Below are 57671 nucleotides of genomic sequence, written 5' to 3' on the forward strand. Positions count from 1 at the left end.
GTGCGCGCTGTCGTGCGCTTTGCCTATGCCGACGGCGACGCTGTCGCCCACACACTGAAGGCCGCCATCGTGCGCAACGCCTCGCAGCGCCGCAAGCGCGCAGCAGGATCCAGTGCCGCCTTCGTGCCCACGCCTACACTCAAAGTACGATTCGATGACCCGGAGCTGCTCTAAATGAAACTCGTCTTCGCCGGCACTCCGTTGCCTGCGGTACCGTCCCTTGAGGCGCTGATCAACTCAGAACACGAGGTGGCGGCCGTCATCACGCGCCACGACGCTGAACTCGGCCGGAAACGCGTCCTCACACCGTCTCCGGTCGCCGTCGTCGCGGCAGCGAACGGCATCCCGCTGATCAAGGCGAACCGCCTTGACGATGCAGCGACAGAGGCTGTGCGCGCACTGCAGCCCGACCTCGGCGTCATCGTCGCGTACGGCGGATTGGTGCGTGAGCCGTTGCTCTCTGTGCCTCGCCTCGGCTGGATCAACCTGCACTTCTCGCTGCTGCCGCGCTGGCGGGGTGCTGCACCTGTGCAGCATGCAGTCATCGCCGGTGAGCAGGAGACCGGTGCTGCCGTGTTCCAGCTGGTTCCTGCGCTCGATGCTGGTCCGATCTTCGGCATGATCCACGAACGGATCGGTGCAGACCAGACAGCAGGCGAACTTCTCGAATCCCTCGGCGTGAGTGGCGCCGAACTCCTGGTACGCGTCGTCGACCAGCTGGCCACCGGTACCGCCAGGTCGATCGAACAGGTCGGCGAGGTTACCCTCGCTCCGAAGCTCGGACTTGCCGACGCTCGCATCGACTGGACACGGTCGGCTGAGGCCGTCTACCAGCGGGTCCGTGGCGTCACGCCGGAACCCGGTGCGTTCACCATGCTGGGCGACACCCGCCTCAAGCTCATCGAAATGGCCCGTACGACGGGCGACGATTCACTGCAGCCCGGCGTCATCCGCCTCATCGACGGTGAAGTGCAGATCGGCACAGGAACAACGCCGCTCGAACTGGTGACCGTTCAGCCGGCAGGCAAGAAACCAATGCGTGCCACCGATTGGTGGCGCGGACTCGCAACAGAAGAAGTGGTGGCATCATGACAGGCGACGACAGAACACAGGGTCGAGCGCCGAGCAGGCAGGACGCCGCTGCGAGAACGGACTCCCGTCAGAGCCGCCAGTCGGCCGACTTCGTGCAGCCAGCCAGACGCGTGGCATACGAGGTCATCGCGGCAGTCCGTGAATCGGATGCTTACGCAAACCTGCTGCTGCCCACGAAGATCAAGCGCGCTGCGCTGAACACTGCCGACGCCGGGCTGGCAACCGAACTGACCTACGGCACACTGCGCATGCAGGGCTACTACGACCGTGTCATCTCGCTGGCCGCAGGCCGGCCGGTCGACGCGATTGACCCCGCCATCCTCGACGTGCTGCGTCTCGGTACCCACCAGCTGCTCTCGACGCGCGTCGCCACGCACGCAGCGGTGAACGAATCGGTGTCGCTGGCGAAGCAGGTTGGTTCGCGCTCAGCGACCGGATTCACCAACGGTGTACTCCGCACGATTTCGCGCAGCAGTGCCGACGAGTGGCGAGAGCGCGTACTCGATGCGACGACGAGCGCCGACGACAAGCTCGCCGCGGTGTACTCACACCCGGTCTGGGTGGTGCGTGCACTGCGCCAGTCGCTGCTTGCCGAAAACAGGGCAGATGAACTTGAAGCCCTTCTTGACGCCGACAACCAGGCAGCGCGGGTGAACATGGTTGCCCTGCCAGGCCTGACCGACCCCGAACTGTCGGAGAGCCTCGGCGAGGCCGACGCGTTCTCGCCGACCGGGTTCGTGCTGGCTGGGGGAGACCCGTTCACCCTCATGAAGGAGTATGACGGGCGCATCCGCGTGCAGGACGAGGGCTCGCAGATCGCAGCGCTCGCACTCACCAGGGCACGCCCCGTGCGTGCTGAAGAGCGTTGGCTCGACCTGTGTGCCGGCCCAGGTGGCAAAGCCGCCCTGCTTGCTGCAGAGGCGCTTGCCGGTGGCGCATACCTGGTGGCCAACGAGATCGTACCGACGCGCGCCGAGCTTGTGCGTAATGCGCTTGCGCCGGTTCCGCTCGACGTCCCTGTGTGGGAAAGCGATGGCACTCAAATCGCCGAGCGGCACGCAGACACCTTCGACCGGATTCTGCTTGACGCCCCATGCACCGGTCTTGGTGCGCTCCGCCGTCGGCCGGAGGCCCGCTGGCGCAAGCAGCCGCAGGATGTCACTGAGCTCTCGAATCTGCAGTCGAATCTGCTCGATGCTGCGCTCAAGGCACTCGCGCCGGGTGGCATCCTCGCGTACGTCACATGCTCGCCACACATCGCAGAGACCCGCGGCATTGTCGCGACGGCCCTGAAGGCGTGGGGCGACAAGGTCACACAGCTCGACACCGCAGCCGTTGTGCAGTCACTCGCGGTCAACGAGCTCGATCTGGCTGGTGACCCGACGAGTGTTCAGCTCTGGCCGCACCGTCACGGCACGGATGCCATGTTCATCACGCTGATCGAGCGCACCGTCTAGCAAGTAGGGTGAAAGTCATGCCGAACCGAATCAACCCGAGCATCCTGGCCGCCGATTTCGCCAACTTCGAGACAGAGCTGAACCGCATCAGCACGGCCGATCTTGTGCATGTCGACATCATGGACAACCACTTCGTGCCCAACCTGACGTTCGGCCTGCCGATGGTGCAGCGCCTACAGGAAGTGTCGCCGATTCCACTCGACGTGCACCTGATGATCGACGACCCAGACCGCTGGGCACCTGGCTACGCCGAGGCCGGCGCATTCTCGGTGACCTTCCACGCCGAGGCGGCAGCGGATGCCGTCGCCCTGGCCCGCACGCTCCGCGGAATCGGGGCACGGGCGGGGATCGCGCTGAAGCCGGGGACCGCCATCGAGCCGTACCTTGAGCTACTTCCCGAGTTCGACCAGGTGCTGATCATGACCGTTGAACCCGGTTTCGGCGGCCAGAGCTTCATGGAATCCACGATGCCGAAGCTGCGCACGCTGTCTGGCGCCGTCGAAGCACGCGGTCTCGACGTCTGGATGCAGGTCGACGGCGGCGTGACTGTCGACACCATCGGCATTGCCGCTGAGGCAGGCGCCAACACGTTCGTTGCGGGCTCTGCGGTATTCAGGGGAGATCCGGCCGAACAGATCGCCCTGCTGCGCGCCACAGCGGACGCGCACACCCACGCGCACTAGTAACCTGTAAGTGTGAAGAATTTCGACGAGCTTTTTGCCGAACTCCAGGAGAAGGCAAAAACCAGGCCAGAGGGTTCAGGGACTGTCCGCGAGCTCGATGCGGGCATTCACGCCATCGGGAAGAAGATTGTGGAGGAAGCTGCCGAAGTATGGATGGCAGCTGAGTTCCAGAGCAACGACGAAGCAGCAGAAGAGATCTCCCAGCTGATCTATCACCTGCAGGTCATGATGCTGGCCAAGGGACTGAGCCCGGCTGACATCTACCGACATCTGTAAACGGTCATCCATCCCGTTCAGAACTGTCGCTCATGATCTCAGAAAGTAGTCCAATGCTCAGAATTGCCGTTCCCAACAAGGGTTCGTTGTCCGAAACCGCCGCGCAGATGCTCTACGAGGCCGGCTACACCGGTCGTCGAGACCCCCGTGACCTGGTTGTCTCCGACCCGCGCAATAACGTCGAATTCTTCTACCTGCGGCCCCGTGACATCGCAACATATGTCGGTTCAGGCGCGCTCGACGTCGGAATCACCGGCCGCGACCTGCTGCTCGACTCGCACTCAACGGCATCCGAAATCGCCAGCCTCGACTTCGGTTCATCAACTTTCCGCTTCGCCGGTCCCGCCGGTCGATTCACCGAACTCTCAGACATGCAGGGCCTCCGAGTGGCAACAAGCTACCCGGGCCTTGTCGGCACCTTTCTGGCCAAGCACGACGTGAGCGTCGAACTCGTCACGCTCGACGGCGCTGTCGAGTCAGCGGTCCAGCTCGGGGTAGCGGATGCCGTCGCAGACGTCGTGTCAACCGGCTCGACCCTCAAGAAGGCCGGCCTTGAGATCTTCGGCCCCGTCATCCTCGAGTCGACGGCTGTGCTGATTAGCTCAACGAACGAGAACCCGGGCATTGCTACGCTGTTGCGCCGCCTGCAGGGTGTGCTTGTCGCCCGTCAGTACGTGCTGATGGACTACGACATCCCCAAGAGCAAGCTTGACGCCGCCTGCGAGCTGGCGCCTGGCATCGAATCTCCGACTGTCTCGTCGCTGCACGATCCTGAGTGGGTCGCTGTGCGCGTGATGATCCCGCGCATCGACATGAACATCGTGATGGACTCGCTCTACGAGCTCGGCGCCAGGGCGATCCTGGTCAGCAGCATCCACAACGCACGCCTGTAGGGCGATGGTGTCTCGAATGCAGAATCGTCGAATGGAGATGTCATCATGACGCTGGCAGTCCGAGTCATTCCCTGCCTCGACGTGGCCGCCGGCCGCGTCGTCAAGGGCGTTAATTTCCTGAACCTGCGCGATGCCGGAGATCCGGTTGAGCTGGCGAAGCTGTACTACGAGCAGGGCGCAGACGAACTGACGTTCCTCGATGTCACTGCAACTGTCGACAACAGGTCGACGACGTATGACGTGGTGCGCGCGACGGCTGAACAGGTCTTCATCCCACTCACTGTCGGTGGCGGCATCCGGAGCGTCGAAGACGTCTCACGGCTGCAGGCCAGTGGCGCAGACAAGGTCGGCGTGAACAGCGCCGCCATCGCGCGCCCCGAACTGATCGCAGAGATCGCCGACCGTTTCGGCGCGCAGGTGCTTGTGCTCTCGCTCGACGTCAAGCGCTCTGACCGGACCGAATCTGGTTTCGTGGTGACCACCCACGGTGGCCTTACAGAGACCGACCTTGATGCCCTGGCCTGGGCAGCACAGGCCATCGAGCTGGGTGCTGGCGAACTGCTCGTCAACTCGATCGATGCCGACGGCACCAAGCAGGGCTTCGACACCGAACTCATCGCGCTGATGCGGTCGATCAGCAGTGTGCCCGTGATCGCCTCTGGCGGAGCAGGCAAGGCAAGCGACTTCCCGCCTGCGATTGAAGCTGGTGCGGATGCCGTGCTCGCCGCATCGGTCTTCCACAACAGGGAGCTGACGATCGGCGACGTCAAAAACGAACTGGTCGAGGCCGGAATGGTCGTGCGCTGATGGATGCCACAGAAGCCCTCTCACGGGCAGCCTTCAATTCAGACGGCTTGCTGCCCGCGATCATCCAACAGTGGGACACCCGTGAGGTGCTCATGCTCGGCTGGATGGACGCCGAAGCGCTGCGCCGCACCCTCACAGAGGGCCGCGTCACGTTCTGGTCGCGCAGCCGCCAGGAGTACTGGCGCAAGGGCGACACGTCAGGCCATGCACAGTATGTGAAGTCAGCAGCCCTCGATTGCGACGATGACACCCTGCTTGTCGAGGTTGAACAGATCGGTGCCGCCTGCCACACAGGCACCCGCACCTGCTTCGACGGCCGGGCAATCGACGTGGTCGTTGGCACAGTAGCCAGCACAGAACCCGAGGAGTCGAACGAGTGAGCACGGGCTACGGCGTCACCGCCGGTTCAACCACCCCTGAGCAGTTCGCTGCCCTGGGGGATGGCCACCGTGTCATCCCCGTCATCAGGGAGCTCTTCGCCGACGGTGAGACGCCGGTCGGCATCTACCGCAAGCTGGCGAACGGCACGCCGGGAAGCTTCCTGCTCGAATCCGCCGAACAAGGCGGCATCTGGTCACGCTTCTCATTCGTGGGAGTCTCGTCATTCGGCGTGCTCACGCAGACCGAAGACGACGTGCGCTGGCTCGACTACGGCCTCTCGGCCGAACGCGCACTCGGTGACACCATCGAACGTGGCCCGCTCGTGGCATTGGCTCACCTCTACGAGCGGTGGCAGACACCTCGGCTTCCTGAGCACCCGCCGCTCACCGGTGGCCTTGTCGGCTTCATCGGCTGGGAGGCGATCAGGCAGATCGAACGTCTGCCGCATCAGCCACCTGCCGACTACACGGTGCCGGGCCAGGCCTTCAGCTTCGTCGCCGATCTCGTCGTCATCGACCACAAGTACGGCACAGTACAGCTGATTGCCAACGTCTTGAATGACGGTGTCGATTCGGCCGAGAAGCAGTGGGCGGATGCTCAGGTGCGCCTTGATTCCCTGCAGTCGCGACTCGCAACTCCCGCAGAGGCCTGGCTGGCCGAGGTCGACCTGTCGACGCCGGCAAACCCGACCCACCGCACAGACAAGGCTGACTTCCTCGCGTCAGTCGATGTCGCCAAACAGCGCATCGTCGATGGCGACATCTTTCAGGTCGTCATCTCGCAGCGCTTCGACCAGGAGTGCACCGCACACCCGATCGATGTCTATCGGGTGCTCCGCAGCCTGAACCCGAGCCCGTACATGTACCTTCTCAGTCTCGAGTCGCCGTCCAACGAACCGTACTGGATCGTCGGATCGTCGCCCGAAGCGCTCGTGAAGGTGCAGAACGATCGCGTGTTCACCCATCCGATCGCCGGTTCGAAGCCGCGCGGCGCGACACCCGAAGCCGACGCAGACTACGAAGCTGAGCTTCTCGGCGACGCCAAGGAGCGCGCGGAGCACCTGATGCTCGTCGACCTGTCGCGCAACGACCTTGCGAAGGTCTGCGCTGCCGGTTCGGTGGAGGTCACCGAGTTCATGCGCATCGAGCGTTTCAGCCACATTATGCACATTGTGTCGTCTGTCGAGGGAAACCTGCTGCCGGACAAGACAGCTATCGACGTCTTTACGGCCGCTTTCCCCGCCGGCACGCTCTCTGGTGCGCCGAAGCCGCGTGCGCTTGAGATCATCGATGAACTTGAACCAGCCCAGCGCGGTGTCTACGGCGGCGTCGTTGGATACTTCGGCTTCGCAGGGGACGCCGATCTTGCAATCGCCATCCGCACAGCAACCATTGCGAATGGCATCGCTCGCGTCCAGGCTGGGGGAGGCCTCGTCGCCGATTCCGATCCACTCTCGGAATACCAAGAGTCACTGAATAAGGCTGCGGCACCACTTCGTGCTGTTGCAGTCGCCAATGCAATGCGAAGGGTCAACTAGTGCAGAGCGCACGACGGATCAAACTCAGCCTGATCCTGCTCATCCTGGCCGCCAGTGTCCTGGTGCTCCTGGCGTGGACCCAGACTTGGGTGCACGTCACCATCGGTGCAGAGACCGGCGTCGAGCTCGAGCTGCAGGTCGACGGTGCAACTGCATCTCCGGCACTCACCGCCCTCGCCCTCGCCGGGTTGGCCCTGGCCGGTGCCCTCACCATCGCGGGGCCCGTCATCCGTCTGATCCTGGGCGTGCTGGAGATCCTGATCGGTGCGTCGGTGTTCATCGCCTCGTACTCGGTGATCCAGTCACCGGCAGCAGCCAGTGGCCCTGCAGTCACCGACGCCACGGGCATCGCAGGCAACCATTCAATCGAGCTCACCGTGACAGCCGCATCGGTGACCGCCTGGCCGTTCGTGGCCATAGCCGGTGGCGTCGTGATGGTGATCGCAGGACTTGCAGTGATCGTGACCTCCAGGCGCTGGCCCGGATCCACGAAGCGCTTCCAGGCCGTGTCCCTTGCTCCGGTCGATGCTGAGTCGGCCGCTGCGCTTGCAGACGCGCCGGACGCACACAGCGCGCAGGCGTCGACATCGACGACACAGGCCTCAACCCCGATGACGGCAGACGCCGCAGCAGATGCCGTCGTCGACTGGGATGAGCTGAGCAGGGGCGAAGACCCCACCGCGTCGTAAACAGGTGTATAAAAACCCCGTACGAAACCCCAGGCGGCGGCTTCTTGCCTGATGCCGTCTGCGGGAACCGCTAGACTGAAAACCAGTACTTGAATGTGTAAAGAGGAGAACAATGAGCGTCGAGTCAGTAGACCCTGGTCACGGCCATTCGCCGGCGGCATGGACCGCTGTCACGATCATGCTGGTGGCTGTCACCATCGGCACAATCGCATTCTTTTTTGACGTTCAGTGGTTGGTCTGGGCTTCGGCCGGTCTTCTCGTCATCGGCGCAATCGTCGGTTGGATCCTGGGACGTGTCGGCTACGGAGTCGACGCGACCGAGCCAAGCGGCCACTGACCCGGGTGCTTAACGAGCTTCTGGCAGGTTCGCTGGCCGACGCGGAATCGCGTCGGGCCGGGCGCTCCCTTGCCAGCGTCGAAGCAGCTGCCAGAGTGCAGCGCCCCGCACTCGATGTTCTGTCGGCCCTTGCTCCGGCAGATCGCGTGAAGATCATCGCAGAGGTCAAGCGTGCGAGCCCGTCTCGTGGCGCGCTTGCCGAGATCCGCGACCCCGCAGCGCTTGCCGCGTCATATCAGGCCGGAGGAGCCAGCGCCATCAGTGTGCTGACGGAGGGCCGTCGCTTCGGCGGCAGCCTCGACGACCTCGAGCAGGTCAGGGCGGCAGTCTCCATCCCGGTGCTCCGCAAAGACTTCATCGGCGATCCGTACCAGGTCTTCGAAGCCCGTGCAGCGGGAGCAGACCTCGTTCTGCTCATCGTCGCGGCCCTCGACCAGGCAACTCTCAGTTCTCTGCACAGCCTGATCGGTGAGCTGGGCATGACGGCGCTTGTCGAAACGCATAGCGCCGACGAGGTTAGTCGTGCGCTTGATATCGGAGCAGCCGTGGTGGGCGTCAACGCTCGCAACCTCTCGACCTTCGAGCTCGACCAGGATCTCTTCGGATCCCTGGCCGACCAGATCCCGGCCGGCGTCATCCGTATCGCTGAATCCGCAGTCAAGACGGCAGCGGATGTCGCTCACTACCGCGCTGCAGGCGCCGATGTCGTACTCGTCGGCGAGGCACTGGTTACCAGCGACCCCATCAATACCCTGGCCGAGTTTCTGTCGGTTTAGCGGTGTCTTTTTCGATCCACTAACGTTCCTGGCGGTCTAACCATGTCTCTTCGCTCGCAATCCGGTCCGTATTTCGGCGATTTCGGCGGGAGATTCGTGCCCGAGTCGCTCGTTGCAGCGCTCGATGAACTCACCATCGCCTATGCAGCGGCCAGGGAAGACCCGGCATTCGCTGCCGAGCTCTCTGAGCTGCAGCGTTCATACATCGGACGCCCGTCGCTCATCACCGAGGTGCCTCGGTTCGCCGAGCACGCCGGCGGTGCGCGCGTCATCCTGAAGCGCGAAGACCTGAACCACACCGGCTCGCACAAGATCAACAATGCAATCGGCCAGGTTCTGCTGACCAAGCGCATCGGCAAGACCCGCGTCATCGCCGAAACAGGCGCAGGCCAGCATGGTGTGGCCACCGCAACGGCCGCAGCACTATTCGGACTCGACTGCGTCATCTACATGGGCGAGGTCGACACCGAGCGCCAGGCGCTGAACGTCGCACGGATGCGTCTGCTCGGTGCAGAGGTTGTCGCTGTGAAGGCGGGCTCTCGCACGCTGAAGGACGCCATCAACGACGCCATGCGCGACTGGGTGACGAACGTCGAGAACACCAACTACATCTTCGGCACCGCCGCAGGCCCTCACCCGTTCCCTGCAATGGTGCGCGACTTCCAGACTGTCATCGGCGTCGAAGCTCGGCAGCAGGTCCTTGACCTCACCGGTCGCCTTCCCGATGCCGTCACCGCGTGTGTCGGCGGCGGATCCAACGCGATCGGCATCTTTGAGGCATTCCTCGATGACGCCGATGTCGCTCTCTACGGCTATGAAGCAGCCGGTGAAGGTATCGAGACTCCGCGGCACGCGGCCACGATCACGAAGGGTCGCCCCGGCGTCCTGCACGGTGCTCGCAGCCTCCTGCTGCAGGACGAAGACGGCCAGACCGTTGAGTCACACTCGATCTCGGCCGGTCTCGACTACCCGGGCGTTGGCCCAGAGCACTCCTGGCTCGCTGGCATCGAACGCGCCACGTACCTGCCGGTAACCGACGCCGAAGCAATGGAGGCGTTGCGTCTGCTCAGCCGCACCGAGGGAATCATCCCCGCCATCGAGTCGGCTCACGCTCTGGCCGGCACGCTCGAACTCGGCAAGAAGCTCGGCCCGGATGCCATCATCCTGGTCAGCCTCAGTGGTCGCGGTGACAAAGACATGGAAACCGCAGGTCGCTACTTCGACCTCATCGACGAAGGCGCGGAACAGTCATGAGCACCATCTCCACCGTTGAGTCAACCATCGCAGCCCGCAAGGCTGCCGGTGGCGGTGCCCTGATCGGTTACCTCCCCGTTGGCTTTCCGAGTCTGGCAGAGAGCATTGATGCGGCCGTCGCCCTGGTTGAGAACGGCGTCGACATCATCGAACTCGGCCTGCCGTACTCCGACCCCGTGATGGATGGCCCTGTCATCCAGGCTGCAACCCAGCGTGCCCTGGCCGACGGTTTCCGCCTGCGCCACGGCATTGAAGCAGTCGCAGCGATCACCGCCCAGGTTTCTGCGCCTGTGCTGGTGATGACGTACTGGAACCCCATCGTGCAGTACGGTGTCGAGCGGTTCGCCGACGACCTGGCTGCTGCGGGTGGCGCCGGCCTGATCACGCCAGACCTCATCCCTGATGAGGGCGCAGACTGGATCAGCGCGAGTGAGCGCACCGGACTTGACCGCGTCTTCCTTGCCGCACCGTCGTCGTCAGACGCCCGTCTTGCGCAGGCCGTTGAGGCAAGCCGTGGTTTCGTCTACGCGGTATCCACCATGGGAATCACCGGAGCCAGAAGCGATGTCGACTCTGCTGCTCGAATCCTGATCGAGCGACTGCGCGCGGCAGGATCAACGAGCGCTTGTGTCGGACTCGGCATCTCGACGCCCGAACAGGTGCGCGAAATCCTCGGATACGCCGATGGCGCCATCGTGGGTTCTGCACTGGTCAAGGCATTGTCTGACGGGGGAGTCGACGCCGTCGGCGCACTCGCTCGTGAACTCGCGGCTGGCACCCGCGATGTCGCACGCACTATTTAGGGTAAATTGACCGAGGTGGCTCCAGAGGGCTGCCATTTGGTGACGTCTCGTCACGACGAAAGGTAATGCACAGGTGTCAGTTCTACCGGCTTCCGTGATTCTCAGCATTCCGAGCCCCGACTGGAGCTTCTTCGACCTCGGACCGTTCCGCATTCACGCGTACGCCCTGTGCATCCTGGTCGGCATCATTGTCGCCACGATCATGACGTCGAGGCGACTGACCAAGCGTGGCGCTGAGCCCGGTGTCGTCCTTGACATCATCCTGTGGGCTGTTCCGCTCGGTATCATCGGCGCCCGGATCTACCACGTGTTCACGCACCCAGGTGACTACTTCTACGACGGTGCCGACCTGCTGAAAACCCTGTACATCTGGGAGGGCGGCAACGCCATCTTCGGTGCACTGATCGGTGGCGGCATCGGTGCCTTCATCGGCTGCCGGATGACGGGCATCCGCTTCTGGTCGTTTGCTGACGCTCTCGCTCCTGGTCTGCTGCTCGCTCAGGCCTTCGGCCGCCTCGGTAACTGGTTCAACCACGAACTGTTCGGGTTGCCGACGACGCTGCCATGGGGCCTGCAGATCGAATCCACCAACGCGGCGTTCCCCGCAGGACTGCCGGACGGCACGCTGTTCCACCCGATCTTCCTGTACGAGATCATCTGGAACCTCATCGGCGTCGCCGTCATCCTGTACCTGGACCGCAAGTTCAGCCTGCGCTGGGGCAAGGCGTTCGGCGTCTACCTCATCTGGTATGGCATTGGTCGCAGCTTCCTTGAGTCGATCCGCGTTGACCCGAGCGAGATCTTCCTGGGCATCCGTACCAACGTATGGGCGTCATTCGCGGCCATCGTGATCGGTATAGCCATCATCTGGATTCAGCAGCGCAGGCACGCCGGGGCCGAACTCAGCCCCTATGTTCCGGGACGCGAATGGGTTGCACCCGACCCTGAGGTAGAATCTGACGACGACTCGAACACGTCGGATCAGGGCGATGGAGCCGCTGCCCGTGGCGAGTCAGGTGAGTCATCGGCCACAAGCCCCCGCGACTCACGCCCCTAGGCCTGGATTTACCCTTCCCAACCTGTTCACGGTACAAGCTCTGCAAGACCGAGCACCGTGCAAATGTTCCTTCAGTGGGCCAACGTCGTCCCTCCGTGCCAATCATTCTGTGAGGACGGTCCAGTGGATTCACAATCGTCGGTTTTTGAACCAATATCAGAGCAGTATCCAGCTACACCGCTACGTTCGCCATTCGCTCGCTTCGGCAGTGCCCCGGCAAAACAGGGCATGTATGACCCGAGCAACGAGCGCGACGCGTGTGGACTTGCGATGGTTGCAACGCTCCGCGGTACCGCTGGGCACGACATCATCACCCTGGCGCTCGACGCCCTGCGTAACCTCGAGCACCGCGGTGCTGTCGGGTCCGATGCAGGAACGGGCGACGGCGCCGGAATCATCACCCAGATTCCGGATGCCTTCCTTCGGGCAGTCACTGACTTCGACCTTCCACAGGTGGGTCGCTACGCGGTAGGTAATGTGTTCCTGCCGACCGATCCCACCTCGCGCAGCGCGATCAAGCGACAGATCGCGGCAATCGCAGCGAGCGAGGGGCTTACCATCCTCGGCTGGCGCGAGGTTCCCGTGCGGCCCGCTGAGGTTGGCAATCTGGCCAGAGCGGCAATGCCGGCCATCCAGCAGCTGTTCGTGCAGAGCATCAACACCACCGAGACCGGTGCGCTCGTTTCTGGAATCCAGCTCGACCGCCAGACGTTCAGGCTGCGCAAGCGTGCAGAGCGCGAACTCGAGATCTACTTCTCGTCGCTGTCCTGCCGCACCCTGGTCTACAAGGGCATGGTCACGACGCTCCAGCTTGAGCCGTTCTACCCCGACCTCTCTGACGAACGCTTTGCGTCGACTCTGGCGCTCGTGCACTCGCGCTACTCCACCAACACCTTCCCGTCGTGGCCGTTGGCCCAGCCGTTCCGCATGATCGCGCACAACGGCGAGATCAACACCGTCCAGGGAAACCGCAACTGGATGCGCGCCCGCCAGTCCCAGCTCGAATCCGAGCTGCTTGGCGACTTGGGACCGCTGTTGCCCATCGTCACCCCTGGCGCCAGCGACTCTGCCTCATTCGATGAGGTCGTCGAACTCCTCAGCCTGTCTGGCCGGTCGCTGCCGCACGCCATCATGATGATGGTGCCCGAGGCCTGGGAGAACCAGCCAGACCTCGACCCCGATCGTCGCGCGTTCTACGAGTATCACTCGATGCTCATGGAACCGTGGGACGGCCCGGCAGCAATCGTCTTCACCGACGGTTCACTTGTCGGTGCCACCCTCGACCGCAATGGACTGCGACCTGGTCGATACGTCATCACCGATGACGGCCTCGTGGTTCTGGCCAGCGAGATCGGTGTTCTCGACATCGACCCAAGCAAGATTGTCCGTAAGGGGCGCCTCCGTCCCGGAAAGATGTTCCTGGTCGACACCAACGCCGGCCGCCTGATTGAAGACGACGAGATCAAGGCAGAGCTTGCAGCAGCTGAGCCGTTCGGTGATTGGCTCGATGAGGGCCGCATCAACCTCAAGGACCTGCCAGAGCGCGAGCACATCGTGCACCCGCCGGCATCTGTCGTGCGTCGCCAGCGCACCTTCGGTTACACCGAAGAAGAAGTGCGCGTCATCCTTGCACCAATGGCCCGTACCGGTGCGGAGCCGCTCGGCGCCATGGGCTCAGACACCCCGATCGCCGTTCTGAGCGAGCGTCCGCGCTTGCTGTTCGACTACTTCACCCAGCAGTTCGCGCAGGTCACCAACCCGCCGCTCGACTCCATCCGTGAAGCCGTCGTCACGTCACTGAAGCTGGGCCTCGGCCCTGAGCGCAACCTGCTCAGCGTCGGACCTGACCACGCGCGCCAGGTCGTCCTCGATTTCCCGGTGATCGACAACGACGAGCTGGCCAAGATCCAGCACATCGACACGCGTCCAGGCAGCAGCACGACAACCACGATCCGTGGCCTGTACCGCTTCGATGAGGGTCCTGATGCCCTGGCGAATCGTCTCACGGCGATTTGCGCAGAAGTTGACGAGGCCATCGAGGCCGGCGCGCTGTTCATCGTGCTGTCCGACCGCGACTCCAACAAAGACCTCGCACCGATTCCGTCTTTGCTGATGATCTCAGCGGTGCACCACCACCTCATTCGCACAGAGAACCGGATGAAGGTCGGCATCGTCGTCGAGGCCGGCGACGTGCGTGAGGTTCATCACGTTGCGTTGCTGATCGGCTACGGCGCGTCTGCCGTCAACCCATACCTGGCGATGGAGACCTGCGAAGATCTCGTGCGCAGCGGAATGATCACGAACGTGACGGCCGAGCAGGCAGTGCATAACGTCATCAAGGCGCTCGGCAAGGGTGTTCTGAAGATCATGTCGAAGATGGGTATCTCTACGGTGTCGTCTTACGCCGGAGCCCAGGCCTTCGAGGCAGTCGGTCTCAGCCAGGAGTTCGTCGACGCATACTTCACCGGCACGACGAGCAAGCTCGGCGGTATCGGACTCGATGTCGTTGCTGCAGAGAACCTTGATCGCCACACGCAGGCCTATCCAGCGGATGCCGCGGTGAAGGCCCATGAACGCCTGGCGACCGGCGGCGAATACCAGTGGCGTCGCGACGGCTCGCCTCACCTGTTCAACCCGGAGACGATCTTCCGCCTTCAGCACTCGACTCGTACCCGTCGCTACGACATCTTCCGTGAATACACGAAGCTCGTCGACGACCAGGCCGAGACGCTCATGACAATTCGTGGCATGTTCTCGTTCAACGCCGGTGCGCGCAAGCCCATCCCGATTGATGACGTCGAGTCTGTCGCGTCGATCGTCAAGCGTTTCTCCACTGGCGCGATGAGCTACGGCTCCATCTCGCAGGAGGCTCACGAGACACTTGCGATCGCCATGAACCGCCTGGGCGCCAAGTCGAACACCGGTGAAGGCGGAGAAGACCTCGACCGTCTGCTCGATCCTGAGCGCCGCAGCGCGATCAAGCAGGTCGCATCGGGTCGATTCGGTGTGACGAGCATGTATCTCACCCACGCCGAAGACATCCAGATCAAGCTCGCACAGGGTGCCAAGCCCGGTGAGGGCGGTCAGCTGCCGCCGACGAAGGTGTATCCGTGGGTGGCTCGCACTCGCCACGCCACCGCCGGTGTCGGATTGATTTCGCCGCCCCCGCACCACGACATCTATTCGATCGAAGACCTCAAGCAGCTCATCTTCGACCTCAAGCGCGCCAACCCGAAGGCTCGCATCCACACCAAGCTGGTCAGCCAGTCGGGTATCGGTGCTGTGGCTGCCGGTGTCGCCAAGGCCCTCTCGGACGTCATTCTGGTCTCAGGCCACGACGGCGGTACAGGAGCCAGCCCGGTCAACTCGCTCAAGCACGCCGGTACCCCGTGGGAACTCGGCCTGGCAGAGACCCAGCAGACACTGATGTTGAACGGCATGCGCGACCGGGTTGTCGTGCAGGTCGACGGCCAGCTGAAGACGGGTCGCGATGTCATCATCGGCGCCCTGCTCGGTGCCGAGGAGTTCGGTTTTGCGACAGCCCCGCTCGTCGTCGAAGGCTGCATCATGATGCGCGTCTGCCACCTCGACACCTGCCCGGTTGGCGTTGCGACCCAGAACCCTGAACTGCGCAAGCGTTTCGCCGGCAAGGCCGACTACGTCGTGAACTTCTTCGAGTTCATCGCACAGGAGGTACGCGAGTACCTGGCTGAGCTCGGCTTCGCAAGCCTGGAAGAGGCCATCGGTCACCGCGAGGTGCTCGACGTCAACCGTGCGCTCGAACACTGGAAGGCATCGGGTCTCGACCTGGCGCCAATCCTGGTCGGCCCTGACTTCTCCGATTCCGAGCCGCGTCAGTCTGCGCGTGAGCAGTCGCACGAGCTGGAGAAGCACTTCGACAATGAACTGATTCGTTTGAGCGCCAGCGTGCTTGAGCACGGTGGCCACGTCGAAATCGCGATGCCTATCCGCAATACCGAGCGCGCCGTCGGCACCATGCTTGGCCACGAGGTCACGCTGCGTCACGGTGTCAACGGTCTGCCAACGGGGTCGATCGAGGTCACCCTGTCAGGCAGCGCCGGCCAGTCATTCGGCGCGTTCCTTCCCGCCGGTATCACCCTGCGTCTCGAGGGCGACTCGAACGACTACGTCGGCAAGGGCCTTTCTGGCGGTCAGATCATCGTGCGTCCCGACAGGGGCAGCGTGTTCCCGGCGGAACGTAACGTCATCGCTGGCAACGTCATCGGCTACGGAGCCACCCAGGGCAGCATGTTCATCCGCGGCATAGTGGGGGAGCGCTTCCTGGTTCGTAACTCCGGGGCGACGGCCGTCGTTGAAGGTGTCGGCGACCACGCACTCGAGTACATGACAGGTGGCCTCGCAGTCATCCTCGGCACGACTGGTCGTAACCTCGGAGCCGGCATGTCCGGTGGCACCGCATACGTGCTCGGCCTCCGGACCGAAGCCGTCAACAGTGACTCGCTGAACTCGGGCGAGCTCGAACTGCACCCGCTTGAAAGTGCCGACCGCGAGATTGTTCGCGATCTGCTTGAGCAGCACGTCGCTCACACCGACTCTGCCCTTGCCACGCGCTTGCTCGCTGATTTTGAAACCACGTGTGCAACATTCGTGAAGGTATTGCCGCGTGACTACGCCGCAGTACTCGCCACGAGGAAGAACGCTGTCGATGAGGGGCTCGACCCCGACGGCGATGTTGTCTGGAACCGCATCCTGGAGGTAACCAATGGCTGATCCGAAGGGATTCCTGAAGACCACTGACCGCGAACTTCCGGCCCGTCGGCCGGTGTCTGTGCGATTGATGGACTGGAAAGAGGTCTACGAGGCCGGTGATTCAGCCGTTCTCAAGCGCCAGGCCGGCCGCTGCATGGACTGTGGCGTTCCGTTCTGCCACCAGGGCTGCCCGCTCGGCAACCTGATCCCGGAGTGGAACGACCTCACCTGGCGCGGAGAAGGGCACGCGGCCATCGAACGGCTGCACGCCACGAACAACTTCCCCGAATTCACCGGTCGGCTCTGCCCTGCACCCTGCGAGTCATCCTGCGTACTCGGCATCAACCAGCCTGCTGTCACGATCAAGCAGGTCGAGGTGTCGATCATCGACCAGGCATTCGCCAACGGATGGGTACAGCCCCAGCCGCCTGGACGCATCACAGGTAAGACTGTCGCCGTCGTCGGCTCAGGTCCTGCGGGCCTTGCTGCCGCCCAGCAGCTGACGCGCGCCGGCCACACCGTTGCCGTGTTCGAGCGTGACGACCGCATTGGCGGCCTGCTGCGCTACGGCATCCCTGACTTCAAGATGGAGAAGAAGCACCTGGAAGCGCGCCTCGCTCAGATGACGGCAGAGGGCACCCGCTTCAGGGCCGGCGTCAACATCGGCGTCGACATCACCTGGGACGACCTGCGCACCCGCTACGACGCAGTCGTGGTCGCCACGGGAGCCATGGTTCCGCGTGACATCCCGATCCCCGGCCGCGATCTTCCCGGCGTGCACTTCGCCATGGAGTACCTCGTCCAGCAGAACAAGGTTGGCGCAGGGGACACTGTCTCGTCACAGATCACTGCAGAGGGCAAGCACGTCGTCGTCCTTGGCGGTGGTGATACCGGAGCAGACTGCATCGGAACCGCGCACCGTCAGATGGCGGCATCCGTCACCAACCTCGCGATTGGCAAGCAGCCAGGTACCACGCGTCCGGACCACCAGCCGTGGCCGATGGCGCCAACCCTGTTCGAGGTGTCTAGCGCCCACGAAGAGGGTGGCACCCGCGAATATCTGGCGTCGACAGTTGAATTCCTGGCGAATGAGGTCGGAGAAGTACGCGCGATCCGCGTCGCCGAGACCGAATTTGTGAATGGAAGGCGGGTACCGAAGGCCGGTTCAGAACGCGAGATTCCGGCCGATCTGGTGCTGCTCGCACTCGGTTTCACCGGCCCTGAGAGTGATGAACTCTCAGAGCAGCTTCAGCTTCCGTTCGACGACAGGGGTAATGTCGAACGTGATGGTGATTACCAGACGAGCCGTGAAGGTATCTTCGTTGCAGGAGATGCCGGTCGCGGACAGTCGCTCATTGTGTGGGCAATCGCCGAAGGTCGCGCTGCAGCTGCAGCCGTCGACCGCTTCCTCGAAGGTGAGACTGAGCTTCCTTCCCCCGTCAAGCCCACCGATCGGGCATTCGCCCTTTCCTAAAATTTTCACGTCCCGAAGCACAAAGCGCAGCACTGCGCGGAAACCGGAGATTTACCAGAATGAGACGCGCTAAAATCGTTGCCACCCTTGGGCCGGCAGCGTCAAGCTATGAACAGATCAGGGCACTGATCGATGCAGGCGTCGACGTTTGCCGTATGAACCTGAGCCACGGCAGCTACGACGTGCACGAGGGCGTCTACGCCAACGTGCGCAAGGCCGCAAACGACTCCGGCCGCGCAATCGCCGTGATGGTCGACCTGCAGGGCCCGAAGATCCGTCTGGGCAAGTTCGAGGGCGGCCCGTACGAGCTCGCCGTCGGCGACATCTTCAAGATCACCACCGAGGACATCCTCGGCAACAAGGACATCTGCGGCACCACGTTCAAGGGCCTGCCCCAGGACGTCAAGGCAGGCGACTTCCTGCTGATCGACGACGGCAAGGTCAAGGTCGAGGTTGTTGAAGCTGACGACACCGTCGTGACCACCAAGGTGATCGTTGCTGGCACCGTCTCCAACAACAAGGGCATCAACCTGCCCGGCGTTGCCGTGAACGTTCCTGCACTGTCTGAGAAGGACGAAGCAGACCTGCGTTGGGGCCTTCGCCTCGGCACCGACCTGATCGCACTCTCGTTCGTGCGTGACGCAGCCGACATCGACCGCGTTCACGAGATCATGGCCGAAGAGGGACGCCGCGTTCCCGTCATCGCCAAGATCGAGAAGCCGCAGGCTGTCGACAACCTCGAAGAGATCATCGACGCGTTCGACGCGATCATGGTCGCCCGTGGTGACCTCGGTGTCGAGCTTCCGCTCGAAGCCGTGCCGATCGTGCAGAAGCGCGCAGTGGAGATCGCGCGCCGCATGGCGAAGCCGGTCATCGTTGCGACGCAGATGCTCGAATCCATGATCCACAGCCCGGTTCCGACGCGCGCAGAGACCTCTGACGTCGCGAACGCTGTGCTTGATGGCGCGGATGCCGTGATGCTGAGTGGCGAGACCAGCGTCGGCGAGTACCCGGTTGTCACGGTGCAGACCATGGCTCGCATTGTCGAGTCGACCGAGGTCCACGGCCTCGACCGCATTCTGCCGTTGACGGTCAAGCCGCGCACGCAGGGCGGCGCGATCACCCTCGCCGCTACCGAGGTCGCCAACTTCGTTAACGCGAAGTACATCTGCATCTTCACCGAGTCCGGTGACTCTGCTCGTCGAATGTCTCGCATCCGCACGCAGATTCCAATGCTGGCCTTCACTCCCGAGCCGGGCATCCGTCGTCGTCTCGCACTCAGCTGGGGCGTGCAGACGTACCTGGTCGACCGCGTGACGCACACCGACGCCATGTTTGGCCAGGTCGACGACATCCTGCTCGGTCAGGGGCTCGCCGAAATGGGCGACAAGGTCGTTGTGATCTCCGGTTCCCCTCCCGGAATTGTTGGCTCGACGAACGACATCCGCGTGTACAGCGTCGGTGACGCGCACAACGGTGTTGCTCCGGCATACGCCAAGGACTAAGAACCTCGTATATGCAGTGCCCCGCGACCCTGTGGTCGTGGGGCGCTGTGCGTTAACCCGGGATGTCGACTAGACATCCTTGGGGGAGCGGCGCCTGATGCCGCGCATCAGCGGGGTGTCCAGCTCGTTGATGCGCCTGTTCGAGCGTTCCTTGCGTCCCTCCCCGTTCTTTGTGACGTGCCTGAAGTAGTAGAGCACCCCGCCGAGCGCGGTAAGCACGATCGTCACGACAACGGGCCACAAGCCGAGAGACGGCAACTGTGCTGCGGTAACGATGGCTCCGATAATCGGGATCGTGGGTCCGAGCGGCAGGCGTGGGCCCTCACCAGGCCATCCCTTGATGGCGAGTACTGCAGCCGCAATGTTCACGACAACCATTGCGATGGCAGCAGCGGCGCTTGCGACCGAGACGATGAAATTGATCTCGGCGAAGAGCACGAGCAGGATCGTGACGATTCCGAGGAAGATCACGCTGCCATACGGATGCCCTTTGCGCAGCGAACGGCCGAACACCGGCGGGATGTCGCCGCGCGCGACGAGTCGGATCACGATCTCGCTGGATCCCAGCAGGTTCGCATTCGCGCCGGACAGGGTCGAGAGGCAGGCGGCGAAAGCAATGAGGATTCCACCCACCGGCCCGATCAGGGCGTCGGCGGCTTGTGCGACACCGACAGACTTGAAATCGGTAACTCCGCTGGCCAGCATGGCCAGGATTACCCCGATGTAGATGACGGTGGAAATGAGCAGTGTGAGAAGCATCGCCCGCGGAACAGTGCGCTTCGGATTATGGATGGAGCCTGCCATGTTGGCGATGACGTTGAATCCCGTGTACGCGGTGAAGACGAGTGCCGCGGCACCGAAGACGCCGGCGACACCCTCCGGCGCATCCCTTTCGAATACGGGAGCCCGCAGGGCGAGTATGCCCCACACCGCGAACACAGCGAGGATGACGAGCTTCAGTCCGACGATCCCGGTCTCGGCCTTGGCCACGGTATCGGTCTGCCCGAGATTCAGTGCGACGATGGCCACGGCCGCAATGCAGCCGAGCAACAGCGGTGAGATCCCGTGCAAGAAGTAGCCCTCGAGATAGTCACCGAACGACACCAGCAGGAACGCGATGATCGTGGCACCGTTCAAGTAGAAACCCCACATGGTGATGAAGCGCCAGAACGGGCTGAGGATGGTTCCGATCGGGCCGTAGCCAGACTCGTCGGGTTTGGCCCTGGCCGACACCACGACGAAGGAGAGCGCGCAGAGGAACATCACAGCCCCAGCGATGAGATAGCTGGCGATCGCCCAGGGGCCCGCCATGTTCAGGGCCGTTCCTGAGAGGGTGAAGACTCCGCCGCCAACGACGGTACCGACCCCGAACGCCAGCGCAGGCACCAGGCCGATAACGTGACCACTCTGTTGTTCTGATTCAGACATCCGCAAAGACCCCCTTCAGCGCCGACCCCCGGTATCACGCCCGCGCTCTGCTGACGACGATAATCGCGTTTCGTCAAACGAGGCGATCCTTTTCGAAGTGCTACAGGCCCGACTACGCTGGCGCCGTGCCTGCAGTTGTGGGACCGCCCGCTAAACCTGATGACGACACCCGTGATCGGCCCGCCAGGCATGCCAATTGGCTTGAACTTTTCTTCGACCTTGTGATGGTTGTCTTCGTTGGTCAGCTGGCGTTGGGTCTGCATGGTGCGCCGACACTGGCGGCCTTTCTCACATTTGGCGTGCTGTTCTTTCCCGCGTGGTGGGCATGGGTGAACGTCACCCTCACGCTGAACCTGTTCGGTGAGCGCGTGACAGGCAAGATCTGGCTGATGATGAGCGTCGTGATGCTTGCTGTCGGCATGATGGCCGCAGCGATAGTCGACGGACTGAGCGAACGGGCCTGGGCATACGCTCTCGGAAATGCGGTGATCCGCGTTGTGCTGTTCTTCATGTGGTGGCTGCAGGGCAGGCGTAATGGCGTCGCCTGGTACAGGCCCGTCGTCTACAGCGGTGTGACAGCCGTGCTGTGGGCGGCATCGGCTTTCGCACCTCACGCCGCACAGCTTGTGCTCTGGGGCATCGCGATTGCCATCGAGGTGGTGCTCCTCGCGTTCCTCGGTCGCGACTCCGGCTGGCTGCGCCGGGCATTGAATATCGATCACCTCGGCGAACGGGTTGGGCTCTTCGTCGTCATCGTTTTCGGTGAGTCTGTGTTGTCAGTCATCGAGCAGCTCAGTGAGCACTGGACAGCGGAATCCGGCCTCGCCGCCCTCATGTCGTTCCTTGATCACGCTGCTCGCCTGGGCGTTCTTCAGTTACGGAACGCCGTCGGCCGAGAAGGGCTGGCGTCGACTGCACGCCGCGGGAGATATCGGGGGACTTCGCGACACGGTGATGTACCTGCCGTTCGTGCTGGTAACGGCAGTCGTACTGATCGCTGCCGGTCTTGGCACAGCGGTCGCCGAGCCGGCGGATCCGTTGCCGACGGGAGCCACGGTGGCGATCACCGGTGGACTCTCGCTCTTCTACTTCACGAATGCGCTGGAGATGCTGCGCTATCGGGAGCCCGTGCGTAACGTGCTGCCCTGGGCGGTTGTCGGCGTTGTGCTTCCGTTCGTGCTGCTTGCCTTCTCAGCAGCACTGGATGCCGTCTACCTGGTACTGGGGGCAGCGGCCTTCGTCGGGATCATGGTCGCGATTGCAGAGCTGAACAGGCGTCGGCAGCGAGCTGCCTCAGTGACCGTGTCAGGCGAAGTCCAGGCCTGAGGCCGCCGCCAGACCGGTGTTCTGCGTCGGCGTGCCATCGGTTGACGGAACTGCAAGTTGGATGACGACGACAAGCAGCATCAGCGCGAGCAGCACCGCGATGGTGATGAGGATGAAACGAAGCTGGGGGTTGTCTTTCATCGCGTGTCTCCAGGCTGGCGGTTGTCGGGCGGGAAATGCCCCTGTGTTCGAGCGTACAGCTGCGCCGCTGTCGGCTAATCCAGCCTACGGTGCTGGGGCCACTGACACGCGTGGTCGGCGGGCGTACTGTCGATTCGGAGGGGGAATCCACATGAGCACTGCAGAAACTTACATCGCCACTGCCGAGTCTGAGCAGATCGAAGAGGTCGACCTGCTCGTCGTCGGCGGCGGAAAAGCAGGCAAGACCCTGGCGATGGAGGTCGCGAGAAGCGGTCAGTCTGTCGTCATGGTCGAGCGTGGCATGATCGGGGGCACCTGCATCAACGTGGCCTGTATCCCGACGAAGACGCTCATCAATAGTGGGCGCGTTCTGCAGACTGTCCGCAGGGCGGCAGAGTTCGGCGTAGCCGACGTCATCACTCCACAGATGGATCTCGAGCTGTTGCGCCGACGCAAAGAAGACGTCGTATCCACCATGGTGAAGGGACAGCTTGCCTCGTTCGTTGGCTCAGGCATGGATTTCATCCTCGGTGAGGCCAGTTTCATCGCGCCCCGCACCGTGCGGATCGCCCTGAACGACGGAGAGACCCGTATCGTGCGGGGAGCGGATGTGGTGCTGAATCTCGGCACAGAACCCCTCCTGCCCATGATTCCCGGTCTGGCCGACGCTGACGTCCTGACCAGCAACGATCTGGTCAGGCTCGACGAACTGCCGGCCAGCCTGCTGATCCTGGGTGGTGGCTACATCGGTTGCGAGTTTGCCGACCTGCTGAACACGATCGGGGTAGCGGTGACACTCATCCAGGGTCCTGATCAGCTGCTGCCTCAGGAAGACGCTGGGGTCGCTGAGGCGATCGAGGCCCGGTTCATCGCCGCTGGCATCCACCTGCGGCTGGGAGACCGGGCAGTGGGCGTTGTCAGAAACGCGAATGGAACAGTTACCGTCAGTCTCGACTCCGGCGACACCGTCGACGCTGATGAGCTTCTGGTCGCCGTCGGCAGGCAGCCCGTCACGGTAGGCATCGGCCTGGACATCGCCGGTGTGCAGACCGATAAGCGCGGCTACATCATCGTCGACGAATATCTGCGCACCACCGCCAACCGGGTCTGGGCTGCCGGTGACGTCGCCGGAACCCCGCAGTTCACACACGCCTCATATGACGATTACCGCATTCTGGCGCACAACCTTGAGGTTGCCGAAGGGGGCGGGATTCTGCGCAGCACGGTCGGCCGGTTGATCCCATACTGCGTGTTCATGACACCGGAGCTCGGCCGAGTCGGCCTGACCGAACGCGACGCCCTCGCCGCCGGTTACGACGTGCGCATGGCGCGGATGCCGGTGAGCGCCATTCCCAGGGCCAGAACTGTCGGTCATCTTGAGGGCCAGTGGAGTGCTGTCATCGACCGTGAGACGAACCTCATCCTGGGCGCCTCCCTGCTCAGCACGGAGGCCAGCGAGGTGATAGCCGTTGTGCAGGTGGCGATGCTGGCCGGCATGCAGTTCACCCAGGTGCGGGATGCGGTGCTCACCCACCCGACAATGGCCGAGGGGCTGACCCTGCTGTTTTCCGGCGCATTCCTTGAAGACTGAGCGCTGAAGTGAGCGCTCCGATCGTCAGTGCTGCGCGCTGGCGGTCAGCGTCGGTCCCGGCTGTCGCGGTACGGGCCCCAGATGATCACGCCGACGATCGGCACGAGGAGGAACCAGAGCCACGACCATGCCCAGCCCCAGATCCCGGCGAACATAAAGAAGAGAATGAGCGAGATGAACGGGGTGAGGCCCATGATGGTTGCGCCCAGCGCGCCACCGAGGGGTCCGCGACCCGGCCCGGGGGCATTCTCGTCCCAGGCCGCTGACGGGCCGTCATTGGCCCCGGATGCGTCGTCCGTGACCCGTGCGCTCGTTGGCTGCGAATAGGTCGCGTGCGGAACAGCAGAGGGAGCGTCGCTTCCGGGCAGGTCTCGAAACAGCGGCGCGAGGTCTGACCTGGTTACTGCGCGTCTGGCTGCGTCGACCCGTTGATCGTACTCATCACGCGTCAGTCGGCCAGCGAGCTGCGCTGCCGCGAGTTCATGCACTGCATCCTCGCGCTCGGCGTTGCTCAGCCGGAGGGAGGATCGGGTCGGATCCGTGTAGTCAGTCATGATGATCCCGTCAAGAACTCAAGTCACATGATTAACACTGCACCCGATCGCCTGTAACTGGAACGCTCATATTCCCAACGCCACCGACGATCAACAACATGCACAGGTGTTCAGGGCGCGAAAACAGGTTCGGAAAAACGTGCACGCCGGCCAGCGCAGAAAATAAAAAAGTCTGGCTCCCCGCCCAAATAAGGGGGGAACCAGACTCTTTCGGTGACTTGTACCGGTGGTGGGACTCGAACCCACACGTCCTCTCGAACAAAGCATTTTGAGTGCTCCGCGTCTGCCATTCCGCCACACCGGCTCACAACACCTCGACCAGAATACCGTAGGCTTTTGGGTGTGACCGACCAAGACACTACCTCAACACCTCCTCGCCGCGTTGTCGTCGCCGAGGATGAATCCCTTATTCGCCTCGATATCGTCGAAATTCTCCGTGATAACGGGTTCGAAGTTGTCGGCGAAGCCGGCGATGGCGAAACCGCCGTTGCCCTCGCAACCGAACTGCGCCCCGACCTCGTCATCATGGATGTCAAGATGCCGCTGCTTGATGGCATCAGCGCCGCTGAGCGCCTGACGAAGGCCCACATCGCGCCCGTCGTGCTGCTGACGGCCTTCAGCCAGAAAGAGCTCGTTGAGCGTGCAAGCGAAGCAGGCGCACTGGCCTACGTCGTCAAGCCGTTCACCCCGAACGACCTGCTGCCGGCCATCGAGATCGCTCTCTCCCGCTACAGCCAGATCATCACGCTCGAAGCCGAAGTTGCCGACCTCGTCGAGCGCTTCGAAACCCGCAAGCTCGTCGACCGCGCCAAGGGCCTGCTCAACGAGAAGATGGGCCTGACTGAGCCCGAAGCATTCCGTTGGATCCAGAAGGCATCAATGGACCGCCGTCTGACGATGCACGATGTCGCCCAGGCGATCATCGAGCAGCTCTCAGCCAAGAAGTAACAACGTAATTCGGCAACGGCAACCGGCGTGGTGAGTCAAGCGGTACTCGCAGAGTTCGAAGAATTCAACGCCCGGTTGCTTGCCTCAGCGGCATCCCACCCTCACGTGCTCGGTCTGGTGTGGGTGGGATCGACCGCTGATCGCAGCAGGGTCGACGAGTGGTCCGATCACGATTTCTTCCTGATCACCGCAGACGGCTTCCAGGATGCCTTTCGCACCAACCTGAATTGGCTGCCTGACCACGACGACATCCGCATCTCGGTCAAAGATTCGGTGCACGGCATGAAGGTCGTGTACGACAGCGGATTGGTCCTCGAGTTCGCCGTCGCGTCGCCCGATGAACTGTCGACGTTCTCTGGCAACGTTTACGAGGTCGTGCTCGATCGCGAACGAATAGCAGAACGGATGGCGACCGATGTCGCTCCGCTGCCTCGCATCTCGGCCCCTGTTGATCCACTGAGCGAATTCAGGCTGTTCCTGGTGAACGTGCTGCTCGCGTCGGGACGTGCACGCCGAGGTGAACTGCTGACCGCCGGGCAGGGACTTCGCACTCATGCGGTGCGTCACCTGCTGAACGCTGTGCGTGTCGTGCTCGAGGGCGACAGGCCTGAACGGCTTGACAGCCTCGACTCGTGGCGTCGCTTCGAGACGGTGTATCCAGAAGCCGGTCGCATCATCAACGATGCGCTGTCGCTCCCGGTCGAGAACTGTGGGCGCGCCCTGCTCGACAGCGCGCGGATCCTGCTGGCCGAAGAGTGGACCGATTATCCGGTCGACGAGGTGGCTGTTGTCCGTCGCCGCCTCGGATTCTGATCCTCGGTCGACGCCGCACAACAGCCACTCGATGCCTGCAGGGTCAGGCGCCTGATACCTGCGGCCGCAGTTCCTTGACCAGGTTCGTGATGCGAATGGTGGAGCAGCGCCGCCCCTGATCATCGGTGACCGCGATCTCGTGCGTCGTCAGTGTGCGCCCCAGGTGGATCGGCGTGCAGACGCCCGTCACATAACCGGATGTCGCAGACCGGGTGTGCGTGGCATTGATCTCAATGCCGACGGCCAGCCTTCCCTCGCCGGCGAAGAGGTTCGCCGCCATTGAACCCAGCGACTCGCCGAGCACGACATACGCTCCGCCATGCAGCAGCATTGCCGGCTGTGTGTTTCCTTCTACGGGCATTCTGGCAACCGCGCGCTCAACGGAGAACTCGAGAAACTCGATTCCCATCTTCTCGGCCAGAGCGCCGATACCACGCTGTTTGACCCACGTGAGAGCATCCTGAGTTTTGTCGATCATTGTCACCTTTGAATTGTCGTAAAGGGGTGCTGACTCAGGCCCGGCACCAGAACCGGGTGTCACCGGTCGCTTGTAGGCTGGGTCTGTGTCGGAATCCAAAAAGCCTACCCTGATGATCATCGACGGCCACTCGCTGGCTTTTCGGGCGTTTTACGCCCTCCCAGTCGCAAGTTTCCAAACCCGGGACGGCCAGCACACCAATGCCATTCACGGGTTCTTGTCCATGCTGCTGCTCCTGCTGCGCAACGAGAATCCCACTCACTTAGCCGTAGCGTTCGACATCTCCCGGTACTCGTTCCGTACCAGGGAATACCCGGAGTACAAGGGCACCCGTGGCGAAACGCCGTCTGAATTCATCGGCCAGATCCCGCTGCTGCAAGAAGCGTTGGCTGCGATGAACATCACTACGATCACCAAAGAAGACTACGAAGCCGACGACATCCTTGCGACGATGTCGGTCCGCGGTGTCGCTGAGGGCTACGACGTTCTCGTCGTGTCAGGCGACCGCGATTCAATCCAGCTGGTCAACGAGAACGTCACGCTGCTCTACCCATCGAGCCAGGGCGTCTCTGCGCTCACTCGCTACGACCCGGCCAGGGTGCGCGAGCGCTACGGCATCGATCCTGCCCAGTACCCAGACGTCGCTGCACTCGTCGGTGAGACCAGCGACAATCTCATCGGCATTTCCAAGGTTGGCGAGAAGACCGCCGTCAAGTGGCTCGGCCTCTACGGCAGCCTCGACGGCATCCTTGAGCATGCAGACGAGATCAAGGGCGTCGTCGGCAACAATCTGCGCGAGCAGAAAGAGAACGCGATCCGCAACCGCCGCCTCAACCGTCTGGTGACCGATGTCGAACTGCCCGTCGAGATCAGCGACCTCGAACGCGCGCCGATCAACGACCAGGCTGTGCGTGAGATCTTCTCCAGGCTCGAGTTCAAGAGCCTGCTCGATCGCGTCCTGAAGCTCGAAGGTGGCGACGCCACCGCCGGCGCTGCCACGATCGTCGTTGAAGAGAAGCCTGCTGCGCCGCAGGCGCCTGCTGCCCAAGACCTGCTCGATGAAGAACTCGAAGCCTGGATCAAGCGCGCGGTCGCTGCGAACCCGGTTGGACTCGGCCTCACCGTCGAGGTGCTGGACGGCACCGTCATTGGCTTCGGCCTGGCCAGCGCTACCGAAACGATCAACCTGCCGTGGCAGCCAGGTCGCACCGACTACGCCCCGTTCGAGGCCTGGCTGGCGAGCGATTCGCCCAAGATCATGCACGGCGCGAAGTTCCAGCTCAAGGCAGTGCGTCAGAGCGGCCTGCCCTTCGACGGCCTGTTCTCCGACACACTGGTTGCCGGCTGGCTGCTCCGTCCGGGTGGGCCAGACAAGACACTGGCCGACCTCGTCACCCGCTACCTCGGCGAAACCCTGCCTGTTCACGATGCCAACCAGCTGGTGCCAGACGAAACCACGGTTGCCGGCGTGCCGATGCAGGCCTGGTACACCCTGCGCGTTGCCGCTGCCGTCGACGAACTTTTCGATGACGGTTCCCGCCACGTGCTGCTCGACATCGAAATGCCGACGCTGCTCGCGCTCGTCGACATGGAGCTTGCCGGTGTCGCCGTCTCGCATGCTGAACTGTCGGAGCTCTCGACACAGCTGGGGGAGCGGTCAGCCGCTCTCGCGGCCAGTGCATACGCCGAGATCGGCCGTGAGGTGAACCTGGGGTCGCCCAAGCAGCTGCAAGAAGTGCTTTTCGACCAGCTCGGCATGCCCAAGACCAGAGCGAACAAGACGGGCTTCTCGACGGATGCCGGCGCCTTGGCCGACCTGCAGGCCAGCAACCCGCATCCGTTCCTCGACCTGTTGCTGCAGCACCGCGATGCCACGAAGCTCAGGCAGATCGTCGAGACACTCGACAAGGCGATCGACTCCACCGGTCGAATCCACACGAACTACGTGCAGATCGGCACAGCAACGGGCCGCATCTCATCAACAGACCCGAACCTGCAGAACATCCCCGTGCGCACAGAAGAGGGCCGTCGCATCCGCGCTGCCTTCCACGCCGGCGAGGGCACCGAATCGCTGCTGACTGCCGACTACTCGCAGATCGAGATGCGCATCATGGCGCACCTGTCTGAAGACGCCGGCCTCATCGAAGCGTTCAACGCGGGCGAAGACCTGCACCGCTTTGTGGGGTCCCGCATCTTCGGTGTGCCGCCAGAAGATGTCACCCCGGTCATGCGTGGCAAGGTCAAGGCCATGTCGTACGGCCTGGCCTATGGTCTGAGTGCGTTCGGCCTGTCGAAACAGCTGCGTATTCCCACGGCAGAGGCCAAGCAGCTGATGACCGACTACTTCGCTCGTTTCGGCGCGGTGCGCGACTACCTGCGCAACGTCGTCGAGCAGGCCAAGGTCGATGGCTACACCGAGACCATTTTCGGCAGGCGTCGTCCGTTCCCCGAGCTGCACAGCACCAACCGCGTGCTGCGCGACAATGCTGAGCGTGCCGCGCTGAATGCTCCTATCCAGGGTTCGGCCGCCGACATCATGAAGATCGCGATGAACCGCATCGCGAGCGACATCAGTGAGAAAGACCTGCAGTCGCGCATGCTCCTTCAGGTACATGACGAATTGATCTTCGAGGTCGCTCCCGGCGAGTGGGACGTCCTGCGCGATGTCGTCACGCATCGGATGTCGACCGCAGCCGAGCTGCTGGTACCGCTCGACGTGCAGGTGGGTCGCGGCCGCAACTGGGACGAAGCAGCCCACTAGTAGAGCGCTCAGCCGAGCCGGTCGTGATTCACTCACGACCGGCTCGGCTGCATAACGGGCCAGGAAGTGTGCGCTGCCATAAGCTCGGAGCATGACGAACGGTATTCAGCGCACTCCCAGTCCCATCGACCAGATCGCCGAAGACTGGGTCGATACCCTGGTCGATCTCGACCCCACAATCGGCACATACATTGGCCGGACCGAGGGTGACGGCCGCTACGGCGACTACTCACCGGCTGGCCACCAGCGTTATGTCGACGCCGCCAAAGCCACGATCGCCGCTCTGGATGCCGCATCCCCGGTCGATTCGGTCGACGAGGTCACCCAGACCGACCTGCGCAGCTCGCTCGCTCTCGATCTGGAGAGTTCCGACGCACAGCTCCAGCTCCGTGACCTCAACGTCATCGCCTCGCCAGTGCAGGAGATCCGCGAAGCGCTTGACCTGATGCCGACCGCACAGGTCGGCGACTGGGAGAACATTGCATCGAGACTCTCCAACGTTCCCGACGCGCTTGATGGCTATGTCGAGACGTTGCGCCTCGGTATCGCTCGTGGAGTGACGCCGGCCAGGCGACAGGTCATCGAGGTCATCGGCCAGGTGCGCCGCCAGGCTGCAGCCGATGGCTTCTTCGCCGACTTCGCCGCGAACGCCCGCCTCGCCGACGGAGAGCTTCCCGCTTCACTTGCTCGCGAGGTGACCGAGGGGGCCAGTCGCTCTGCCGAGGCCTATGGCGCCCTGGCCGACTTCTTCGAGCACGAACTCGCACCGGTGGCGACGGAACGAGACGCCGTTGGCCGCGACATCTACGAACTGCAGTCCCAGCGATTCCTCGGCGCGAAGATAGACCTCGACGAGACCTACGAATGGGGTGTTGAAGAGCTCGCCCGGATGGTCGCCGAGCAGGAGAGCATCGCCAATCAGATCAAGCCGGGTGCCAGCGTGCTCGAAGCGATCGCCTTTCTCGACACCGATGAGAGCCGCAAGCTGCACGGCACAGATGCGCTGCAGAAGTGGATGCAGGAGACGAGCGACAAGGCTGTGGCTGAACTCGCCGGCACCCAGTTCGACATTCCCGATGAGATCAAGACGATCGAGTGCATGATCGCGCCCACCCAGGAGGGTGGCATCTACTACACGGGCCCGACAGATGACTTCTCCCGCCCCGGACGCATGTGGTGGTCAGTTCCCGTCGGTGTCACCGAGTTCGACACCTGGCGCGAGCTCACCACCGTGTATCACGAGGGCGTTCCCGGTCACCACCTGCAGATCGGCCAGGCCGTTTACAACCGGGCCAAGCTCAACACCTGGCGCCGGCAGCTGGCCGGCACCTCTGGCCACGCCGAGGGTTGGGCGCTGTACGCCGAACGCTTGATGGAACAGCTCGGCTACCTCGACGACCCGGCGGACCGCCTGGGCATGCTCGACGGCCAGCGGATGCGCGCAGCGCGCGTCGTGCTCGACATCGGCGTGCACCTCGAGAAGCAGCGCCCTGACGGCAAGGGCCCCTGGACTGCTGAGTATGCGTTCGAGTTCCTCGGCCAGAATGTCAATATGAACGATGGCTTCGTGAACTTCGAAGTGAACCGTTACCTCGGCTGGCCGGGCCAGGCCCCGTCGTACAAGGTCGGTCAGCGCATCTGGGAACAGCTGCGCGATACCTACCAGCAGCGCGAGGGTGCTGCGTTCGACATCAAGGAGTTCCACCGAAAGGCTCTCGACCTCGGTGGCGTTGGTCTCGACACCCTGACCGCTGCACTGCTGAAGTAGGCGGCAGGGGATGCCGGAGCACAGATCGCCCTATGAAGCCGTGTTCTCCGGCATCCCCGAGTCGCTTCATCCGAAGCTCCGCACCTACTTCTCGGCGATTCCGATCGGGCACCACGGCTTCGGCGAGGGCCGATTCAACACGGTCGGCACGCCACGACGCTGGCTCTGGCCCGTCATCTGGCTGGTGGGCAGGCCTGACATCCTTTTCCCCGTGTGGCAACGGGATGTGCCATTCACAGTGATCAATCGCCCGGTGGTCGGGAGGTGGCCGGCCATCGGCGCCTCGCGGGTCTTCGAGCTGGCAGGAGGGCGTCGCATCATGACGGATGCAATCAGCGCCTGTCCAGACGGACTCGTCGACTACCTCGGTGCCCGTCGGCGGATGAGAGCTCACCTTGCTGCCAGTGTGCGGGGCGGGGCCCTGAATCTGGCATCCACCGGTGTCGCCCTGCGCCTTGGCCGCCGGTGGCTCGGTATTCCGCGCTGGCTGGCACCCACTGTCACGCTGACCGAACGTTTCAGTGACGAAGACTGTCGCCAGCATGTCGAAGTGGTCCTGGCCATGCCTCTCATCGGTACGGTGTACGAATACGCGGGTTCATTCACCTATGAGATCCGCTCGGGGGAAGGCACAGCATGACGACTCACAACACCGGTGGCCACGCGGAACCGGCAGGGGGAGGCGCGCCCTCGCGCCGGGTTGTGCTCGCAGGCGGCTCCGGCTTCATCGGGTCGTACCTGCGCGATGCGTTCCTGGCTGAGGGAGCCACTGTCGTGCAGATCGGCCGTAACGGTCCTGATGCTCACTGGGGTGACTCGGATGCCATCCGCGCGGCACTCGACGGCGCCGATCTGCTCATCAACATGGCGGGCAAGAGCGTCAACTGTCGCTACAACGAACGCAACCGCGCCGAGATCATGCGTTCACGCGTTGATACGACGACAGCACTGCGTGAGGCGATCCTGGCTTGTGACGTGCCGCCACGTCTCTGGCTCAACTCATCCACCGCCACGATTTATCGGCACGCCGAAGATCGGCCGATGACCGAGGCGACCGGCGAGATCGGTCGGGGCTTCTCGGTAGGCATCGCCACGGCCTGGGAAGACGCGTTCTTCGCGGGGGACTTGCCCCAGACCCGTCGTGTCGCGCTTCGCATGGCTATCGTGCTTGGAGACGGCAGCGCTCTGCTGCCCCTCATTCGGCTCGCCAAGGCGGGACTCGGTGGTCCGCAGCTTGACGGCCAGTGGATCGCGACGTCCGAACGCAGGGCGGCAGGGACCTTCCACGAACTGCGGGCCCGGGGCGGTACCCAGAAGTTCAGTTGGGTGCACATCAGCGATGTGCTGGGAATCATCCGGTTCATTGACGAACACGCCCAGATCGACGGAGTCGTCAACGTTTCAGCCCCAAATCCCACCGACAATGTGGGGATGATGCGCTCCCTGCGCGGCGTACTTGGGGTTCCGTTCGGGCTGCCGGCACCCCGGTGGATGCTTGAGGCGGGGGCTGCCGTCATCCGCACCGAAACCGAACTTGTGCTGAAAAGTCGTTGGGTTGTACCCGAACGAATGCTTGAAGCTGGCTATGTGTTCGAGTATCCCGAACTCACACCGGCTCTGGCCCAGATCGTCAGGCAGCGCAGGTTGCCGCAGGTGCCGGTTACCGGCTAAACTGGAGTGTCACGCTCGTGACATCCTATCCGCTGCCTTCGCGGTGCAACACTGTGCTCAGCCTCATCAGCACTACCGCGTCTGGCCCGAACACTGCGTCGATTTGATGCAGGCCCATACTGGAGCAACTACTACATGACAATCGTAACGACCGCCAAGGCACCCAAGCAGGTCGCCATCAACGACATCGGATCTGCTGAAGACTTTCTCGCCGCGGTCGAAAAGACGCTGAAATTCTTCAACGACGGAGACCTCATCGAGGGCACCGTAGTGAAGATCGACCGCGACGAGGTTCTCCTCGACGTGGGATACAAGACCGAGGGTGTAATCCCCTCCCGTGAACTTTCCATCAAGCACGACGTTGACCCCACTGAGGTCGTCAAGGTCGGCGACGTGGTTGAGGCTCTCGTCCTCCAGAAGGAAGACAAAGAAGGCCGTCTCATCCTCTCCAAGAAGCGTGCTCAGTACGAGCGTGCATGGGGCGACGTTGAGAAGATCAAGGATGCCGATGGTGTTGTCACCGGTTCCGTGATCGAGGTCGTCAAGGGTGGACTCATCGTTGACATCGGTCTCCGTGGCTTCCTCCCCGCATCGCTCATCGAGCTGCGCCGCGTTCGCGACCTGACCCCGTACCTGGGCCAGGAGATCGAGGCGAAGATCCTCGAGCTCGACAAGAACCGCAACAACGTCGTTCTGTCGCGTCGTGCACTGCTCGAGCAGACTCAGTCTGAGAGCCGCACCACGTTCCTCAACAACCTCCAGAAGGGACAGGTCCGCAAGGGCGTCGTCTCGTCGATCGTCAACTTCGGTGCGTTCGTCGACCTGGGTGGCGTTGACGGTCTGGTTCACGTTTCAGAACTCAGCTGGAAGCACATCGAGCACGCCAGCGAGGTCGTCGAGGTTGGCCAGGAAGTCACCGTCGAGATCCTCGAGGTCGACCTGGAGCGCGAGCGCGTTTCCCTGTCGCTCAAGGCAACTCAGGAAGACCCGTGGCAGGTATTCGCCCGCACCCACGCAATCGGACAGGTTGCACCGGGTAAGGTCACCAAGCTCGTTCCCTTCGGTGCGTTCGTTCGCGTTGCAGAGGGCATCGAGGGCCTGGTTCACATCTCCGAGCTGTCTGGCAAGCACGTTGAGCTCGCCGAGCAGGTTGTCTCGGTTGGCGACGAGGTGTTCGTCAAGGTCATCGACATCGACCTCGAGCGTCGCCGCATCTCGCTGAGCCTCAAGCAGGCCAACGAGGGTGTCGACCCCGAAGGTACCGAGTTTGACCCGGCACTGTACGGCATGCTCACCGAGTACGACGACCAGGGCAACTACAAGTACCCTGAAGGATTCGACCCGGAGACCAACGAGTGGCGCGAAGGCTTCGAAGCCCAGCGCGAGAAGTGGGAGCAGGACTACGCTGCAGCCCAGGCTCGTTGGGAAGCGCACAAGAAGCAGGTTGCAACCGCAAACGAAGAGGTCCTCGCTGTTGGCGACGTCCCCTCCGCTGCAGGTTCGACCTTCTCGAGCGAGTCCGCCGGCGCCGGCACCCTTGCCGACGACGAGGCACTTGCTGCACTGCGCGAGAAGCTCTCAGGCGGCAACTAGTCACTGTCAACGTGAGTTCTTCGGAGCTCCCGTTTACTGAGCAGAACGCTCAGTGACTCCAACATCGGTCGGGCCCTTCGGGGTCCGGCCGATGTGCGTTAACCGGCAGGTGCTGCGCGCTGCCGCGTAGGCTCAGAGCTATGCAAGACGGACGAATGCACGCTCACGCCGACTCTTTCAAGGCCGGCGCAGACGGATACGACACTCATCGACCGTCATACCCCCACGACTCAGTGGCCTGGCTGCTGGATGCCGTGCAACCGGGCACTGGCCGCCGTATTACCGTCGCAGACGTCGGGGCTGGTACGGGCAAGCTCACGGGCATTCTCGCTGGCCTGGGCGCCACTGTCTCTGCGATCGATCCGTCGGCAGACATGCTGCGCGTCCTCCACGAGCGCCTGCCGCGGGTGACGACGTATCAGGGCGCAGCTGAAAATCTTCCCCTGCCTGATTCATCTGTCGAGCTGGTCACCTTCGCCCAGGCCTGGCACTGGGTGGATGTCGACGCTGCATCGGCCGAGGTGCTGCGCGTACTGAAGCCCGGTGGACGACTCGGATTGATCTGGAACAGCCGTGACGAATCGGTGTCTTGGGTCGCCGAGCTCTCCCGCGCGATGAATCCGGGCCTGCACGCGGCAGGGGTATTTGAGCCAGCCCTCGGCGCCGGCCTGGCCCTGGTCGACAAACGCATCGACAGATGGACGCAACAGACGACCCGAGAGGGCATCGTAAACCTCGCGACGACGCGCAGTTACTATCTCGTGGCCAGCCCACGTGAACAGGCAGAGATCCGCTCGCGTATTGTCGCCGTGCTCGACGCCCATGCAGAGACGCGAGAAGATCCTGTGCGGTTGCCATATCTGACCGAGGCCTGGATCGCAGCTCCCGAGTCAGCGGAGTAGCGCGCGACAGCGGCGGCTGATTGCTCCCTGCTCGGCAGTAGAGTGGCTTCCGTGTATTTGATCGGCCTCACCGGTGGCATCGCATCCGGCAAAAGTACAGTCGCCTCTCGGTTTGCCCAACACGGTGCCGTGACCATTGATGCCGACAAGGTGGCTCGTGACGTTGTCGAACCGGGTACGCCGGCACTTGCAGAGATCGAAGCGGCATTCGGGCCAGGTGTGATCACCGAGGACGGCAGGCTGGATCGCCCTGCGCTCGGAGCCATCGTTTTCAACGATTCTGAAGCTCTCAGCCGGCTGAACAGCATTGTCCATCCCGCAGTGAAAGCGCGTACCGCACAGCTGTTCGCAGACGCCGAGACCGGCGATCCCGACGCCGTTGTCGTTTACGACGTTCCCCTGCTTGTCGAAGCAGCACCCGGCCACGCGTTCGACCTGGTCGTGGTCACTCACGCTCCCGAAGACGTGCGGGTCGCCCGCATGATTGAACTGCGCGGCATGAGTGAAGCCGATGCCCGCGCTCGAATCTCCTCACAGGCGACGGATGCCGATCGGCTGGCCATCGCCGACGTTGTGATCGACACCTCGGGCACGCTGGAAGACACCGAAGCGCAGGTCGATGAGGCCTGGAATCGCATTACTGTCAGGGGTGCTCCCTAGACTGGAGTAATGGAACCAACGCGGGCAGTTCATCCCTTCGAGGTTGTCAGTGAATACACGCCAAGTGGCGACCAGCCTGGCGCAATCGCAGACCTCACCCAGCGCATCAACGCCGGCGAAACCGATGTGGTGCTGCTCGGCGCCACGGGTACCGGTAAATCGGCGACGACTGCCTGGCTGATCGAATCAGTGCAGCGCCCCACCCTCGTCCTTGCCCACAACAAGACGCTCGCCGCGCAGCTCGCCAATGAGTTTCGCGAATTGATGCCCAATAACGCTGTCGAGTATTTCGTCTCGTACTACGACTACTACCAGCCTGAGGCATACGTGCCGCAGACAGACACATTCATCGAGAAAGACTCCTCGATCAACTCCGAGGTTGAGCGGCTTCGGCACTCGACGACGAACTCGCTGCTCAGCCGGCGTGATGTCATCGTGGTGTCCACGGTCTCGTGCATCTACGGCCTCGGCACGCCTGAGGGCTACCTCGAGGCGATGGTCGCGCTGCAGGTCGGCATGAAGGTCGACCGCGACTGGCTCGTGCGCAAGTTCGTCGCCATGCAGTACCAGCGCAACGACATCGACTTCTCTCGCGGAAACTTCCGCGTACGTGGCGACACCATCGAGATCATCCCGATGTACGAGGAGCTTGCCATCCGCATCGAGATGTTCGGTGACGAGATCGAGGCGCTGTACAGCTTGCATCCGCTTACGGGCGACATCGTCAAGAAGCTTGAATCAGTGTCGGTGTTTCCTGGTTCCCACTACGTGGCGAGCACGGATGTCATGCACCGCGCCATTGGCACCATCAAAGAAGAGCTCGCCGAACGCCTCGAGCAGCTGGAGCGCGAAGGCAAGCTCCTCGAAGCACAGCGACTGCGCATGCGCACCAACTTCGACCTCGAGATGATGGAGCAGATCGGTTTCTGTTCCGGCATCGAGAACTATTCGAGGCATATCGACGCTCGCCAACCCGGCGAGGCGCCGCACTGCCTGCTCGACTACTTTCCAGACGACTTCCTCGTCGTCATTGATGAGTCGCACGTGACGGTGCCCCAGATCGGTGCGATGTACGAGGGCGACTCCTCGCGCAAGCGCACCCTGGTCGAGCACGGCTTCCGTCTGCCGAGCGCGCTCGATAACCGCCCGCTCAAGTTCAACGAGTTCAAGGATCGCGTCGGGCAGACCGTCTACCTCTCGGCAACACCGGGCAAGTACGAAATGGGCATTGCCGACGGTGTCGTCGAACAGATCATCCGACCGACCGGCCTCATCGACCCCGCCATCATCGTGAAGCCGTCCGACGGCCAGATCGACGACCTGCTCGAAGAGATCAGGAAGCGCGTCGAATTGCATGAACGCGTCTTGGTCACCACGCTGACCAAGAAGATGGCTGAAGAGCTCACCGACTTCCTCACCGAGGCTGGCGTACGGGTGCGCTACCTGCACTCCGATGTTGACACCCTGCGCCGAGTCGAGCTGCTCACCGAGCTGCGGCAAGGCATCTACGACGTTCTGGTTGGCATCAACCTGCTGAGGGAGGGCCTTGACCTGCCAGAGGTGTCGCTCGTTGCCATCCTCGACGCCGACAAAGAAGGCTTCCTGCGGTCGTCAACGTCGCTCATCCAGACCATCGGCCGTGCTGCCCGCAACGTGTCTGGCGAGGTGCACATGTATGCCGATCGCCTCACCCCATCCATGAAAATGGCGATCGAAGAGACAGATCGGCGCCGAGAGAAGCAGATCGAGTACAACACGCTCCACGGGATCGACCCGACACCGCTGCGCAAGCGGATCGCCGACATTACCGACGTGTTGGCCAGGGAAGAAGCAGACACCGCAGAGCTGCTCGCCGGTCGTGACGCTCGCAAGAAGAGTCCGACCCCGAACCTGCGCCGGGTCGGCTTGGCCGCCAACGGCGCCAACGACCTCGAGTCGATCATCTTCGACCTGAACACGCAGATGCTTGAGGCCGCCGGTGAACTCAAATTCGAGCTTGCTGCCCGGTTGCGCGATGAGGTGTCTGAGCTGAAGCGCGAACTGCGCCAGATGGAGAAGGCCGGTCACCTCGGCTAATCCGTCCCCGAGACATATGTTCGCTTTTCTCGAACATATGTTCGCTCAGAGCGCGTGTCGATAGAGCCTTTTCTAAGGCGGTACTGCATAGACTCAACGGGTGTCAATTTCCAAAGTGACCTCGGGGTCCAAGCTCAGTGTTCGTGGTGCGCGCGTACACAACCTCCACAATGTCGACCTTGAAATCCCCAGGGATTCGCTTGTCGTCTTCACCGGTTTGTCGGGTTCTGGCAAGTCGTCGTTGGCGTTCGACACCATCTTCGCCGAGGGGCAGCGACGTTATGTCGAGTCCCTTTCGGCCTATGCCAGGCAGTTCCTGGGTCAGGTAGACCGACCGGATGTCGACTTCATCGAGGGCCTGAGCCCCGCGGTCTCCATCGACCAGAAGTCGACCAACCGCAACCCGCGCTCGACTGTCGGTACCATCACCGAGATTTACGACTACATGCGCCTGCTGTGGGCCCGCATCGGAGTGCCCCACTGCGCGATCTGTGGTGAGGTCATCCAGTCGCAGACGGTGCAGCAGATCGCCGACCAGCTGATGGAGTTGCCCGCCGGCACGCGCTACCAGATCGTCAGCCCCGTCGTCTCGCAGAAGAAGGGCGAGTTCGTCGACCTCTTCACCGAACTCGCCGGTGGCGGCTACTCACGCGCAATCGTTGACGGTGAACAGATCCAGCTGAGCGAACCGCCCAAGCTGAAGAAGCAGCAGAAGCACGACATTTCGGTCGTCGTCGACCGACTGGTTGCCGGGCCAGAACTGCTCAGTCGTCTCACCGATTCGCTCGAGACTGCACTCAAGCTCACCGACGGCGTCGTCATGATCAATTTCGTCGACCTCGAGGGTGACGAAGCCTGGCAGTCGTATTCCGAGAAGCTCAGTTGCCCGAACAACCATCCGGTTCAGCTCACGGAGATCGAGCCGCGTACCTTCTCGTTCAACGCACCATTCGGTGCATGCCCCGAGTGTTCAGGACTCGGCACCCGGATGTCCGTCGACCAGGACCTCATGCTCGGTGACCCGTCACTCAGCATCGCCGAGGGCGTCGTATTGCCCTGGACGACACAGGGCAAGGGCCTGTTCCAGTACTACGAGAAGCTGCTCGAGGGCCTTGCGAGAGACCTGCACTTCTCGCTTGACACCCCGTGGGGTGAACTCAGCGATGAGGTACGGAACGCTGTGCTCCGCGGAGACAACTTCGAAGTCAAGGTCAAGTGGAAGAACCGCTATGGCCGCGAAATGAGCTACACCTCAGGCTTCGAAGGTGTTGTCCCGTACATCGAACGCCAGTACCTGCAGGCCGAGACCGACACCCAGCGGCAGCGCTGGGGTGAATACCTCCGTGAGGTGCCATGCCCCGTCTGCGACGGCAAGCGACTCAAGCCTGAAGTGCTCGCTGTCACGGTTTACGACTCCAGCATCGCGGATGTCTGTGAACTCAGCCTGTCAGACGCTCGCGACTTCATGAACACGCTTGAGCTCACCGAACGCGAGGCTGCGATTGCTGCCCAGGTTCTCCGTGAGATCAAGGTCCGTCTCGACTTCCTGATTCGCGTCGGCCTCAACTACCTCAACCTGGCTCGCGCAGCGGCATCGCTGTCCGGCGGTGAAGCGCAGCGCATCCGTCTCGCCACTCAGATTGGTTCTGGACTCACCGGGGTGCTGTACGTACTCGATGAGCCGAGTATCGGCCTGCACCAGCGCGACAACCGTCGCCTCATCGAGACGCTGGTCGCCCTGCGCGATCTCGGTAACACCCTCATCGTCGTCGAGCACGACGAAGACACGATTCGCACGGCCGACTGGGTCGTCGACATCGGACCCGGCGCCGGCGTCAACGGCGGCAAGGTCGTACATTCAGGGTCGTACGAGGGGCTTCTGGCCAACACCAAGTCGCTGACGGGCGACTACCTCTCAGGCCGCAAGGCAATCGAGACACCGAAGACCCGTCGACCGATCGACCCCGATCGTAAGATCACCGTCGTCGGTGGAGCCGCGAACAACCTGCAGAAGGTGACCGTCGACTTCCCGCTCGGCACATTCACTGCTGTTACCGGTGTGAGTGGCTCAGGCAAGTCGTCGCTGGTCAATGACATCCTGTACCGCGTGCTCGCCAACCGACTGAACGGCGCTCGTAAGCTGCCAGGCAAGCACACCAGGGTAACGGGCCTCGAGAACCTCGACAAGGTCATCCACGTCGACCAGGCACCCATTGGCCGAACGCCGCGGTCGAACCCTGCGACATACACCGGCGTCTTCGACCGCATCCGTGGTCTGTTCGCCGACACCACCGAAGCCAAGGCTCGCGGCTACCTGCCTGGCCGATTCAGCTTCAACGTCAAGGGCGGCCGTTGCGAGGCGTGCTCAGGCGACGGCACCATCAAGATCGAGATGAACTTCTTGCCCGATGTCTATGTTGCCTGCGAAGTGTGCGGGGGAGCGCGGTACAACCGCGACACCCTGACCGTGCACTACAAGGGCAAGAACATCGCAGAAGTTCTCGAGATGCCGATCAGCGAGGCTGCCGAATTCTTCGAGCCGATCTCTGCGATCCATCGCTATCTCAAGACTCTCGTCGAGGTCGGTCTCGGCTATGTGCGCCTGGGGCAGAGTGCAACGACCCTCTCAGGCGGAGAAGCGCAGCGCGTGAAGCTCGCGACTGAGCTGCAGCGTCGCTCGAACGGCCGCAGCGTCTACGTGCTCGACGAGCCGACAACAGGTCTGCACTTCGAAGACGTACGCAAGCTCCTGCTGGTGCTGAACAGCCTGGTCGACAAGGGCAACACGGTCATCGTCATTGAGCACAACCTCGACGTGATCAAGTCGTCTGACTGGGTGATCGACATCGGACCTGAGGGTGGTTCCGGCGGTGGAAAGATCCTCGCCACCGGTACGCCAGAGCACATCGCCACAGTGAAGAAGAGCCACACCGGCGCCTTCCTGAAGGAGATTCTCAAGGCTGACGCTTAGCCTCAAGAGAAGTGAGAGTGCAGTGGATGCGCTGCGCCAGAGAGTGAAGTACTGAATCAATGTCTAATGCGTTGAGCTATCGCCCGAAGACGGGTGAGATCCCAACCACTCCTGGTGTGTACCGTTTTCGCGATGAAACCGGTCGTGTGCTCTACGTGGGGAAGGCCAAGAACCTCAGGGCACGCCTCAGCAACTATTTCGCGCCTCTGGCGAGCCTGCATGAGCGCACCAGGCGGATGGTGACCACTGCGACGTCCGTCGAATGGACGGTCGTCGGCACCGAGGTCGAAGCGCTCCAGCTTGAATGGACCTGGATCAACGAGTTCGATCCGCCGTTCAACGTTCAGTTCAAGGACGACAAGTCATATCCATACCTGGCTGTCACCCTCGCTGACGAGGCGCCGCGCGCACTGGTGACGCGCACAACAGGTATCAAGGGTGCCCGTTACTTCGGCCCGTACCCCAAGGTCTGGGCGGTGCACGAGACGATCGATCTCATGCTGAAAGCATTCCCGATCCGTACCTGCTCGAATGCCAACTACAAGCGAGCGATGCAGTCGGGCAAGCCGTGCTTTGCAAGCCAGATCGGTCGCTGTTTCGGCCCGTGCTCACACAAGGTGACGCTCGAAGAGCACCGCGCTATCGTCAATGACTTCGTCAGCTTCATGTCGAGCCAGGACCGCAAGCTCATCAACTCGCTCACTGCAGAGATGAAAGCAGCAGCGGCCGATCAGAACTATGAGCTCGCGGCCAAACGTCGCGATCAGGTGATGGCCCTCGATGCTGTACTTGAGAAGAGCGCCGTCGTGCTTCGCGACAACGTCGACATCGACCTGTTCGGTATCGATCAGGACGAACTCGCTGCGGCAGTCCAGCTTTTCATCGTGCGTGGCGGTCGTATCAGAGGTGTGCGCAGCTGGATGGTCGATAAAGAACTCGACCTCACCACCGGCGAGCTCATCGACTCGATCATGCAAACGGCGTACGACGGCACCCTGATGCCTCCGCGCGAGATTGTGGTACCCGAGCTGCCGGAAGACGCCGAAGCGCTTGAGACGTGGCTGGGTGGCCATTCGGGCCGCAAGGTGAAGCTCACCGCCGCCCAGCGGGGAGAGAAAGCCGCACTGCTGCAGACCGCGACGCAGAACGCCAAGCATGCGCTGATGCTCTACAAGACCAGGCGCAGTTCAGACTTCGTTGCGCGCTCGAAGGCCCTCGAAGACATCCAGGAGGCCCTGGAGATGACCCAGGCGCCGCTCCGAATGGAGTGTTACGACGTATCGCACTTGAGCGGCACGAACATCGTGGCATCTATGGTGGTCTTCGAAGACGGCTTGCCGCGTAAAGATGAGTACCGCCGTTTCAGCATCCCGGAGTCCACTGACGACACCGACTCGATCTATCGCACGCTGATGCGCAGGCTCGCGTATCTGAAGCCGGAGAACGAAGGCCAGGGCGATGATGGCACTGCCGGCACCGAGACGGATGTCGAGGCGCAGGCCAGACGCAAGAAGTTCAGCTATCGCCCGAACTTGCTCATCGTCGACGGCGGTCAGCCGCAGGTCGCAGCTGCTGCACGGGCGCTGCGCGATTCGGGCATCGAGGGAATTCAGCTGTGCGGCATTGCCAAGCGCCTCGAAGAGATCTGGTTGCCTGACTCCGATTACCCCGTGATCCTGCCGCGAAATAGCGATGCTCTGTTCTTGTTCCAGCGCATCCGTGACGAAGCTCACCGTTTCGCGATCACCCATCAGCGTGCGAGGCGAAAGAGGGACATTTCGTCGATCCTGGCAGAGATTCCCGGGCTCGGCCCGGCACGTGTCAAGGTGCTTCTTCGCCATTTCGGGTCTGTGGCGCGATTGAAAGAAGCGTCAATCGAAGATATTGCGGATGTCAGGGGCATCGGTGAGTCGCTTGCGTCCACCATTCATGCCCATTTGCACGAATGAGGCGCCCTCTGATGGGTAGGCTTGGAAGTCACCCATCCCTCGAACGAAGGCACACCGGCAGATGACGACCGACAACGAGAAGCAGGAGATGCTGATCGTCACTGGAATGTCCGGAGCCGGACGCTCGACTGTAGCGAACGCTCTGGAAGACCTCGGCTGGTATGTGGTTGACAATCTGCCACCGCAGATGCTTCGGCCGCTGGTCGAACTCGTCGAACGTGCTGGCACGAACCTGCCGAAGATCGCGGCGGTCGTCGACATCCGAGGAGGTAATTTCTTCAGCGATTTCCAAGAAATCGTGCAGTCGCTTCGTGGGGGAGCACAGGTCAGGGTGATTTTCCTTGAGGCAACGGATGCCGCTCTCGTGCGTCGTTTCGAGTCGGTGCGTCGTCCGCACCCCCTTCAGGGCACCGGAACGTTGCTTGATGGCATCGGCGCAGAACGCAGTCGATTGAGCGAGGTGCGGGAGTCGAGCGACATCGTCATCGACACTTCCGACCTCAACATTCATCAACTTGCGACTACCATCACAGAGTGGTTCGCTGACGATGACACTGCAGGAGTGCGCGTCACCGTCATGAGCTTCGGCTTCAAATATGGTCTACCGACCGATGTCGACATCGTTGCCGACGCGCGCTTTCTCCCGAACCCGTTTTGGATTCCCGAGCTTCGCGCCCACACCGGCCTTGATCCAGAGATCAGCGAGTTCGTCTTCGAGCAGCCGGGGGCACGCGAGTTCCTGGATAACTATGCGGCAGCGCTGGCTCCGGTTCTGGCCGGCTACCAGCGTGAGAACAAGCGTCATGCAACGATTGCCATCGGCTGCACCGGCGGAAAACACCGTTCTGTGGCGATGGCAAGAGAACTGGCTTCTCTGATCGAGAACTTCCCGGGCGTCGTGGTGAGCATCAAGCACCGCGATCTCGGGCGCGAATAGTAGTAAGTGCCCCACAAGGGCGGAAAACAGAATGGAAACACGATTGGCACTCACCGCCGACGTCAAAGACGAGCTATCTCGTGTTGAGGTATCAAAAACAACTGTGCGAGCAGCCGAACTCGCGACGATTCTTCGTTTCTCTGGTGGACTGCACCTGATCTCAGGTCGTATCGCCGTCGAGTCTGAACTCGACACCGCAATCCTTGCCCGTCGCGTTCGCAAAGACCTTGCAGAGCTGTACGGCGTGCGAAGCGTTGCAACAGTCATCCCTGCGAGCGGTCTCCGCCGCACCAACCACTATCTCGTGCGCGTCCTCGACGGTGGCGAGACGCTGGCCAGGCAGACCGGCCTGCTCGACGCACGTCGTCGACCCATCCGTGGTCTGCCGAACCGTCTGACCACCGGCACGAAAGAAGAAGTGTCGGCCGTCTGGCGCGGTGCATTCCTCGCCCAGGGAACCCTCACCGATCCAGGCCGCTCAGCTGCACTCGAGATCATGTGCCCAGGGAACGAAGCGGCGATGGCCCTGGTCGGCGCAGCTGGCCGTCTGGGCATCGCGGCGAAGGCCCGCGAGGTTCGTGGCGTTCACCGCGTCGTCATCCGTGACGGTGAGGCCATCAGCGCGATGCTGGTGCGCATGGGCGCTCAGGAGACAGTCCTGAACTGGGAAGAGCTTCGCCAGCGCCGTGAAGTGCGTGCCACGGCCAACCGCCTGGTGAACTTCGACGACGCGAACCTGCGCCGCTCGGCACAGGCTGCAGTTGCGGCCTGCGCACGGGTGGAGCGCGCGATGGAGATCCTTGCCGATGACATCCCGGAGCACCTGCGGTATGCGGGCGATCTGCGTCTGCGCTTCCGCGATTCAAGTCTTGACGAGCTCGGTCACCACGCCGACCCACCCATGACCAAGGATGCAGTTGCAGGCCGGATCAGACGGCTGCTCGCGATGGCAGACAAGAAGGCAGCAGACCTGGACATCCCGGGCACCGATGCAAACCTGCCTGCAGATCTCGACGACGTTTAAGGCACGCACCCACCCCGCATCCATATGACCTGAGTAGACTCGAAAAGTCGCTCAACCCGCCGGTGCCTGGGCGCTCAGACGCCTCAAGCCGGCAACCGATAGAGGAGATACGCTATGGCTGATTACACGCTGCCCGAATTGCCCTATGACTACTCGGCCCTTGAGCCGAGCATCAGCGGAGCGATTATGGAGCTCCACCACGGTAAGCACCACCAGGCTTACGTCACCGGCGCGAACACCGCGCTTGCACAGCTTGCCGAGGCTCGCGATTCAGGCAACCTGGCCAATGTCAACAAGCTCGAGAAGGACCTCGCGTTCAACCTCGGTGGTCACGTGAACCACTCGATCTTCTGGACGAACATGTCCCCGAACGGCGGCGACAAGCCGACCGGCGAACTGGCCAGCGCTATTGACGACAACTTCGGTTCGTTCGACAAGTTCCAGGCTCACTTCACCGCTGCAGCACTCGGCGTTCAGGGTTCCGGCTGGGCTGTGCTCGCCTGGGACTCCATCGGCCAGCGCCTCATCATCCAGCAGTTCTTCGACCAGCAGTCAAACTTCGCTGCCGGCCTCGTGCCCGTGCTGATGCTCGATGTCTGGGAGCACGCGTACTACCTCGACTACCGCAACGTGCGCGCCGACTACGTCAAGGCATTCTGGAACATTGTGGACTGGGCAAACGTCCAGGACCGCTTCTCCGTTGCGCGTGAGAAGACCAACGGGCTGCTGCTACTGTCATAGCGGGATGGTGTCCTGCTACAGAACCATCCGCAGGACACCGCCGTCCGTTCTTTTATACCCATATAAAATAAACGCGCCGCCGGCGCCATTTAGCAACAGGAGTCACTCGTGACCGTAAAGATCGGTATCAACGGATTCGGCCGTATCGGCCGTAACTTCTTCAGGGCAGCGCTTGCCAAGGGCGCCGACATCGAGATCGTTGCCGTCAACGATCTGACTGACCCGAAGACCCTCGCCCACCTCCTGAAGTACGACACCATCACCGGTCGCCTGGACGCAACGGTTGAGCTCGACGGCGACACCATCGTTGTCGACGGCAAGCGCATCAAGGTCCTCGCGGACCGCGATCCGGCCAACCTCCCGTGGGGCGAGCTGGGTGTCGACATCGTCATTGAGTCGACGGGTTTCTTCACCAAGGCAGAGCTTGCTCGCAAGCACATCGCTGCAGGCGCCAAGAAGGTCCTCGTTTCAGCTCCGGCAACCGGCGAGAACGTCGCCACCTTGGTTCTCGGCGTGAACGAAGACACCTACGACTCCGCAGTCAACGACGTCATCTCGAACGCATCGTGCACCACGAACTGCCTTGCTCCGCTTGCCAAGGTCTTCCTTGACAACTTCGGCATCGAGCGCGGCCTGATGACGACGGTTCACGCGTACACCGCTGACCAGAACCTGCAGGATGGCCCGCACAACGACCTTCGTCGCGCCCGTGCAGCTGCTGCAAACATCATCCCGACGTCAACCGGTGCTGCCAAGGCGCTCGGCCTCGTCATCCCCGAGTTGCTCGGCAAGCTCGACGGATACGCGCTGCGCGTTCCGGTCCCGACCGGCTCGATCACCGACCTCACCCTGACGGCATCACGCCCGGTCACGGTTGAAGAAGTCAACGCAGCGTACAAGGCTGCAGCTGAGGGCCCCCTCAAGGGCATCCTGAGCTACACCGAAGACCCGATCGTTTCCAGCGACATCGTTGGTGACCCGCACTCGTCGATCTTCGACGCCGGGCTCACCAAGGTCATCGGAGACCAGGTCAAGGTCGCTTCCTGGTACGACAACGAGTGGGGATACTCCAACCGCCTGGTTGACCTCACCGTGTTCGTCGCCGAGAAGCTCTAAACAGGGAGATTGCAGTGACGCTTCGCACTATTGAATCGTTGGGCTCGCTCCACGGCAAGCGCGTCATCGTCAGGTGTGATCTGAACGTCCCTTTGAGCGACGGTCAGATCACCGACGACGGCCGCGTGCGGGCGTCTCTGCCAACTCTGAAAGCACTGCTTGCCCAGGGCGCCAAGGTGGTAGTCATCTCCCACCTTGGTCGCCCTGATGGTGAGCCGAACCCGAAGTACAGCCTCGCTCCCGTGGCCGTACGACTGGGTGAACTTCTCGAGCAGCCTGTCGCCTTTGCCGCAGACACCGTCGGCGAAGCAGCCTCTGCCGCTGTTTCTGCGCTAGCAGACGGTCAGCTCGTTGTTCTGGAGAACCTGCGTTTCAACGCGGGGGAGACCAGCAAAGACGCCGCCGAACGCCAGGCTTTCGCTGACCAGCTCGCCGAACTCGGCGATGTCATGGTGTCAGACGGCTTCGGTGTCGTGCACCGTAAGCAGGCCAGCGTCTACGAACTCGCTTCAACGCTTCCGAGTGCTGCCGGCCTGCTGATCGCTGCAGAACTCGACGTGCTCGATCGCCTGACCGAGAGCCCCGAGGCTCCGTACGCTGTCGTGCTCGGTGGCTCGAAGGTGTCTGACAAGCTCGGCGTGATCGGGCACCTGCTTCCCCGCGTCAACTCGTTGCTCATCGGTGGCGGCATGCTGTTCACCTTCCTGGCAGCCCAGGGATACAAGGTCGGGTCCAGCCTGCTCGAATCAGACCAGCTCGACACTGTGCGCGGCTACCTCGCTGAGGCCGACCGTCTCGGCGTGAAGATCGTCCTGCCGACCGACGTCGTCGTTGCCTCCAAGTTCGGAGCAGACGCAGACGTCGTTGTCACGGCAGCCGACGCAATTGAAGACACCCCATTCGGTGCTTCAGGTCTGGGTCTCGACATCGGGCCCGACACCGCAGCAGCGTTCGCCGAGATCATTCGTGCATCAAAGACAGTGTTCTGGAACGGCCCAATGGGCGTATTCGAACTCGAACCATTCGCAGCGGGCACCCGCACGGTTGCCGCTGCGCTCACCGAGGTCGACGGTCTCAGTGTTGTCGGCGGTGGCGATTCAGCCGCGGCCGTACGAATTCTCGGCTTCAACGATGACCAGTTCGGTCACATTTCTACCGGCGGCGGCGCAAGCCTCGAGTTCCTCGAGGGAAAGCGTCTGCCAGGACTGGAGGTCCTCGGATGGCAGTAACAATTAACCCCAGGCGCACACCGCTCATCGCGGGCAACTGGAAGATGAACCTGGACCACCTCCAGGCCATCGCTTTCGTGCAGAAGCTCGCCTGGAACCTCAAAGACGCAGGACACGACTTCACGGCTGTCGAAGCCGCGGTGTTCCCGCCGTTTACCGACCTTCGTTCGGTGCAAACCCTCATCTCTGCAGACAAGCTTCAGCTTGCCTACGGTGCCCAGGATGTCTCAGAGCACGATTCCGGTGCGTACACCGGCGAAATCTCCGGCGCTTTCCTGTCTCAGCTTGAGTGCCGCTACGTGATCATCGGTCACTCCGAGCGTCGCACGCTGCACGGTGAGTCCGATGCAGTGGTTGCCGCGAAGGTTGCAGCAGCAATCAAGCACAACCTGTCTCCGATCATCTGCGTGGGCGAGACTGCCGAAGACCTGGAGACCCACGGCCCGAGCGCCGTGCCCGTCGCCCAGCTGCGCGCGGCACTTGCCGGCGTGTCGAATGCAGCAGACATCGTCGTTGCTTACGAGCCCGTCTGGGCCATTGGTTCAGGTCAGGCCGCGACACCCGAGCAGGCCGAGCAGGTCGCTGCTGCACTGCGCGCCGTACTCAGCGAAACGCTGGGTCAGGACGTCGCGGGCAAGACCCGCATCCTCTATGGCGGCTCAGTGAAGGGCAGCAACATCGCCGGCTTCATGCGCGAGCCGAACGTCGATGGCGCACTTGTCGGCGGTGCGAGCCTCGATATTGCAGAGTTCTCCAGCATCGTCAGGTACCAGAAGCACGTCGCTCTGTAACCCCAGTTGCTTGTTCCTGACGCGCAGTCCCTCGGTGGGGCTGCGCGTCAGGCTATAATTGCCAGTGTTCTTGGTGGCGCCTGTGAGCCCACCCATTGTGAAAGGTTCGCGTGGATATTCTCCAGGTTGTGATGCAGGTTGTTCTCGGAGTGACGAGTCTCTTGCTCACCATGCTCATTCTGTTGCACAAGGGTAGGGGAGGCGGCCTCTCCGACATGTTCGGTGGCGGTGTAACGTCGAACCTCGGCGCCTCAGGCGTCGCCGAGCGCAACCTCAATCGCATCACCGTCATCCTCGGACTGGTCTGGATTGCAAGCATCATTGTGCTTGGTCTCATTACCAAGTTCGACACCGGCGCCTGATTCAGCTTTAGCATTTTTGGTCAGTTACCCGAACTGACCGTTCTTATTTACGGAGGAACACAATGGCATCTGGTGGCAGCGCAATTCGAGGATCTCGCGTAGGAGCAGGCCCCATGGGGGAGCAGGACCGCGGTTTCCACGCGGACCGCATCAAGGTTTCGTACTGGGACGCACTCGGCAACGAGACAGTGCGTTACTTTGCGGCGAACCTTCCTGACGAAGAGATTCCCGAGACCATCGACAGCCCGTCGTCAGGCCTGCCGGCCGGCCGCGACAAGGAAAACCCGCCGTCGGTTGCCAAGCTTGAGCCATACAAGACCCACCTCGCGTACGTCAAGGAACGTCGTACCGAAGAGGAGGCTGAGTCGCTTCTTGCTGACGCTCTCGAGCAGCTCCGCATCCGTCGTGGCAAGCTGACCCCGACGAACTAGTACCAACCTGTTTCAGCCTAAAAGGCCCAGCCGGAGTTATCCAGCTGGGCCTTTTTGATGCCTGCGAAGAGTTAGTAGGTCGGAGCGATGAGGTTTTCTGGAACCTCTGCTGCGGCTTCCTTATCCACGAAGAACACGGTGCGGCGACGTCCCTTGATACCTGCGGCGGGAACTTCATCCCTGCTCGCTCCGGCCAGGGCCAGCCCGAGGGCCGACGCCTTATCTGATCCAGCCAGTACCAGCCATACTCTTTCAGAGCTGTTCAGTACAGGGCGGGTCAGCGACAGACGTTCTGCCGGCGGCTTAGGGGAATTGCGCACTGCGATGACTGCGGTCTCAGTCTCCCTGATACCGCTCTGGTGCGGGAACAGTGACGCAACATGTCCGTCGGGCCCGACGCCGAGGAACGTGATATCGAACCGTGGGAGTGGCGCGTCATACGGCGCGGCGCTCTCGAGTTCGGTCGCGTAGCTGAGTGCTGCTTCGTCGAGGCTCATCCCCTCATCGGATGCCGGGAACGGGTGAATGTTCTCGGCGGGAATCTCGATGTGGTTGAGCAAAGCCTCACGGGCCTGCAGCTCGTTACGATCGGCGTGCGCCTTCGGCACCCAACGCTCATCGCCCCACCAGAAGTTCACCTTCGACCAGTCGACGGTGTCCCTGGCTGACGAGCCATTGATTTCCGCGAGCACAGCGATGCCGACAGACCCGCCGGTGAGCACGACGTTGGCAACGCCGTGCTCATCGAGAATGTCGAGTGTCTTGGTGATGAAGCGCGCTGCGACAGAACCGGCAAGGGCCTGCTTGTCTGGGTGTACGAGCACTCGTCGTTCGTTGGTCACGTTAGGCTCCGGCCTGCTCTGTGATGGCATTGTCCAACTGGGGCAAGCCGCGGGTGATGACCTCACCGTACAGTTCATCGGGGTCGAGTCGCCGTAGTTCGTCAGACAGGCAGTCGCGCAGGCTCCGGCGGTGGAGCGCCAAGTCCTGTGTCGGCTGGCCCGGCTGACTGAGCGTAGCGATTCCGGGAACTTCGCGCTCCAGCGTGATAACGCCGGATGCGCGGGTGAGGTGCACGCCATGGATACCGTTTGCGAGCGGTCCATGGGTGAGCTCATAATCCACCGGTACCTTCAGTGCCGACTGCAGCCATGCTGCAAGAAGCGTCGTCGACGGTGAATCTGCAGCACCAGAGACCTGAATCGCGGTAACAGGCTCGTACGGTGGCTGATCGAGTACCGCAGCAAGCTGGGCACGCCACAAGGTGAGTCTCGTCCACGCGAAGTCAGTGTCACCTGGACGATACGACGACGTCAACTTGTGGATAGCCGCCTGCGGATCGGGCTGCGCAGACGCGTCAGTGACACGTCTGTACGCGATCCGGCCGAGTGGCGATGCTGCGGGCACCTCTGGCGCCTCAGCCGGCCACCACGCGACAACAGGCGCGTCTGGCAGCAACAGGCCGGTAACCAGGCTCTCCGGGTCACTGGAGGCAGCACCATACGCACGAAGAAGGATCACTTCGCTGGCGCCGGCATCTCCACCGACACGAATCTCAGCATCGACCCGCGGTTCGACAGACTCGTCGATAACACCTTCAATCGACGCGGTCGACAAGACGATCACACGCATGGGGTGCTCACGTGAGGCATCGTTTGCCGCTTCGATCGCTTCTTCCTCGCGACCGAGCGTGCACGCGATGACCAGCGTCAGAACACGACCGAGGGCGACAGCGCCGCCCTCTTCGCGCAGTCTGACAAGAGCCTTCGAGATCTTGGCTGTAGTTGTATTGGGCAGATCGACGATCATGGTCGCCTCCAATTGCGGCCATCGCGGGCCAATAGTTCATCGGCGGACGACGGACCCCAGGTGCCAGGACGGTACTGCTCCGGCTGTCCCTGGGTCGCCCAGAATTCCTCGATGGGGTCGAGGATCTTCCACGAGAGTTCGACCTCTTCGTGGCGGGGGAACAGGGGCGGGTCACCCAGGAGCACGTCAAGGATCAGACGCTCGTACGCTTCGGGGCTGGCCTCGGTGAACGCGTGGCCATAACCGAAGTCCATCGTCACGTCGCGAACCTGCATACCGGCACCCGGAACCTTCGACCCAAAGCGGATCGTGACTCCTTCATCGGGCTGCACGCGAATGACGAGTGCGTTCTGACCGAGTTCGGCCGTCTGGCTCTCCTCGAACAGGTACTGAGGTGCGCGCTTGAAGACGACTGCGATCTCGGTGACTCGACGGCCAAGACGCTTTCCTGCCCGAAGGTAGAACGGAACGCCAGACCAGCGTCGGGTGTCGACGGTCAGTCGGAGTGCGGCATAGGTCTCAGTCACGGATTCCGGGTCCATGCCGTCTTCCTCAAGGAAGCCGAGAACCTTTTCACCGCCCTGCCATCCGCCTGCGTACTGGCCCCGAGCGGTTCCGGTTGCAAGGTCTTCAGGAAGTCGGACTGACGCCAGGACCTTTTCCTTCTCGGTGCGCAGGTCTGCAGCATCGAAGGAAATGGGCTCCTCCATCGCTGTCAGTGCGAGCAACTGGAGCAGGTGGTTCTGGATGACGTCGCGCGCTGCGCCGATACCGTCGTAGTAACCTGCACGGCCACCGACTCCGATATCTTCGGCCATCGTGATCTGCACGTGGTCGACGTAGTTGGCATTCCAGATCGGTTCGTACAGCTGGTTAGCGAAACGCAGCGCCAGAATGTTCTGCACTGTCTCTTTACCGAGATAGTGATCGATGCGGAACACAGAGTCAGCGGGGAACACTGACTCGACAACCGCATTCAGCTCGCGTGCTGTCTTCAGGTCGCTACCGAACGGCTTTTCAATGACGACTCGGCGCCAATGGCCTTCCTTTTGCTCGGCGAGGCCTGAGCGACGAAGCTGTTCGGTGACAGTGGGGAATGCCTTCGGCGGGATCGAGAGGTAGAACGCATGGTTGCCCATGGTCCCGCGCTCCTTGTCGAGCTCGTCGATGGTTTCCTTGAGACGCTCGAAGGCGGCATCGTCGTCGAAGGTACCCGAGACGAAACGGATGCCCTCAGCGAGCTGGTTCCAGACCTCTTCGATGAATTCGGTCCGCGAGTGCTCTTTGACAGCGTCGTAGACCTCCTTCATGAAGTCCTGGTCGTCCCAGTCGCGACGAGCGAAACCGACGAGTGCGAAACCGGGAGGCAGCAGCCCCCGGTTAGCCAGGTCGTAAACGGCCGGCATGAGTTTTTTACGCGACAGGTCGCCGGTGACACCGAAGATCACAAGGCTGGATGGTCCAGCAATGCGATTCAATCGGTAGTCAGACGGCGCACGCAGCGGGTTGAACTCCGGGGTAATTTCCACCGGGGACATGCAACTCCTTTTGATTCTTAAGACGTGAGCTAGCGCAGCGCGTCGAACAGGGTGGTGACGTTCTCTGCAGGGTTGGTCAGCGTCAAAGTGAGCACAGGGCGACCCTGGCCGGCGAGGACGCTGGCGTCTCCGCTTGCCTGGGCCTCAATGAGCTCACCGAAGGTGAACGGCCGTTCGGGGATGTCAAGGTCTTCGGTCGGTTTCGCAAGGATCTGCAGGAACACGCCGTTGGCGGGTCCGCCCTTGTGGAACTGGCCAGTTGAGTGCAGGAAACGTGGTCCCCAGCCGAAGGTCACGGGGCGCTTGGCGAGCTTCGCCAACAGCGGACGAACCTCGGCCAGCTCCGGCAGTGCCAGACGGTCGACGTAGGCCTGAACCGATACGTAACCGTCGGGTCCGAGCTCTTCGAGCAGGGCGTCGATGGCCGAAGCCAGGTCGCTTGCTGCACCGATCACGTGAGGGGTGCCACGAACTTCGATGCCGTCTGAGACAAAGGCTGCAGGTTGCGGTTCGGGGCGTGCATCAAGCAGGCCGCGCGTTGCAATCTTGGCCGACTCGACGTCAGGCTGGTCGAACGGGTTGATTCCGAGCAGGCGTCCGGCAACCACGGTTGCGTACTCCCACACCAGGAACTGAGCGCCCAACGTGCCGCTGACGCGGATCTCGTCGGTGTCATCGTGCGGGAAGATCTGGTCTCCCGCGTCGTCGACGATGCGAACCAGCTGCAGGTCGGACAGGTTCTCCGACAGCTCTGGGGCATCCTTCTCAAGCACGACAGGAAGAATTCCAGTGCCGAGCTTTCCTGTCGATTCAGCGATGAGCTGCTCGGCCCAGTCGGGGAAACCAACGATGTGAGTGCCATCACTGACGAGGGCGAGCTTGTCCCTGCGCGGTGACGTTGCCGCGATCGCGGCCCCGAGCACGAGGCCCGGGTTCTCGGGGGAGTCGATGGCGAGCGAGAGCGAAATCGCTTCTGCCTCATCGAGCAGCTCGGCGATATCGACACCGGCGAGGCCTGACGGCACGAGGCCGAAGGCGGTGAGCGCCGAGTAGCGGCCTCCCACTGTGGGGTCGGCGTTGAAGACGCGGTATCCGGCCTCGTTTGCCGATGCCTCCAGCGGCGAGCCCGGGTCGGTCACGACGATGATGCGCTCGGCCGGGTTGATGCCGGCCTCGCGGTATGCACGCTCGAACACGCGGCGCTGGCTGTCTGTTTCGACAGTCGAACCCGACTTTGATGAAACGACGAGAGCTGTTGCCTCGAGACGGTCCTTCAGCGCTGAAAGCACCTGGCCGGGTGCCGTAGCATCCAGCACGGTGAGCTCGACGCCTGCGGTTGCCGCGATGACCTCAGGAGCAAGTGACGATCCGCCCATGCCCGCGAGGGCGATGTGGGTCACGCCGGCTGCGTGAAGTGATTCACGCAGCGCGACGATCTCAGCAACGAGCGGACGAGAGATCGCAACGGACTCTGTCCAGCCGAGGCGCTTCGAAGCCTCGTCCTCGGCCTCAGGGCCCCACAAAGCGGGGTCGAGGGCCGTGATCCCTGATGCGACGAGGTCGTCGACCAGTGTGGGCACCGTGGTGCGAACGGCTTCAGCCGCCGCACCGGTCACTGCAATGCGGAAACTCACTTGGCACCGTCAAGGGCAGCGGTGACGGTCTCGAGCAGTTCGCCCCACGACACGATGAACTTGGCGACGCCTTCTTCTTCGAGTAGCTGCGTGACGTCGTCGTACGAGACGCCGAGGGCTGCGAGTGCGTCGAGCACTGCGTTGGCCTCTGCGTATGCACCGGTGATGGAGTCGGCCGGGATGACACCGTGGTCGAACGTTGCCTCCATGGTCTTCTCCGGCATGGTGTTGACAACGCCAGGGGCAACCAGTTCGGTCACGTACAGGGTGTCGGGCAGCTCAGCGGACTTGACGCCGGTCGAGGCCCAGAGCGGACGCTGCTTGTTGGCGCCGGCGGCGATCAGGCCGAGGGCGCGCTCGCTTGCGAACTCCTGCTCGTAGACCTGGTATGCGAGCTGGGCGTTGGCCACGCCTGCCTTGCTCTTGAGCGCACGAGCCTCATCGGTGCCGATGGCCTCAAGGCGCTTGTCGATCTCGGTGTCGACACGCGACACGAAGAAGGAAGCGACTGAGTGGATGGTCGACAGGTCGATGCCTGCGGCGTGAGCCTTCTCCAGGCCGGCCAGGTATGCGTTGATGACCTGACGGTGACGCTCGAGGCTGAAGATCAGGGTGACGTTGACGCTGATGCCCTTGGCGATCGTCTCGGTGATGGCGACCAGGCCCTCTACGGTTGCGGGGATCTTGATCATGGCGTTGGGACGGTCAACCTTGGCCCACAGCTGCTCGGCCTGAGTGACAGTGCCAGCGGCGTCGTGTGCCAGGCCGGGCTCGACCTCGATCGACACGCGGCCGTCGAGACCGTTGGTGCGGTCGTAGATCGGGCGGAAGATGTCGCTGGCGGCAGCGACGTCATCCGTGGTGATCTCGAAGACGGCGTCGTGAACGCTGGTGCCGGCTGCAGCGAGTGCGGTGACCTGCTCCGTGTATGAGGTGCCGTTGGCCAGCGCGCTGGCGAAGATTGTCGGGTTCGTGGTGACGCCGACGACGTTCTTCTCGTCAATGAGCTTCTGCAGACCACCGGAAACGATGCGGTCACGAGACAGGTCGTCGAGCCAGATGCTGACGCCGGCTGCGGAAAGCTGGGCGAGGGGGGATGTTTCAGTCATGTTCTTTGTTTCTCCTAAAAAATCTGCGGGGGCCGGGTTGCGACCCCCGCTGAATCAGTTGACGATTAGTTCGCTGCGAGTGATTCTTTGGCGGCGGCGACCACAGCTTCTGTGGTGATGCCGAACTCGCGGAACAGGGTCTTGTAGTCGGCCGATGCACCGAAGTGCTCGATCGATACGCTGCGACCCTTGTCGCCTACATAGCTCTTCCATGTCAACGCGATACCGGCCTCAACCGATACCCGAGCGGTGATAGATGCCGGCAGAACCGACTCACGGTACTCGGCGCTCTGCTCTTCGAACCACTCGAGGCTCGGAGCCGACACGACGCGTGCGTTGAGGCCATCTGCCTTCAGTGCCTCGCGAGCCTCAACGGCAAGCTGCACCTCTGAGCCGGTGGCGATGAGGATGACATCAGGCGTGCCGTTCGCGGCTTCTGCGAGAACGTATGCTCCCTTGGCGACGTTGCTGGCTGATGCGAAGACATCGCCTGATGCTTCGCCTTCGCCACGTGCGTACACGGGGATGTTCTGACGGGTCAGCGCGATACCGGCGGGTCCGTTGCGACGCTCAAGGATCGTCTTCCAGGCCCAGGCGGTTTCGTTTGCGTCACCGGGGCGAACAACATCCAGTCCCGGGATCGCGCGCAGCGTAGCGAGCTGTTCGATCGGCTGGTGAGTCGGGCCGTCTTCGCCGAGTGCGACGGAGTCGTGGGTCCAGACGAAGATCGACGGTGCCTTCATCAGCGCGGCGAGGCGAACTGCCGGGCGCATGTAGTCGCTGAAGATCAGGAACGTTCCGCCGAACGGACGGGTGTTGCCGTGCAGCACGATGCCGTTCAGGATCGCGGCCATTGCGTGCTCGCGGATACCGAAGTGAAGGACGCGGCCGTACTCGTTACCCGTCCATGCGCCAGTGGAGTGTTCTGCCGGTACGAAGGATGCTGCACCTTCGATGGTGGTGTTGTTCGACTCTGCGAGGTCAGCAGAGCCGCCCCACAGTTCGGGGATGACTGGGCCGAGTGCGTTCAGCACCTTGCCGGATGCTGCGCGAGTCGAGACTTCCTTGCCGCCTTCGAAGACGGGCAGTGCCTCCTCGACGCCGTCCGGCAGTTCGCCGGACAGGACGCGGTCGAGAAGGACCTTCTTGTCGGGGTTGGCGGTTGCCCACGCCTCGAACGCGACGTTCCACTCTGCGTGCTCTTCTGCACCGCGGACAAGAGCCTTGCGGGTGTGGGAGATGACCTCGTCAGCGACCTCGAAGGTCTTCTCTGGGTCGAAGCCCAGAACTTCCTTCACCGCTGCGAGTTCGTCTGCACCGAGAGCTGAACCGTGGATCTTTCCGGAGTTCTGCTTCTTCGGGCTCGGCCATCCGATGATGGTCTTGAGGATGATGAGCGACGGCTTGTCGGTGACGGCCTTGGCTGCCTCGATAGCGTCGTTCAGTGCCTGGATGTCTTCGACGTACTCGCCGGTCTTCTTCCAGTCAACGACCTGGACGTCCCAGTGGTACGCCTCGTAGCGTGCTTTGACGTCTTCGGTGAAGGCGATGTTGGTGTCGTCTTCGAT

General features: G+C 62.5%; 50 protein-coding genes, 1 tRNA gene and 1 pseudogene (2 of these 52 cut by a window edge). 41 read left to right on the forward strand and 11 right to left on the reverse strand.

The genetic code is table 11. The annotated features are described in order from the left end of the window. From ACMT3I_RS05290 to pyk, 18 genes are all read left to right on the forward strand, one after another. On the forward strand, positions 1-174 hold the final stretch of the coding sequence (locus tag ACMT3I_RS05290) for a primosomal protein N' (RefSeq protein ID WP_414803383.1). The gene continues 1866 nt to the left of window position 1, outside the view; the window shows 174 of its 2040 coding nt (coding positions 1867-2040); its start codon lies off the left edge, out of view; it ends in the stop codon at positions 172-174. Next, positions 175-1092, forward strand: coding sequence for a methionyl-tRNA formyltransferase (gene fmt / locus ACMT3I_RS05295; protein WP_414803384.1), 918 nt, complete (start codon positions 175-177; stop codon positions 1090-1092). Further along, the gene (locus ACMT3I_RS05300) at positions 1089-2549 is read left to right on the forward strand and encodes an RsmB/NOP family class I SAM-dependent RNA methyltransferase (protein WP_414803385.1); all 1461 of its coding nucleotides are present in this window, start codon (positions 1089-1091) and stop codon (positions 2547-2549) included. The genes fmt and ACMT3I_RS05300 overlap by 4 nt, the downstream gene beginning before the upstream one ends. A 17-nt stretch (positions 2550-2566) precedes the next feature. Next, positions 2567-3232, forward strand: coding sequence for a ribulose-phosphate 3-epimerase (gene rpe, locus ACMT3I_RS05305; protein WP_414803386.1), 666 nt, complete (start codon positions 2567-2569; stop codon positions 3230-3232). 12 nt (positions 3233-3244) lie between these two features. Beyond that, complete coding sequence (locus tag ACMT3I_RS05310; protein ID WP_414803387.1) at positions 3245-3508, forward strand: phosphoribosyl-ATP diphosphatase; 264 nt, start codon at positions 3245-3247, stop codon at positions 3506-3508. Between the two features lie 53 nt (positions 3509-3561). Next, positions 3562-4401 (forward strand): ATP phosphoribosyltransferase, encoded by an 840-nt coding sequence (hisG, locus tag ACMT3I_RS05315; RefSeq protein ID WP_414803388.1) that lies wholly within the window; start codon positions 3562-3564, stop codon positions 4399-4401. Between the two features lie 45 nt (positions 4402-4446). Next, a complete protein-coding gene (gene hisF / locus ACMT3I_RS05320; RefSeq protein ID WP_414803389.1) occupies positions 4447-5208 on the forward strand; it encodes an imidazole glycerol phosphate synthase subunit HisF in 762 nt (253 codons plus the stop codon). Further along, positions 5208-5588 carry a phosphoribosyl-AMP cyclohydrolase gene (gene hisI / locus ACMT3I_RS05325; protein ID WP_414803390.1) on the forward strand — a complete coding sequence of 127 codons (381 nt, stop codon included), beginning with the start codon at positions 5208-5210 and terminating at the stop codon, positions 5586-5588. The genes hisF and hisI overlap by 1 nt, the downstream gene beginning before the upstream one ends. After that, a complete protein-coding gene (locus ACMT3I_RS05330; protein ID WP_414803391.1) occupies positions 5585-7126 on the forward strand; it encodes an anthranilate synthase component I in 1542 nt (513 codons plus the stop codon). Before hisI ends, ACMT3I_RS05330 begins: the two co-directional genes overlap by 4 nt. Next, the gene (locus ACMT3I_RS05335; protein WP_414803392.1) at positions 7126-7815 is read left to right on the forward strand and encodes a Trp biosynthesis-associated membrane protein; all 690 of its coding nucleotides are present in this window, start codon (positions 7126-7128) and stop codon (positions 7813-7815) included. The genes ACMT3I_RS05330 and ACMT3I_RS05335 overlap by 1 nt, the downstream gene beginning before the upstream one ends. Positions 7816-7927: 112 nt before the next feature. After that, a complete protein-coding gene (locus ACMT3I_RS05340; RefSeq protein ID WP_414803393.1) occupies positions 7928-8152 on the forward strand; it encodes a DUF6704 family protein in 225 nt (74 codons plus the stop codon). Between the two features lie 5 nt (positions 8153-8157). Then, positions 8158-8928 carry an indole-3-glycerol phosphate synthase TrpC gene (trpC, locus tag ACMT3I_RS05345; RefSeq protein WP_414803394.1) on the forward strand — a complete coding sequence of 257 codons (771 nt, stop codon included), beginning with the start codon at positions 8158-8160 and terminating at the stop codon, positions 8926-8928. 42 nt (positions 8929-8970) lie between these two features. After that, a complete protein-coding gene (gene trpB, locus ACMT3I_RS05350; protein ID WP_414803395.1) occupies positions 8971-10182 on the forward strand; it encodes a tryptophan synthase subunit beta in 1212 nt (403 codons plus the stop codon). Then, complete coding sequence (gene trpA, locus ACMT3I_RS05355) at positions 10179-10985, forward strand: tryptophan synthase subunit alpha (protein WP_414803396.1); 807 nt, start codon at positions 10179-10181, stop codon at positions 10983-10985. Before trpB ends, trpA begins: the two co-directional genes overlap by 4 nt. 73 nt (positions 10986-11058) lie before the next feature. Then, complete coding sequence (gene lgt / locus ACMT3I_RS05360) at positions 11059-12042, forward strand: prolipoprotein diacylglyceryl transferase (protein WP_414803397.1); 984 nt, start codon at positions 11059-11061, stop codon at positions 12040-12042. A 228-nt stretch (positions 12043-12270) separates the two neighbouring features. After that, entirely contained in the window at positions 12271-16794 is a 4524-nt protein-coding gene (gene gltB, locus ACMT3I_RS05365) for a glutamate synthase large subunit (RefSeq protein WP_414803398.1), read from the forward strand. After that, positions 16787-18247, forward strand: coding sequence for a glutamate synthase subunit beta (locus tag ACMT3I_RS05370; protein WP_414803399.1), 1461 nt, complete (start codon positions 16787-16789; stop codon positions 18245-18247). Before gltB ends, ACMT3I_RS05370 begins: the two co-directional genes overlap by 8 nt. A gap of 59 nt (positions 18248-18306) precedes the next feature. Further along, a complete protein-coding gene (gene pyk / locus ACMT3I_RS05375) occupies positions 18307-19752 on the forward strand; it encodes a pyruvate kinase (RefSeq protein ID WP_414803400.1) in 1446 nt (481 codons plus the stop codon). 69 nt (positions 19753-19821) lie between these two features. Here the strand turns inward: pyk and ACMT3I_RS05380 are convergent, their stop codons facing one another. After that, a complete protein-coding gene (locus tag ACMT3I_RS05380) occupies positions 19822-21180 on the reverse strand; it encodes an APC family permease (RefSeq protein ID WP_414803401.1) in 1359 nt (452 codons plus the stop codon). Between the two features lie 137 nt (positions 21181-21317). On the opposite strand from ACMT3I_RS05380, the pseudogene ACMT3I_RS05385 reads away from it, so the two are divergent. Beyond that, positions 21318-22013: pseudogene (locus ACMT3I_RS05385) on the forward strand (low temperature requirement protein A); the annotation flags it as partial. After that, positions 21976-22506 (forward strand): low temperature requirement protein A, encoded by a 531-nt coding sequence (locus tag ACMT3I_RS05390; RefSeq protein WP_414803402.1) that lies wholly within the window; start codon positions 21976-21978, stop codon positions 22504-22506. The pseudogene ACMT3I_RS05385 and the gene ACMT3I_RS05390, both read left to right, overlap by 38 nt. On the opposite strand, the gene ACMT3I_RS05395 is transcribed toward ACMT3I_RS05390, so the two are convergent. Further along, the gene (locus ACMT3I_RS05395; RefSeq protein ID WP_414803403.1) at positions 22486-22647 is read right to left on the reverse strand and encodes a hypothetical protein; all 162 of its coding nucleotides are present in this window, start codon (positions 22645-22647) and stop codon (positions 22486-22488) included. The genes ACMT3I_RS05390 and ACMT3I_RS05395 overlap by 21 nt on opposite strands. A 151-nt stretch (positions 22648-22798) precedes the next feature. On the opposite strand from ACMT3I_RS05395, the gene ACMT3I_RS05400 reads away from it, so the two are divergent. Then, positions 22799-24238 carry a dihydrolipoyl dehydrogenase family protein gene (locus tag ACMT3I_RS05400; protein ID WP_414803404.1) on the forward strand — a complete coding sequence of 480 codons (1440 nt, stop codon included), beginning with the start codon at positions 22799-22801 and terminating at the stop codon, positions 24236-24238. Positions 24239-24282: 44 nt separating this feature from the next. On the opposite strand, the gene ACMT3I_RS05405 is transcribed toward ACMT3I_RS05400, so the two are convergent. Together ACMT3I_RS05405 and ACMT3I_RS05410 are read right to left on the reverse strand one after the other, a co-directional pair. After that, positions 24283-24792 (reverse strand): DUF1707 SHOCT-like domain-containing protein, encoded by a 510-nt coding sequence (locus ACMT3I_RS05405; protein WP_414803405.1) that lies wholly within the window; start codon positions 24790-24792, stop codon positions 24283-24285. Between the two features lie 221 nt (positions 24793-25013). Beyond that, positions 25014-25096, reverse strand: a tRNA-Leu gene (locus tag ACMT3I_RS05410). A 38-nt stretch (positions 25097-25134) separates the two neighbouring features. On the opposite strand from ACMT3I_RS05410, the gene ACMT3I_RS05415 reads away from it, so the two are divergent. Both ACMT3I_RS05415 and ACMT3I_RS05420 read left to right on the forward strand, forming a co-directional pair. Then, positions 25135-25740: an ANTAR domain-containing response regulator gene (locus tag ACMT3I_RS05415; protein ID WP_414803406.1), complete on the forward strand. Its 606-nt coding sequence runs from the start codon at positions 25135-25137 to the stop codon at positions 25738-25740. 27 nt (positions 25741-25767) lie between these two features. Then, complete coding sequence (locus ACMT3I_RS05420) at positions 25768-26553, forward strand: hypothetical protein (protein WP_414803407.1); 786 nt, start codon at positions 25768-25770, stop codon at positions 26551-26553. Between the two features lie 43 nt (positions 26554-26596). On the opposite strand, the gene ACMT3I_RS05425 is transcribed toward ACMT3I_RS05420, so the two are convergent. Further along, entirely contained in the window at positions 26597-27031 is a 435-nt protein-coding gene (locus ACMT3I_RS05425) for a hotdog fold thioesterase (RefSeq protein ID WP_414803408.1), read from the reverse strand. Positions 27032-27116: 85 nt separating this feature from the next. Here ACMT3I_RS05425 and polA point away from each other — a divergent pair, with 85 nt between their 5' ends. The 18 genes from polA (at position 27117) to ACMT3I_RS05515 (ending at position 50013) form a co-directional block, all read left to right on the forward strand. Further along, on the forward strand, positions 27117-29792 hold the full coding sequence (gene polA, locus ACMT3I_RS05430) for a DNA polymerase I (RefSeq protein ID WP_414803409.1): 2676 nt from the start codon (positions 27117-27119) through the stop codon (positions 29790-29792). 91 nt (positions 29793-29883) lie between these two features. Further along, positions 29884-31560, forward strand: coding sequence for a DUF885 domain-containing protein (locus ACMT3I_RS05435; protein WP_414803410.1), 1677 nt, complete (start codon positions 29884-29886; stop codon positions 31558-31560). Positions 31561-31570: 10 nt separating this feature from the next. Further along, a complete protein-coding gene (locus ACMT3I_RS05440; protein ID WP_414803411.1) occupies positions 31571-32200 on the forward strand; it encodes a DUF4166 domain-containing protein in 630 nt (209 codons plus the stop codon). After that, positions 32197-33231 (forward strand): epimerase, encoded by a 1035-nt coding sequence (locus tag ACMT3I_RS05445; protein WP_414803412.1) that lies wholly within the window; start codon positions 32197-32199, stop codon positions 33229-33231. The genes ACMT3I_RS05440 and ACMT3I_RS05445 overlap by 4 nt, the downstream gene beginning before the upstream one ends. 135 nt (positions 33232-33366) lie before the next feature. Beyond that, positions 33367-34824 (forward strand): 30S ribosomal protein S1, encoded by a 1458-nt coding sequence (gene rpsA / locus ACMT3I_RS05450; RefSeq protein WP_414803413.1) that lies wholly within the window; start codon positions 33367-33369, stop codon positions 34822-34824. A gap of 140 nt (positions 34825-34964) precedes the next feature. Next, on the forward strand, positions 34965-35726 hold the full coding sequence (locus ACMT3I_RS05455; protein ID WP_414803414.1) for a class I SAM-dependent methyltransferase: 762 nt from the start codon (positions 34965-34967) through the stop codon (positions 35724-35726). Between the two features lie 51 nt (positions 35727-35777). Next, a complete protein-coding gene (gene coaE, locus ACMT3I_RS05460) occupies positions 35778-36386 on the forward strand; it encodes a dephospho-CoA kinase (protein ID WP_414803415.1) in 609 nt (202 codons plus the stop codon). A 9-nt stretch (positions 36387-36395) separates the two neighbouring features. Further along, positions 36396-38462 carry an excinuclease ABC subunit UvrB gene (gene uvrB / locus ACMT3I_RS05465; protein ID WP_414803416.1) on the forward strand — a complete coding sequence of 689 codons (2067 nt, stop codon included), beginning with the start codon at positions 36396-36398 and terminating at the stop codon, positions 38460-38462. Between the two features lie 100 nt (positions 38463-38562). Then, complete coding sequence (uvrA, locus tag ACMT3I_RS05470; RefSeq protein ID WP_414803417.1) at positions 38563-41433, forward strand: excinuclease ABC subunit UvrA; 2871 nt, start codon at positions 38563-38565, stop codon at positions 41431-41433. Between the two features lie 59 nt (positions 41434-41492). After that, positions 41493-43382: an excinuclease ABC subunit UvrC gene (uvrC, locus tag ACMT3I_RS05475; RefSeq protein ID WP_414803418.1), complete on the forward strand. Its 1890-nt coding sequence runs from the start codon at positions 41493-41495 to the stop codon at positions 43380-43382. Positions 43383-43443: 61 nt separating this feature from the next. Then, positions 43444-44319: an RNase adapter RapZ gene (gene rapZ / locus ACMT3I_RS05480; protein ID WP_414803419.1), complete on the forward strand. Its 876-nt coding sequence runs from the start codon at positions 43444-43446 to the stop codon at positions 44317-44319. 43 nt (positions 44320-44362) lie between these two features. Next, the gene (gene whiA / locus ACMT3I_RS05485) at positions 44363-45343 is read left to right on the forward strand and encodes a DNA-binding protein WhiA (RefSeq protein ID WP_414803531.1); all 981 of its coding nucleotides are present in this window, start codon (positions 44363-44365) and stop codon (positions 45341-45343) included. A gap of 114 nt (positions 45344-45457) precedes the next feature. Next, positions 45458-46084 (forward strand): superoxide dismutase, encoded by a 627-nt coding sequence (locus ACMT3I_RS05490; protein WP_414803420.1) that lies wholly within the window; start codon positions 45458-45460, stop codon positions 46082-46084. A 108-nt stretch (positions 46085-46192) separates the two neighbouring features. Further along, entirely contained in the window at positions 46193-47200 is a 1008-nt protein-coding gene (gap, locus tag ACMT3I_RS05495; protein WP_414803421.1) for a type I glyceraldehyde-3-phosphate dehydrogenase, read from the forward strand. A gap of 14 nt (positions 47201-47214) precedes the next feature. Continuing rightward, positions 47215-48429, forward strand: a complete 1215-nt coding sequence (locus ACMT3I_RS05500) for a phosphoglycerate kinase (RefSeq protein ID WP_414803422.1) — start codon at positions 47215-47217, stop codon at positions 48427-48429. After that, the gene (tpiA, locus tag ACMT3I_RS05505; protein WP_414803423.1) at positions 48420-49220 is read left to right on the forward strand and encodes a triose-phosphate isomerase; all 801 of its coding nucleotides are present in this window, start codon (positions 48420-48422) and stop codon (positions 49218-49220) included. The genes ACMT3I_RS05500 and tpiA overlap by 10 nt, the downstream gene beginning before the upstream one ends. Positions 49221-49330: 110 nt before the next feature. Further along, complete coding sequence (secG, locus tag ACMT3I_RS05510) at positions 49331-49582, forward strand: preprotein translocase subunit SecG (protein WP_414803424.1); 252 nt, start codon at positions 49331-49333, stop codon at positions 49580-49582. Positions 49583-49644: 62 nt separating this feature from the next. After that, positions 49645-50013, forward strand: coding sequence for an RNA polymerase-binding protein RbpA (locus ACMT3I_RS05515; RefSeq protein ID WP_414803425.1), 369 nt, complete (start codon positions 49645-49647; stop codon positions 50011-50013). Between the two features lie 71 nt (positions 50014-50084). On the opposite strand, the gene pgl is transcribed toward ACMT3I_RS05515, so the two are convergent. The 6 genes from pgl to tkt form a co-directional block, all read right to left on the reverse strand. After that, on the reverse strand, positions 50085-50855 hold the full coding sequence (gene pgl, locus ACMT3I_RS05520) for a 6-phosphogluconolactonase (protein ID WP_414803426.1): 771 nt from the start codon (positions 50853-50855) through the stop codon (positions 50085-50087). 1 nt (position 50856) lies between these two features. Beyond that, entirely contained in the window at positions 50857-51822 is a 966-nt protein-coding gene (locus ACMT3I_RS05525; protein ID WP_414803427.1) for a glucose-6-phosphate dehydrogenase assembly protein OpcA, read from the reverse strand. Then, positions 51819-53360: a glucose-6-phosphate dehydrogenase gene (gene zwf, locus ACMT3I_RS05530; RefSeq protein ID WP_414803428.1), complete on the reverse strand. Its 1542-nt coding sequence runs from the start codon at positions 53358-53360 to the stop codon at positions 51819-51821. The genes ACMT3I_RS05525 and zwf overlap by 4 nt, the downstream gene beginning before the upstream one ends. 29 nt (positions 53361-53389) lie before the next feature. Continuing rightward, complete coding sequence (locus ACMT3I_RS05535; RefSeq protein ID WP_414803429.1) at positions 53390-54994, reverse strand: glucose-6-phosphate isomerase; 1605 nt, start codon at positions 54992-54994, stop codon at positions 53390-53392. Beyond that, positions 54991-56103 carry a transaldolase gene (gene tal, locus ACMT3I_RS05540; RefSeq protein ID WP_414803430.1) on the reverse strand — a complete coding sequence of 371 codons (1113 nt, stop codon included), beginning with the start codon at positions 56101-56103 and terminating at the stop codon, positions 54991-54993. The genes ACMT3I_RS05535 and tal overlap by 4 nt, the downstream gene beginning before the upstream one ends. 65 nt (positions 56104-56168) lie before the next feature. Next, positions 56169-57671, reverse strand: partial view of a transketolase gene (gene tkt, locus ACMT3I_RS05545; RefSeq protein WP_414803431.1) — the 3' portion only. It continues 591 nt past the right edge of the window; only the last 1503 of its 2094 coding nucleotides appear in the window; its start codon lies off the right edge, out of view — the gene reads right to left on this strand; it ends in the stop codon at positions 56169-56171.

Source organism: Leifsonia sp. A12D58, from assembly GCF_047530025.1.
Taxonomy (GTDB): Bacteria; Actinomycetota; Actinomycetes; order Actinomycetales; family Microbacteriaceae; genus Cryobacterium.

What these genes read in the sequence shown, in the direction of transcription:
- fmt (WP_414803384.1), top strand. Translation starts at nt 175, where the DNA reads ATGAAACTCGTCTTCGCCGGCACTCCGTTGCCTGCGGTACCGTCCCTT.
- ACMT3I_RS05300 (WP_414803385.1), top strand. Translation starts at nt 1,089, where the DNA reads ATGACAGGCGACGACAGAACACAGGGTCGAGCGCCGAGCAGGCAGGAC.
- rpe (WP_414803386.1), top strand. Translation starts at nt 2,567, where the DNA reads ATGCCGAACCGAATCAACCCGAGCATCCTGGCCGCCGATTTCGCCAAC.
- hisG (WP_414803388.1), top strand. Translation starts at nt 3,562, where the DNA reads ATGCTCAGAATTGCCGTTCCCAACAAGGGTTCGTTGTCCGAAACCGCC.
- hisF (WP_414803389.1), top strand. Translation starts at nt 4,447, where the DNA reads ATGACGCTGGCAGTCCGAGTCATTCCCTGCCTCGACGTGGCCGCCGGC.
- hisI (WP_414803390.1), top strand. Translation starts at nt 5,208, where the DNA reads ATGGATGCCACAGAAGCCCTCTCACGGGCAGCCTTCAATTCAGACGGC.
- ACMT3I_RS05340 (WP_414803393.1), top strand. Translation starts at nt 7,928, where the DNA reads ATGAGCGTCGAGTCAGTAGACCCTGGTCACGGCCATTCGCCGGCGGCA.
- trpB (WP_414803395.1), top strand. Translation starts at nt 8,971, where the DNA reads ATGTCTCTTCGCTCGCAATCCGGTCCGTATTTCGGCGATTTCGGCGGG.
- trpA (WP_414803396.1), top strand. Translation starts at nt 10,179, where the DNA reads ATGAGCACCATCTCCACCGTTGAGTCAACCATCGCAGCCCGCAAGGCT.
- gltB (WP_414803398.1), top strand. Translation starts at nt 12,271, where the DNA reads ATGTATGACCCGAGCAACGAGCGCGACGCGTGTGGACTTGCGATGGTT.
- ACMT3I_RS05370 (WP_414803399.1), top strand. Translation starts at nt 16,787, where the DNA reads ATGGCTGATCCGAAGGGATTCCTGAAGACCACTGACCGCGAACTTCCG.
- pyk (WP_414803400.1), top strand. Translation starts at nt 18,307, where the DNA reads ATGAGACGCGCTAAAATCGTTGCCACCCTTGGGCCGGCAGCGTCAAGC.
- ACMT3I_RS05380 (WP_414803401.1), bottom strand. Translation starts at nt 21,180, where the DNA reads ATGTCTGAATCAGAACAACAGAGTGGTCACGTTATCGGCCTGGTGCCT.
- ACMT3I_RS05395 (WP_414803403.1), bottom strand. Translation starts at nt 22,647, where the DNA reads ATGAAAGACAACCCCCAGCTTCGTTTCATCCTCATCACCATCGCGGTG.
- ACMT3I_RS05400 (WP_414803404.1), top strand. Translation starts at nt 22,799, where the DNA reads ATGAGCACTGCAGAAACTTACATCGCCACTGCCGAGTCTGAGCAGATC.
- ACMT3I_RS05405 (WP_414803405.1), bottom strand. Translation starts at nt 24,792, where the DNA reads ATGACTGACTACACGGATCCGACCCGATCCTCCCTCCGGCTGAGCAAC.
- ACMT3I_RS05425 (WP_414803408.1), bottom strand. Translation starts at nt 27,031, where the DNA reads ATGATCGACAAAACTCAGGATGCTCTCACGTGGGTCAAACAGCGTGGT.
- ACMT3I_RS05435 (WP_414803410.1), top strand. Translation starts at nt 29,884, where the DNA reads ATGACGAACGGTATTCAGCGCACTCCCAGTCCCATCGACCAGATCGCC.
- ACMT3I_RS05440 (WP_414803411.1), top strand. Translation starts at nt 31,571, where the DNA reads ATGCCGGAGCACAGATCGCCCTATGAAGCCGTGTTCTCCGGCATCCCC.
- ACMT3I_RS05445 (WP_414803412.1), top strand. Translation starts at nt 32,197, where the DNA reads ATGACGACTCACAACACCGGTGGCCACGCGGAACCGGCAGGGGGAGGC.
- rpsA (WP_414803413.1), top strand. Translation starts at nt 33,367, where the DNA reads ATGACAATCGTAACGACCGCCAAGGCACCCAAGCAGGTCGCCATCAAC.
- ACMT3I_RS05455 (WP_414803414.1), top strand. Translation starts at nt 34,965, where the DNA reads ATGCAAGACGGACGAATGCACGCTCACGCCGACTCTTTCAAGGCCGGC.
- uvrB (WP_414803416.1), top strand. Translation starts at nt 36,396, where the DNA reads ATGGAACCAACGCGGGCAGTTCATCCCTTCGAGGTTGTCAGTGAATAC.
- uvrC (WP_414803418.1), top strand. Translation starts at nt 41,493, where the DNA reads ATGTCTAATGCGTTGAGCTATCGCCCGAAGACGGGTGAGATCCCAACC.
- rapZ (WP_414803419.1), top strand. Translation starts at nt 43,444, where the DNA reads ATGACGACCGACAACGAGAAGCAGGAGATGCTGATCGTCACTGGAATG.
- ACMT3I_RS05490 (WP_414803420.1), top strand. Translation starts at nt 45,458, where the DNA reads ATGGCTGATTACACGCTGCCCGAATTGCCCTATGACTACTCGGCCCTT.
- tpiA (WP_414803423.1), top strand. Translation starts at nt 48,420, where the DNA reads ATGGCAGTAACAATTAACCCCAGGCGCACACCGCTCATCGCGGGCAAC.
- ACMT3I_RS05515 (WP_414803425.1), top strand. Translation starts at nt 49,645, where the DNA reads ATGGCATCTGGTGGCAGCGCAATTCGAGGATCTCGCGTAGGAGCAGGC.
- ACMT3I_RS05525 (WP_414803427.1), bottom strand. Translation starts at nt 51,822, where the DNA reads ATGATCGTCGATCTGCCCAATACAACTACAGCCAAGATCTCGAAGGCT.
- zwf (WP_414803428.1), bottom strand. Translation starts at nt 53,360, where the DNA reads ATGTCCCCGGTGGAAATTACCCCGGAGTTCAACCCGCTGCGTGCGCCG.
- tal (WP_414803430.1), bottom strand. Translation starts at nt 56,103, where the DNA reads ATGACTGAAACATCCCCCCTCGCCCAGCTTTCCGCAGCCGGCGTCAGC.